A 57,671-nucleotide genomic window follows, 5' to 3' on the forward strand; every position below is an offset into this window, starting at 1 on the left:
TTAATCTTATAATACCTACATAGTCAGGATTTGAAGTTATCTCCATTTTTATTGTTTCACAATTCAAAGTCTATCCCTCCACTTTAAATATTTTATCTAAACCTGTTATAGTAAAAATCTTTTTAACGTTGTTCTTAGGATTTATTATGTATATTTCTTTATCACTAATTTTTAATTTTTTTAAGACGCCTATCATAACACCTAAACCCGTTGAATCTATGTAGTCTAAATTAGTAACATTTATTTTCATATCTACTATTTTTTTTGTTACTAGAGTATGTAAATATTCCTTTAATTTATCCGCTGTTGAAACATCTAATTCACCTTCTAAAGAAATATCCCAAAAATTATTTTGAATATCTAACTTTGAATTTATGTTTATTGACATTTATAAACCTCCTTTAAGTATCCAATTATCTTTTTATAAATCTAAATATCTTTCTTATACTAGTAATTTTACTTATAACATCTACTATTTCATCTGTATTTCTTGTAATTGAAGTTATATTTTCTATAGTTTCATGTATGTGTCTTTCATTATAGTCAACTATTTTATAAGCTTTTTCAACAACTTTAGTTGCACTGTGTAATAATTTACTTATGTATATTGCTACAATCAATGCTGATGCGCCTAATAAAATCGCCCCTATTTGCCATCCCACTGCATCCATTAATTATTATCCCCTTCTTCATCAAAACTTTTACTTATGACTATTTCATCTTCGCATATATTTATATCTTCATCTATAAAATTATCATCTATCATGTTATTTATCTTTTCTTTAACCCCATCAAATGTTTCTTGTAGAACTTCTTTTGGATTTTCCTTAACTTCTTCTATTTTATCTTTAGCTTCTCTTCTTAACTCAGAACCTTTTTTTGGCGCAAGGAATAAACCAGCTATGAATCCTAAAAATGCACCTAGCAATAGATATTTACCTTTTTTCTTACTCATAATATATTCTCCTCTCCTATACAATTTTTTCCTGTATTAAATTATAGAAAAAGAATAGGATATAATCCTATTCTTCTTCTATATTTATTTTAGCAATAGAAACCACATTAACTTCATCGTTAGTTTTCATTAACTTAACTCCACTTGTTACTCTTCCAAATAATGATATTTCATTGACTCTTAATCTGATAAGAACTCCATCTGAGTTTATTATCATCATTTCATCATCTTCATTTACCATCTCTGCCCCAACAATTTGTCCTGTCTTCTCAGCTATATTGTAAGTTTTTATACCTTTTCCAGCTCTAATTTGGCTTCTGTATTCTCCTATATCTGTTCTTTTACCGAATCCATTTTCACTAACTACTAATACTTCTGTACCTTCATCACATAGACCCATAGATACCACTTTATCTGAATTTGATAAACTTATACCTTTTACACCCATAGCTGTTCTACCCATATGTCTTATATCATTTTCATCGAATTTTATAGACATACCACCTTGAGTTACTAAAAGAACTTCTTTACTTCCATCTGTTACTTTAACATCTATAAGCTCATCATCTTCTCTTAATCCTATAGCTATTAACCCAGATTTGTTTATATTTTTAAATTCTTCACGCTTAGTTTTCTTAACTATACCGTTTCTAGTCGCTAATAATAAGTATTGATCTGCATCATTATCATCTATTGCTATTAATGTTGCTATCTTCTCATTAGGTCCTAATTGAAGTAAGTTTACTATAGCTGTTCCCTTAGCTTGTCTCTTTCCTTCAGGTATTTCATAAGCATTTAATCTAAATACTCTACCTTTGTTAGTGAAGAATAATACCCTACTATGAGTTGTTGTTGTTACAAGGTGTTTAACGAAGTCTTCTTCTCTAGTTGTAAGAGCAGATATACCTCTTCCACCTCTATTTTGACTCTTATAAGTATCTGATGGTACTCTCTTTATATATCCAAAATGAGTAAGAGTTATAGCTATCTCTTCAACTTCAATAAGGTCTCTTTCGTCTATTTCACCTTCAGCATGTCTTATCTCAGTTCTTCTCTCATCCGAATAATTTTCTTTTATTATTCTCATTTCTTCTTTTATTACATTTAGAAGTAATACTTCGTCAGCTAATATCTCTCTTAATTTAGTGATTTTCTTCATTAATTCTTGATATTCAGCTTCTATCTTGTCTCTTTCTAAACCTGTAAGCCTTTGAAGTTTCATATCAAGTATAGCTTGAGCTTGTATATCACTTAATTTAAACTGTTCAATTAATCCAGTCTTAGCTTCTATGGCAGTCTTAGACCCTCTTATTAACCTTATAACTGCATCTATACTATCTAAAGCTATTTTTAAACCTTCTAATATATGTGCTCTAGCCTCAGCTTTATTTAATTCAAATTTAGTTCTTCTAGTGACAACATCTTTTTGATGTTTTACATAGTAGTATAACATTTGCTTAAGATTTAATACTTTTGGCTGACCATCAACTAATGCAAGCATTATTATACTGAATGTATCTTCCATTTGAGAATGTTTATAAAGATTATTTAATACTATATTAGCATTAACATCTCTCTTAAGTTCTATAACTATTCTCATACCATTTCTATTACTTTCATCTCTTAAATCAGAGATTCCTTCTAATTTCTTATCTTTAACTAAATCAGCTATTTTCTCTACTAACCTAGCCTTATTTACTTGGTAAGGTATTTCTGTAACTATTATTTGTTGTCTACCCTTTGGTAGTTCTTCTATATAAGCTCTAGCTCTAACTTTTACCTTACCTCTACCAGTGCTATATGCATTCGCTATATTTTCTTTCCCCATTATTATTGCTGAAGTAGGAAAATCTGGACCTTTTATAAATTGCGTTAAATCTTCAATTGCGCAATCTTCATTATCTATTAAATGTATAGTAGCATCTATAACTTCTGCTAAGTTATGAGGAGGTATACTTGTTGCCATACCAACTGCTATACCATTAGATCCATTTACTAATAAGTTTGGATATCTTGCTGGTAACACTGATGGTTCTTTTAAAGATTCATCAAAGTTAGGTGTATAATCAACTGTTTCTTTATCTATATCTCTTAATAATTCAAGAGATAATTTACTCATTCTAGCTTCTGTATAACGCATTGCGGCTGGTGAATCACCATCTACAGAACCAAAGTTACCATGCCCATCAACTAAAAGCCCTCTAGTTGAGAAATCTTGTGCCATTCTTACCATTGCTAAGTAAACGGCACTATCTCCATGTGGATGGTACTTACCTAAAACGTCCCCGACAATACGGGCAGACTTTCTATAAGGTTTATCTGGAGTTAAATTTAACTCACTCATTGAATATAGTATTCTTCTATGAACTGGCTTAAGACCATCTCTTACATCCGGAAGAGCACGTCCAGCTATAACACTCATAGCATAATCCATATACGATTTTTTCATCTCATCCGCTATTTCAATAGGGACTATTCTATTATTTTCTTCCATTGATACTCATCCCCTTTCCTATATATCTAAGTTCTTAACATATACTGCATTTTCTTCTATAAACTCTTTTCTTGGAGCAACTTTATCACCCATAAGCATTGAGAATATCTCATCTGCTATTACTGCATCTTCTACTGATACTTGTAATAATGTTCTTGTTTCAGGATTCATTGTAGTATCCCATAATTGCTCTGCATTCATCTCTCCAAGACCTTTGTATCTTTGAAGCTCTACACCTGTTCTACCTATTTCATCTAATAAATTGTTTAATTCTTTATCTGAGTAGACATAATGTTCTTTCTTTTGTTTTTTAACTTTGTATAATGGTGGCTGTGCTATATAAACATATCCATTATCTATAAGTGGTCTCATATATCTAAATAATAATGTTAAAAGTAATGTTCTTATATGAGCTCCATCGACATCGGCATCGGTCATTATAACAATTTTATGATATCTTGCTTTTTCTAAATCAAAATCATTACCAACACCACAACCATATGCAGTTATCATGTTTTTTATTTCTTCTGACGATAATATTTTATCTAATCTAGATTTCTCTACATTAAGTATTTTACCCTTTAATGGTAATATTGCTTGTGAATGTCTATCTCTACCTTGTTTAGCAGATCCACCGGCAGAATCCCCTTCGACTAAGAATATTTCACTCTTAGAAGGATCTTTCTCAGCACAGTCTGCTAATTTCCCTGGTAATGATGTACTTTCTAGTATACTCTTTCTTCTAGTTAATTCTCTCGCTCTTTTAGCAGCTTCTCTTGCCCTTTGAGCTCTAAGACCTTTTTCAACTATTATTCTAGCTGTAGTTGGATTTTCTTCTAAAAATCCTCCTAGTTCTTCAACTGTTACACTATCAACTATTGCTCTCATTTCTGTATTACCTAATTTAGTCTTCGTTTGACCCTCGAATTGAGGCTCTGGAAGCTTAACTGATACTACAGCAGTAAGACCTTCTCTTATATCTTCACCTATTAAGTTAGGCTCGCTCTCTTTTAATAATTTATTTCTTTTTGCATATTCATTTATTGTTTTCGTAATAGCTGTTTTAAATCCAGCTAAGTGAGTTCCACCTTCATGAGTACTTATATTATTTGCGAAAGAATATATGTTCTCTGTATATCCATCAGTATATTGCATAGCTAACTCAACTACACAATCTTTAACTGTTTTATCTATATAAACTATATCATCATGTATACCTGTTCTAGTCTTATTTAAATACTTAACATATTCAATTAATCCACCTGTATAACAGAATTCTTTTCTTTTAGCACTTTCTTCTCTCTTATCTTCAAATACGATTTTTATTCCTTTATTTAAGAAAGATAATTCTCTAAGTCTATGCTCTAAAGTTTCATATTTGAATTCTACTTCTTCAAATATTGTTTCATCAGGCATAAAGTTTGTTACTGTTCCTGTATGCTTAGATTCTCCTACCACTTCAAGTTCTGATGTAGGTATTCCTTTTTCGTAAGTTTGTCTGTATACCTTACCATTTCTAGAAATTTCTGCAACTAACCACTTAGATAATGCATTAACTACAGAAACCCCAACTCCATGAAGACCTCCAGATACCTTGTATCCTCCTCCACCGAATTTTCCTCCTGCATGAAGAACTGTTAAAACTGTTTCTAGAGTTGATCTTCCAGTCTGGGGATGTACCTCTACTGGTATACCTCTACCATTATCTCTTACTAAAATACTTCCATCTTCGTTTATAGATACATATATATCTGAACAATATCCTTGTAAAGCCTCATCTATACTATTATCTACTACCTCATAAACTAAGTGGTGTAAACCTCTAGGACCTGTTGAACCTATATACATACCAGGTCTTTTTCTAACTGCTTCTAATCCTTCTAGTACTTGTATCTGACTTGCACCGTATTCTTGTTTCATCTAGTTCCCTCCATTCTCTATGTTAATAACGCATCCTTGATTAATATTAAAAATAGTAGTATTACTTTTATCAAATATATTTTTATGTGAAACTTCAGCTGTAGTTATAAACATTTGAACTACACTTAAGTTATCTACCAATAGCTTTTGCCTTGTTTCGTCTAATTCACTAAACACGTCATCTAAAATTAAAATTGGATATTCACCAATTTCATTATTTATTAATTCTATTTCTGATAGTTTTAAAGAAATTGAAGCTGTCCTTTGCTGACCTTGAGATCCATATAATCTTACATCTAAATCATTTATGAAAATATTTAGGTCATCTTTATGTAATCCATACTTAGTCGTCCTAGTTTCTATATCATGTGCTCTATTTGATGTAAGTTTATCCAAAAACTTATTATACACAGTAGCTACGGTATCTTCACCACATATATCAATTTGATTTTTATATGTAATTAATAAATTTTCAATGCCGTCAGTTAATTTTTCATGCATATTTCTAGATATATCAGCTATTTTTTTTATAAAATCTCTTCTTAGCACATAAATATAGCTTCCATATTGAGCTAAGCTTTCATCATAAACATCTAATAAAGCTTTATCTATATATTTACTCTTTAATAGCTGGTTTCGCTGAAATAATATTTTATTATAACTTGTAAGATAGCTATAATATTTCGGCATAATTTGACTTATTTCCTTGTCAATAAATGACCTACGTTCTTTTGGTCCTTCTTTAACAAGTCTTAAGTCTTCAGGTGAAAATATTACAACATTTATGTTTCCAAGTAATTCTTGGATTTTTTGGATATGAATTTTATTTACTTTTATACCTTTTTTATTCTTGCCAATTGCTATCTCTATTAGACCATTTGTATGTTGTTTTGAATAACTTCCTCCAACATACAAATTTTCACTTTCAAACTTTACAATCTCCTTGTCTTTATTCGTTCTAAATGATTTTCCAAAAGAAAGCATATATATAGATTCTACTATATTAGTCTTTCCTTGACCATTTTTTCCTACAAGAAGATTGACTTTTTTATTAAATTCAAGATGTAAATTATCATAATTTCTAAAATTGATTAACTGTAAACTATTTAGTCGCATAAAAGGGTCTCCTTTTTACACTACTTTTATTTTATTTTCCTCAACTTCTACTATATCTTGAGGTCTTAATTTTTTACCTCTTCTTATTTCTACTTCACCGTTTACTTTAACTAAACCTTCTAATATTAAGAATTTAGCATGTCCACCAGTTGAAGCAATATCTGCTAACTTAAGAAATTGGTCTAACTTTATATATTCTGAATCTATACTTATCTCTATCATAATTAATTCCTCCTATCTATTGTTTTACTTATTTTTACACTACTACGCTAAAAATATATTATATCACAAAAATAGTTACAAAGGATGTGTCAAAAAAAAGAGAGTGTTTTGTAGAATGATTTGATTAATCATTTTATGACACTCCCCTTTGTGTATATTATATATTTGATGATATTCTTACTGGAAGTAATAAGTATGTATACTTAACTCCATCAGCAGGTTTTATTATACATGGATTTACATTTGTCGTAAATTCTATGAATATTTCTTCGCTATCAATATTTTTTAATCCTTCTAAGAAATATCTTGAGTTAAAAGCTATATCTAAATAATCACCTTCTAACTCTAAAGCGACTTCTTCATATACATTTCCTTTGTCTGTATTAGAAGTTATAGCCATAACATTATCCCTTATTGATAATTTTATTAAATTATTCTTTTCTGATTGAGATAATAGTGATGCTCTCTCAATACTGTTCAAAAGGTTTTTAGTATTTAATTTTACTTTTGAATTATGCTCTCTTGGAAGTAATTTTTTATAATCAATAAATTCACCTTCTAAAAGTCTTGTTATGATTTTTGTATCGTGTATGATAAATATTGCATTCTTTTCGTCAAATCCTACTTTAACATCTTCTTCTGATGATAATAAACTATTTACATCAGTTAATGCTTTACCAGGTATTATAAATTTTGCATTATTTATCATATTATCGACTTTGCAACTTCTTACAGCTAATCTATATCCATCTATTGCAACTAAGCTTATATTCCCATCAACTATTTCTAAAAGCTCACCCATTAACACAGGCTTTGTTTGATCTTGAGATATGGCAAATACAGTTTGCTTTATCATATTTTTTAGCAAGTCTTGAGGTATGCTGTATAAATCCTCTTTATTTACTTCTGGTAACTTAGGAAATTCTTTTGCAGAATCACCTTTTATTTTAAATCTAGAATTAACACAATTTATATAAACATTATTTTCATCATCTGTTTCTATTTCAACAAATGAATCTGGTAATTTTCTAATTATATCCCCAAAAAGTCTAGCATTTACAACTATTTCTCCTTCTTGAATTACTTCTGCTTGTGTATAAGTTTCTATTCCTATCTCTAAATCATATCCAGTTAATTTTAACTGATCGTCTTTTGCTGATAATAGTATGCCTTTTAAAAGTTCTAATGTTGTTTTTCCATTAATAGCTTTTTGAGAAATTCCTATTTTATTAGCTAGAATTTTTTGATTACAAATTATCTTCATTGTGGATAACCTCCTTGTGGCATTTATATATAAAAATAACTAAAAATAATAGTAGTAATAGTAGTAGGTGTTGTTGATAATGTGTATAAGTATGTCAAACAGAATAACTGCAAAGATATCAACATGTGTATAGAGTGTTAATATCTTTGTTAGTTTAAATCTAACATTTTGTGCATAAAATTAGACGCAAAAAAATATCCACATTATATCAACACCATATCCACAGACAATTGTTTATAAATTATCCCTTTAAATCTGATATTATTTTATCTATTTTAATCTTAATTTCTTCGTTTGCTTGAATATCTTTAATAATCTTATCGTGCGCATGGATAACTGTTGTATGATCACGTCCCCCAAATTCGTATCCTATCTTAGGAAGAGATAAATCTGTAAGTTCACGAGATAAATACATTGCAATTTGTCTTGGATAAGATATTGATCTAGTTCTTTTCTTAGAGTTGAAATCTTCCATTTTCAAATCGAATACAGAAGCTATTTTTTCTTTTATTCTATTTACTGTGATTTCTTCATTTTTAGAAGTAGTAATAATATCTTTTAATGCTTCTATAGCAAGCTCAAAAGATATTGTTCTATTAGTAAGAGAAGAGTAAGCGATTACTCTAGTAAGTGCACCTTCTAATTCTCTTATATTAGATTTTATATTTTTAGCAATATAAGTAGTTACCTCATTAGATACATCAATATTTTCTATTTGAGCTTTTTTTCTAAGTATTGCTATTCTAGTTTCAAAGTCGGGAGCTTGAATATCAGTTATAAGACCCATCTCAAATCTAGATCTCAATCTATCTTCTAGGGTAGGTATTTCTTTTGGTGGTCTATCACTAGAAATTATTATTTGCTTATTTGCCTCATGTAATGAATTGAAGGTATGGAAAAATTCTTCTTGCGTTCTCTCTTTTCCAGCTATAAATTGAATATCATCTATCAGAAGTATATCTACATTTCTATACTTATTTCTAAATTCTTCATTTCGATCATCTTTTATAGAATTTATAAGTTCATTTGTAAATTTTTCTGAAGAAACATAAACAACTTTAGGATCCTTTTTTTGAGTCATTATATGATGTCCTATTGCATGCATTAAGTGTGTTTTTCCTAATCCTACGCCCCCATATAAGAAAAGAGGATTGTATGCTTTTGCAGGTGATTCAGCAACTGCAACACATGCAGCATGAGCAAATCTATTACTGTTACCTATTACGAAGGTATCAAAAGTATATTTAGGATTTAGATTAGGATAATTCTTTTTTGATGTAGAAGATCTATTTTCTTCACCTAATCCCTCTACATCTTTTTCACTTAAAACAAATTTAACATTATATTTTTTTAATGATAGCTGATTTACAGAGCTTTCGATTAGAGTTAAGTATCTATCTTCTAAAATACCTTTAGTAAAATCATTAGGTACTAAAAGTATTAGTTCACTCATGTATACTTTTAGAGGTACTATTTGCTTAAAAAAAGCATTAAAACTAGGTGGAGATAATTCTCCTTTTATTAATTGTAGTGTTTTGTCCCATAAAGAAACTATATCCATAATATAAACCTCCGAACCGAATAATTAACATTTTCCACAAAGTTATTAACAAAAAAGGCAAAAAAATATAAGTATTTTATTTAATAACTAAAACTATGGATAATCATGTGGATAAAATACTAATAACATAAATCATGCATAAAGACTAAAAAGATATAAACAATATGTATATAAAGTTATAAATAGTATCAATATATAATAAATGTAGTTTATAACTAAAGTATTGTCTTTATACTTAGAAGTTATACACATTTGTATCCACAGCTTGTGTATAACGTTAATAAGTTGATATTTTTTATGAACATTATCAACAAGTATATTAATAATATCAGAATAAATGTCAAACTTCAAGATTTAATCCTTAATTTATCCACAATATTCAACACCTGTTGATAAATTAATACACAATAGTAATATCAATCATTTGTAAATAAACAACAAGATTAAAAGAAAAGACATAATGTTAATAAATTTAACTATACTGGTTTATATCAATAGATGTATAATTTATAAAATATATAGAACTTTATATAGAAGTAATTTTGTTGTTTGTCCTGTCCAAAAACACGTTGACAACAAATATAAAAGGATTTATAATTGTATGTGTTATGTTTACTTTGAGGGTAAAGTTATTATTTTTATAAACGGAAAAAAATCTGAAAGGCGGTGCAATAGATGAAAAGAACTTATCAGCCAAAGAAAAGACAAAGAAGTAAAGAACATGGTTTCAGAAAGAGAATGAAAACGTCTAACGGAAGAAACGTGTTAAGAAGAAGAAGAGCTAAAGGAAGAAATAGATTAACTCATTAATAATTAAAAAAGGCCGCTGCGAAAGTGGCCTTTTTGTTTAGAAACTATAATTATTAGCTGTGTTTACGGAGGGTTTAAGATGGACTTTAACAGAACGAAAGGCTTGAAAAAAGACTCTGATTTTAGAAAAGTATATAAACACGGCAAATCTTTTGCAAATAGACATTTAGTAATGTATATACTGGATAATAAATCGGAATCTACTAAAGTAGGAATTTCAGTTTCTAAAAAGGTAGGCAAAGCTATTACTAGAAATAAAGTAAGAAGAAGAATAAAAGAAGCTTATAGATTAAATGTCGATGAAAACGTTAAAATTGGATATGATATAGTTTTTATAGCAAGAGTTGCTAGTAATCAAGCAGAGTACAAAGACATCGAAAAATCTATAAATCATTTAATAAAAAAAGCAAATATTAAATTAACGTAAAATTAAGTATTTGAACCTGGAGGGCTTCACTTTGGAAAAAATAAAATTTATATTAAAGGAAATAAATAAGCATTTGGCGAAATTATGTATTTGTTTAGTTAAATTCTATCGAAAATTTATATCTCCTTTAAAAGGACCCACCTGTAGATTTTATCCAACATGTTCACAATACTCAATAGATGCATTTAGTAAATACGGATTGCTAAAAGGTATGTATTTAACAATAAAACGAGTATCAAAGTGTCACCCTTTTCATCCAGGCGGCTATGATCCCCTAAAATAAAAATACAATATACTCTAGGAGGTATAATCATTGAACATTATAAATGGTTTATTAGGCAGTGTCCTAAAAACAATAGTTGAATTCGTTCAAAACTATGGACTTTCAATCATATTATTTACAGTTTTTGTAAAGGTACTGTTATTACCACTTACAATAAAACAAACAAAATCAACAAAGGCAATGCAAGATATACAGCCTAAATTACAAGAAATTCAAGAGAAGTATAAGAGTAAGCCAGAAAAACAACAACAAGAAATAATGAATTTATATAAAGAAGCTAAAGTCAATCCAGTAGCAGGATGTTTACCATTATTAATACAAATGCCAATATTATTTGGATTATATAATGTATTAAGAAATCCAGTTCATTGGGGAGTTTTTGCAGACCAAGCTGCTTTACAAAATGCAGATATGGTATTTTTATGGGTAAAGAGTTTAAATAAGCCAGATTATATATTAGCTATAATATCAGGGGTAACTACATTTGTAATGCAAATGTTAATGATGCCAAAGGATCAACAACAAGGTTCTATGAAGACTATGACATATGTAATGTCTGCAATGATGTTATATTGGGGGTTCAAGTTCCCAGCTGGTCTTACATTATATTGGACAGCAGGTAACTTATTCTCTATAGCTCAACACTACTTAGTAATGAATCCTTTAAAAGCTAAACTGGCTAATTCTAAGGAGGAAGTAATAAATGAGAGCAAACCTAGAAATAAGAAGTAAAAGTAAAGAAGATGCTATAAATAAAGCAATAGCTCAACTTAATGTAACTTTAGAAGAGTTAGAAATTGAAGTTTTAGAACATCCTACCAAAGGGTTCTTAGGGTTTATAGGGGCAAAAGAAGGTATATACAAATTTACAGTTATTGAAACAGAATTAACAGAACTAGAAATAGCAAAGAATTTTGTAGAAAATATACTTAGAAACTCTAATATAGACTCTAAAATAAATGTTAATCAAGATAACAATTTAATCAAGGTAAACATAGAAGGTAAAGATGCAGCGAGTTTAATTGGTAGAAGAGGAGAAACTCTAGATTCTATACAATTTTTAACTGGACTAGCACTTAACAAAATAAATAAAGATTCTCATATGAGAGTACTTGTAGATATAGAAAACTATAGATCTAAAAGAGAAGAATCTTTAATAAGATATGCAAATAAAGTAGCTAGAGAAGTAGCTAAGACTAGAAAAACTAAAAGATTAGATTATATGAATCCTTATGAAAGAAGAATAGTTCATTCTGCTCTTCAAAATGATAAATATGTGAATACATACAGTGAAGGAACTGATCCTTACAGAAGATTGGTAATAGAGTATAAAAGATAAAACTTAACCTCCTATATAATAGGGGGTTTTATTTTTGTCATTTATTTTATATAATGTTAGGATTAAGGAAAGAATTAAAAGTAGCGAAATTAAATAATAAGAGGTGATACACGTGTTTATAGATGATACTATAGCAGCGATTGCAACAGCACCCGGTGAAGGTGGTATAGGTATAATAAGAATCAGTGGAGAAAAATCACTTGAAGTTGCAGAAAAAGTGTTTAAATCTATGTCTGGAAAACCTATAAAAGAATATAAACAAAGAACGTTAATATATGGAAATGTAGTAGACAGTGATAATGTTATAGATGAAGTTTTACTAGCTTATATGAAAGGACCAAATTCATATACAACTGAAGATATTATAGAAATAAATTGTCACGGTGGATTTATTTCTGTAAAGAAAATATTAGAACTTATATTATCAAAAGATGTAAGATTAGCAGATCCAGGTGAGTTTACAAAAAGAGCATTCTTAAATGGCAGAATAGATTTATCTCAAGCAGAAGCTATAATAGATGTAATAAAAGCTAAAACTGATATGGCTCATGAAGTAGCACAAAACCAATTAGAAGGATCTTTATCTAATAAAATAAAAGAGCTAAGAATGAACGTTACAGAAGTATTAGCTCATTTAGAGGTTGCAATAGATTTCTCAGAAGAGGATATAGAAGAAATAACATATCAAACTCTTAGTGAAAAAGCTGAAGGTCTTAGAACTGAAATTAAAAAATTATATGATACAGCTGAAAGTGGCAAAATACTTAGAGATGGATTAAAAACAGTTATAGTAGGTAAGCCAAATGTAGGTAAGTCATCATTATTAAACTCTATATTAGGAGAAAATAGAGCCATAGTTACAGATATACCAGGTACTACTAGAGATATAATTGAAGAATTTGTAAATATAAAGGGAATACCTCTTAAAATAGTAGATACAGCAGGTATAAGAGAGACTGAAGATGTAGTTGAAAAAATAGGAGTAGAAAAATCTAAAGAGTCATTCAATAGTGCAGATTTAGTTATAATGGTTCTAGATTCATCAAGAAAGCTTTCTGATGAAGATATGGATATACTGAAAAAACTAGAAAATAAAAAGACTATTGTACTGTTAAATAAGGCAGACTTAGAACAAAAAATAGAAGAAGATAAGTTAAATCAATATGTTGATAGTGCTAGCATAATAAAAATATCAGCATTACAACATAAAGGAATAGAAGAATTACATGATAAAATAGAGTCTATGGTTTATAAGGGAAGTGTTAAAAATACGTCTAGCGTAGTAATAACAAATTCTAGACATAAAGATGCATTACTAAGAGCATATGAATCTATTAATGATGCTATAAAAGCTATTGATCAAAATCTTCCATATGACTTTATAGAAGTGGATTTCAAAAACATATGGGATTACCTTGGATATATAAACGGAGATACTGTAAAAGAAGACTTATTAGATACTATATTCAGTAATTTCTGTATAGGTAAATAATATAAGTATAATATATAAAAATTTAAAATAAAAATTATATAAATATAAGTGTATGTACTAATAAGCTAATTATAGTATAGATACTTACTTATATATGTTTTGCGTGAAACATTAATGTTTAACAGAAAGGATACAGACATGATAAATTTCGAAGCAGGGAAATATGATGTAATAGTAGTTGGAGCAGGACATACTGGATGTGAAGCTGCTTTAGCAACCGCAAGAATGGGACAGAAGACATTAGTAGTAACAATGTCTTTAGACTCTATTGGATTAATGCCATGTAACCCATCAGTAGGGGGTACAGGAAAAGGTCAACTAGTAAAAGAAATAGATGCACTAGGTGGCCAAATGGGTATAAATGCTGATAAGACATTTATACAAAGTAGAATGTTAAATACTGCAAAAGGACCAGCAGTACATTCATTGAGAGCACAAGCGGATAAGTATAAATACCACACTGAAATGAAAAAAACTTTAGAAAATCAACCTAATTTAGAGATAGTTATGGATGAAGTTATTGATATATTACATGAGGATAATGTAGTTAAAGGTGTAGTAACAAAATTAGGATGTAAATATGAAGCTAAAGCAGTTATATTATCAACAGGAGTTTATTTAAACTCTAAAATATATATAGGAGAAATATCATTCTACGAAGGTCCAAATGCATTAGGATATGCAAAACATTTAACTGAAGGATTAGTTAAATTAGGATTAAACATGAGAAGATTTAAAACGGGTACTCCAGCTAGAATTCATAGTGATAGCATAGATTTCTCTGTAATGGATATCCAAGAAGGTGATGAAAAAATAACTCCATTTTCTTTCTTAAGTGATAATTTAAACATAAAGCAAGAACCATGTTATTTAACAAGAACGAATTTGAAAACACATGAGATAATAGTGAACAATTTGAATAGATCAGCAATGTATAGCGGAAAAGTAGAAAGTACAGGAGCTAGATATTGTCCTTCAATAGAAGATAAAGTAGTGAGATTCAATGATAAAGAATCACACCAAATATTTATAGAACCAGAGGGTTTAAATACAAAAGAAATGTATATCCAAGGTATATCAACGAGTTTACCGTATGAAGTCCAATTACAAATGTATAAAAGTGTACCTGGTCTTGAGAATGCAAAGATAATGAGACCAGCATATGCTATAGAATATGATTGTATAGATCCAACTCAATTAAAGATAACACTTGAAGTAAAGGGTGTCGAAAACCTATTTAGTGCGGGTCAATTTAATGGAACATCAGGTTATGAAGAAGCTGCATCACAAGGTCTTATAGCTGGAATAAATGCAGCTCTTAAGATACAAGGTAAAGAGCCTTTTATACTTGATAGATCAGAAGCTTATATAGGTGTTTTAATAGATGACCTAATCACTAAAGGAACTAATGAACCATATAGAATGATGACATCTAGATCAGAATATAGATTATATCTAAGACAAGATAATGCAGATATGAGACTTACTGAAAGAGGTCATGAAATAGGATTAGTTAAAGAAGACAGATATCAAAGATTCTTAAATAAGAAAGAAGAAGTAGCAAAAGAAATCGAAAGATTAAAAACTAAAAGAGTAACTCCTAAAGAGGTAAATCACCTTTTAACTGAAATGGGAGCATCAGAAATAAAAGTTGGAATATCTTTATATGAATTCCTAAAGCGTCCAGAGGTTACGTATAGTTTAATAGAAGCTGTAGGAAAAGGTGCTGGAGAAGAGGTATCTGATGAAGTAAGAGAACAATGTGTAATAATGACAAAGTATGAAGGATATATAGATAAACAATTAAAACAAATAGATCAATTTAAAAAACTTGAAAATAAAAAACTGTCGGAAGAAATAGATTACTTATCGATAGAGGGATTAAGAATAGAAGCGAGACAAAAACTTAATGATATAAAACCAATATCTATAGGTCAGGCATCTCGTATATCAGGGGTTTCACCTGCTGACACTTCAGTACTTCTTATCTATTTAGAACAAATGAGAAGAACTAGAGGTGGGAAAAATGAATAATAGAGATATATTAAAAAAAGGTCTTGAAGATTTAGGTATAACAGCAAGTGATAAAATTCTAAATGATTTTAGAATTTACAGGGAAATATTAGTCGACTGGAATCAAAAAATGAATCTTACTGGAATAGAAGATGAAAAAGAAGTGTATATAAAACACTTCTTAGATTCGGTTTCATCAGTAAAAAATAACTATATAAAAGATGGAATATCGATAATAGATGTTGGTACTGGAGCAGGTTTCCCGGGGCTTCCTTTAAGAATATGTTTAGAAAATATAGAATTAACACTTTTAGATTCTTTAAATAAAAGAATAAACTTCTTACAAGAAGTAAGTGATAGCTTAGAATTAGATAATATAGAGTTTATACATGGAAGAGCAGAAGATTTTGGGAAATTAGAAGAATATAGAGAACAGTATGATGTAGCTACTGCAAGAGCAGTTGCAGGGTTACCTATATTAATGGAATTTTGCGTACCTTTTGTAAAAGTTGGGGGATATTTTATTTGTTTAAAAGGACCCAATGCAAATTTAGAGTTAGAAGAATCTAAAGCAGCTATGGAAGTTTTAGGGATAGAATTAATAGAGAAGATAGATATAGAACTTCCTGAAACAGATTTAGATCATAATATATTAGTATTCAAAAAAGTAAGAAGTACCCCAGAGAAATATCCAAGAAAAGCGGGTAAAGCAGCAAAAAGCCCTATAAAATAAAATGTATTTTTGTATAAAATATATTATTTTTTAAGAAATAACTAAAAATATACTAAAAATAAAACAAAATAGAAGGATTATATAAGTATATGAAGAAATATTATACTCATATGTATCTAATGTAGTATTAATTTGTAAGTAGTTAATGAAATTCAAATATATTTATATCTAATGAGAGAGGGATGTTATGGAAGATAAAAGAGTTATGGAGATACCTATAGAAAATATAGTTCCAAATCCATATCAACCAAGAAAAGTATTTTCACAGTCAGCACTAGAAGAACTAAGTAAATCTATAAAAACTTATGGAATACTTCAGCCAATAACAGTTAGAGTTAAAGATGATAAATATGAATTAATTGCAGGGGAGAGAAGATTACGAGCTGCTAAGTTAGCAAATCTTCAAGTTGTCCCAGCTATTATAAATAACATGTCGGATGAATCTTCTGCTGTACTAGCGTTGTTAGAAAATCTACAAAGAGAAGATTTAAACTTCATAGAAGAAGCAATGGGGTATGAAAATCTAATAAAAGAACACGAGTTTACTCAACAACAATTAGCTGAAAAGTTAGGTAAGAATCAATCGACTATAGCTAATAAACTTAGAATATTAAGATTACCAAATGAAATAAAAATAAACTTGGTAGAAAAGGATTTGACAGAAAGACATGCTAGAGCGCTTCTTAAATTACCTAATGAAGAACTAATGAGAGAGGTCTTGGATAAAGTAATAAAAAATGAGCTAACTGTAAAAAAAACAGAAAAGTTGATAAAGGATATATTAGAAGAATTACAAGATACTCAAGAACCAGAAAAAAAACAGAATATAAAAAGTGCTATGGCTATAAGGATATACTTAAATACCATGAAGCAAGCATTTGATGCAATAATAGGAACAGGAATTGAAGCTAAATATAACGAAGTAGATAAAGGCGATTATATGGAAGTTGTTGTAAAGATTCCTAAAAAATAAAAAGGTTACTGCTTCGCAGTAATCTTTTTTTAAAAGACACAAAAGGGGGAAATCATGTGAGCAAAGTGATAGCTGTGTTCAATCAAAAGGGTGGAGTAGGAAAAACTACTACAAATGTAAATTTAAGTGCAAGTATAGGTAAGATAGGAAAAAAGGTATTAGTTTTAGATTTAGATCCACAAGGAAATACGACAAGTGGATATGGAATAGATAAAAGTAGTGTAGAGAGTACAATATACGAAGTTATGCTAGATGGACTAGATATTAAAGAGGCTATAATTAATACAGAATTTGAGAATATAGATATAATTGCAGCAGCTACAGAATTATCGGGAGCTGAAATAGAGCTTACAAGTATGGAAAATAGAGAGTTTATATTAAAAAATGCAATAGAAAGTATAAGAGAAGAATATGATTACATATTTATAGATTGTCCTCCATCATTAGGAATGCTAACTATAAATTCTCTGACAGCAGTTGATAGTGTTTTAATACCAATACAATGCGAATATTATGCATTAGAAGGTGTTAGTCAACTTATGGAGACCATCAAACTAGTTAAATCTAAGCTTAATCCGAATTTAGACATACAAGGTGTTGTACTTAGTATGTTTGATGGAAGGGCTAATTTATCAATTCAGGTAGTGGAAGAAGTTAAGAAATACTTTAAAGGCAGTGTATATACAACATTAATACCAAGAAATGTTAGATTGGCAGAAGCTCCTAGTCATGGTAAACCAGCGATTTACTATGATACTAAATGTAAAGGGACAGAGGCATATATGGACTTAGCAGAGGAGTTTATAGATTTAGAGGAGGATATAATATAATATGGAAAAAAAAGTACCAAAGAGAACTAATAGATTAGGAAGAGGGCTAAGTGCATTAATACCTGATGTAAAAGATGATATAGATAGCAAAGAAATAGTAAGCATAGACTTAAGCAAAGTGTATCCAAATGATACTCAACCAAGAAAAGTATTTGATGAAGAAAAGATAAAAACATTAAGTGCATCTATAAAACATTATGGCGTATTACAACCTATAGTAGTTAAACCTGATGAAAACGGAAAATATATGATAATTGCAGGGGAAAGAAGATATAGAGCATCAAAAATGGCAGAACAAAAAGATATCCCTGCAGTTATAAAAGATATCCCTATGAAAGATATAATGGAGATAGCTCTTATAGAAAACTTACAGAGGGAAGATTTAAATTCTATAGAAGAGGCAATAGCATATAGAAGTTTAATACAACATTATGAAGTTACACAAGAAGAGATATCAGAAGCAGTTGGAAGAAGTAGACCACATATAACTAATACGATTAGATTATTAAATTTAGGCAAAGAAGTTATAGAAAAGATAGAGAGTGGTTACTTAACTGCAGGACATGGTAAAGCACTACTTAGAGTTGCAGACCAAGAAGTTCAGTTAGAGTTAGCTAACAAAGTTATTGAAGAAGAATTATCAGTTAGAGAAACAGAAAGATTAGCTAAGAAGATATTTGAAAGCAAGACAGATGAAACTGGTAATGAAATAAGCAAAAAAGATAAAGATATATTTATTATTGATGTAGAAGATAAGTTGAGAAATATTTTTGGAACAAAAGTAATTATATCAAAAGGAAAGAAAAAAGGAAAAATAGAAATAGAATATTATAATGAAGATGATTTAAACAATATAGTATCTATGCTTCTTGAAGAGAATTAAAACAAAGAAAGGAAATTTTATATGATTTACTTAGACAATGCTGCCACTACATATCCAAAACCTGAAAAAGTATACGATGCTATTATGGATTGTATGAAGAATTACTGCGCTAATCCAGGTAGAGCAGGGCATAAACTGGCTATGAGAGCAGCAAGAGAAATATATGACGCAAGAGAAAATATAGCAAAGTTATTCAATGTAGATAATCCAATGAATATAGTGTTTACAAACAATGCTACGGATTCATTAAATTTAGCTATTAAAGGTGTGGTCAAAAGGGGAGACCATATAATAACTACAAGTATGGAACATAACTCTGTAATAAGACCTATAAAAGCATTAGAAAAGCATGGCATTGAAAATACTATAGTTCAATGCAGCAAAGAGGGATTTTTAAATATTGAAGAGTTACAAAATGCTATAAAACCAAACACGAAATTAATTGTAACAACGCATGCCTCAAATGTAGTTGGTACATTAGTAGATATAAAGCAGGTTGGAGAGCTTGCAAAAGAACATAATATACTATATTTAGTTGATGCATCTCAAACAGCAGGAGTATATGATATAAATGTAGTAGATATAAATGTAGATATGATAGCTGCACCAGGACATAAGTGTTTACTAGGTCCACAAGGAACAGGAATCCTATATATAAGAGATGGACTAAATGTTGATATTTTAAAAGAAGGTGGTACTGGAAGCAAGTCTGAAGACTTATTCCAACCAGAATTATTGCCTGATAAATATGAAGCAGGAACTCATAACACTCCTGGAATTGTAGGATTAAATGAAGGTATAAAATTTATCCTAGAATAGGGAATAGATAATATAAGAGCCCATGAGGAAGAACTGTGTAAATATATGTTAGAGAAACTTGAAGAAGTACCTAATATAATTATTTATGGTACCAAAGACAGTAAAAAAAGAGCAGCAGTAATATCAATAAATATTGGAAATATGGACTCAGGAGAAATAACATTTTTACTAGATAGTGAATATCAAATAGCTACTAGATCAGGACTACATTGCTCACCTTTAGCACATCAGACTTTAGGGACTTTAGAACAAGGAGTAGTTAGATTTAGTTTAGGATATTTTAATACTAAAACTGAAATAGATGAAGCTATAAAAGCATTAAAGGAGATATCTAATAATAATTAACAGTAAATAGAAATAAGATTTAAGTAGTTTGAATGCTATTTAAGTCTTATTTTTGTTTTTGAAAATAAGACTTAAATTTATAATATAAATTATGAAATTATTTATAAGATATTAATATTATTAAAAAAATAATCTTAAAAGGATAATAAAATTTACATGAATACCTAAAATACTACAAAATACATAGTGTTTTTAATATAAATATAAGTTATAATCATAGTATAAGAAAATGGTTTCATAAGGGGGGAGCGTAGTATGGATATTCTGAGTTTAGGAGAGAAGATAAAAAAATTAAGAAAAGAAAAGAATATGACATTAAAGGAACTAGCAGGAGATAGAATTACTGCAGCTCAAATAAGTCACATTGAAAGAGATAAATCTCACACTAGCTATGAATTACTAGATTACTTGTCACAAAAACTAGAGGTAAGTACAGATTATTTATTAGAAACAAAAGAAATGCAGTCTAAAAAGATAACGGATAATCTTATACTGCAAAGTGAAATCTTTATTAAAGCTAATGAATTAGAGGAAGCAGAACAATTAATAAATCAAGTATTACAAATATGTAAAGAATATAAATTAATACATAATTATGGGAAATGTAATTTTTTATTAGGAAGTATAAATTTAAAAAGAGAAAATTACAACCTTGTAGTTGGTAATTTTGAAAAAGCATTATACTTTTTTATAAAGAATAATGATAAAGAAAATATATTTAAATGTTATTTAAATATAGGTAAGATATATGTTAAAGAAGGCTTTTATAAAGGAGCTATAAGTCATTTTGATTTTGCAGAAGAAGTATTGTTAGAAAGTCAAATTGAAGATATGGACATACATAAAGAATTATATAGTAATATGGCTTATTGTCATATAAAATTAGGTCAGTCTGATAAATCTCTAGAGTATATAGAGAAGATAAATAAAATAGATTTACAAAATAATGTACAAGAAGAAGTAGATATGATAGTTTTAAAAGCAAATAACCTTTTAAACATAGGTAATTATGATAAGGCTAAAGAGTATTTCAAAAAAGCATTAGAATTACTAGAAGCAGAGGAAAATAAAACAGGAATAGCAAACGTTTATTTAACTATATGTGATATATATAAAGATTTAGGAGATACAGAAAAAGTCTTAGAATATTCACATAAAGCTTATGATATAAAAAAGAATGATGAAGACGAATGTGCTATGAACAGTTTATATAATATAGTAAATGCTTATATACAAGCAAAAGATTTTGATTTAGCTAGGAACTACTGTAAGATGGCATTAGCATTTTCAATAAAATCTAGAAATAAATTTAATGAATATAGAGCATTAAAATTATATTCAGATATGTATAGAATTCAAAATGAAAATGCATTAGCTATAGAATATTTATCTAAGTGTACTAAGATAATATCAGAGTTAGGTGATGACAAGACTTTAGCCAATCTATATATAGATTTAGGACAATTATACTCTAGTGTATCGAAAGATAAAGAATTAGAATACTACCAAAAGGGAGTATCTATGTATAAAACTTTAGAAATAATATAACAAAAAACTCCTTTAAGGAGTTTTTTTGTTATATTATCTCTAAAGTTAATCTATAGATATATAGAAAAAATCTATAACAGATAAAAATAGATGTATGATAGAATAAATTTGAATAAGTATAAGGAGATGATGATATAAATGTTAATAGAGATAGATGCAAGAGGTTTAGCATGTCCTAAGCCAGTTGTAAATACAAAAAAAGAATTAGACAAGTTAGAAAAGGGTATAGTAATAGTTACCGTTGATAATTCGATAGCTAAAGAAAATATATTAAAGTTATCAAGTTCTTCAAACTGTGAAACTAAGATAATAAAAGATGAAAAAGATTTAATTGTAATAGAGATAAAAAAGGGAGAAAATGTTATAATAGAAAGTAAAAAAAATAATGAATTAGAGAATAAATGTATCTTTATATCTTCAGATAAAATGGGAGAAGGAAATGATGAATTAGGAGATGTGCTTATAAAAGGATTTATATACACATTAACAGAAGCTAAACCTTATCCAAAATACATAGTTTTTGTTAATTCAGGGGTTAAACTCACTGCACAAAACAAAGCAACTATAGAAAATCTTAAAATACTTGAGGAATCGGGTGTTGAAGTATTATCTTGTGGTACATGTCTAGATTACTATGGATTAAAAGAAACACTACAAGTTGGCTGTATTACTAATATGTATAACATAGTGGATATAATGAAAAATACATCACAAACTATATCTATATAAATAATGAATTAAGGCTACATATCGACTATGTAGCCTTACTTTAATAAAAACATATAGATTATATTATTTACTTAAAAGCTGATAAATCTATTTAAGTAATATATTACGAAAATAAGAAATTAGAAAGAGGATAGAAAAATGAATGAAATGTATATAGTATCATTTAACTCAACGCATCATGCGATAAGATCAGATAAATTATTTGGAGAGAATGGAATAACCTCCACAACTTTACCAACACCAAGAGAAATAACTGCTAGTTGTGGAATATCAATTAGATTTTTATATAACGATATAAAAAATATAAAAGAAATTTTAGCAGTAAATAATATAGAATATAAGGGAATATATAATATAAATAGATTGGAAGATGGAAAAAAAGAAGTAAATCAGATAGGATAAAAGGAGTGATTTTAGATGCCTATGAATATTAATGTAGGGGATATTGTTGAACTTAAAAAACAACATGCTTGTGGTTGCAAGGAGTTTGAAATAACAAGAACAGGTATGGATATAAAAATTAAATGTACAAAATGCTTAAGAATGATTATGTTAGATAGAGCAACATTAGAAAAGAGAATAAAAAAGATAGTTAGTAAATCGAAATAGAAATAGAAAGAAAATTCAGAAAATATAAAAGTTAGTATCGAATTAGATAGAATGTTGCTATAATTAAACTAAGGAAAACAATTTCAGGGGGTGCGTTAATTATGGCTATTAAATTTGCAAGAAGAATGGAATCATTAAAGGGATCAGAAATACGTGAACTTTTAAAACTTACAGAGAATCCAGAGATTATATCTTTCGCTGGTGGATTACCAGCACCAGAATTATTTCCAGTAGAAGAAATGAAAAAAATATCAACATTAGTTTTAGAAGAATCAGGAACTGCAGCTCTTCAATACTCTACTACAGAAGGATTTCCTGCTTTAAGAGAGCATATAGCAGATAGAATGAATAAAAAGAGTAAAACTAACGTTACAAAAGATGATATATTAATAACTAATGGTTCACAACAAGGATTAGACTTTGCGGGAAAAGTCTTTTTAGATGAAGATGATGTAGTTTTATGTGAAAGTCCATCTTACTTAGGAGCATTAAATGCTTTTAAAGCTTATTCTCCTAAATTTATAGAAGTTCCAACAGATAAGCAAGGTATGATGATGGATGAATTAGAAAAAATATTAGCAACTACTGATAGAGTTAAAATGATATATGTAATACCAGATTTCCAAAACCCAACAGGAAGAACATGGCCAATGGAAAGACGTAAGCAGTTTATGGAAATAGTAAATAAATATGAAATACCAGTTATAGAAGATAATCCATACGGAGAATTAAGATTTGAGGGTGAAAGTTTACCATCTTTAAAATCAATGGATGTAAAAGACTTAGTAGTTTATTTAGGAAGTTTTTCAAAAATATTCTGCCCAGGATATAGATTAGGTTGGACGTGTGCATCTCCAGAAATATTAAGTAAATTCGTATTCGTAAAACAAGGATCAGATTTACAGGCATCAAGTATATCTCAAAGAGAAGTAAGTAAATTTATGGATATATATGATTTAGATGCACATGTTGAAAAATTAAAAGAAGTATATGGAAGACGTAGAGATCTTATGTTAAAAACTATGGCAGAGGCATTCCCAGAAGGATTAGATTACACTCATCCAGAAGGTGGATTATTTACATGGGTAGAGCTACCAAGCCATTTAGATGCAAAAGTTATAATGCAAGATTGTTTAAAAAATAATGTTGCATACGTTCCAGGTGGATCATTCTTCCCTAATGGAGGAAAAGAAAATTGCTTTAGACTTAACTATTCAACTATGACTGATGAAAAAATAGTTGAAGGTATAAATAGACTAGGGGCAGTTTTAAAACAATATATGCAAGTTGGAGTAGAAGCTTAGAATTGAATATTTATATATGTTAAAAAGGGTGGTCTAATGACCACCCTTTTTAGGAGAGATTGGGATGAAATATATTTAAATTATGGGGGCTATATAATTGTATTATTAGCTAATATAATTGAATATATACGTATTAACTTCAAAAAAAATGCAATAATACAACAAGAGATGCAAAATCAAATTGACATTTATACATAGTAATGATAGAATGTGTAAGTATGAGATTTGAATCTCATTATCTCTGCTCTACTTAGTAGAGCCGTTAAGTCCAAAGGGAGGTGAAAAATAATGAGAAATTATGAATTAGTTTTCGTAGTAAAGCCAAACGCTGATGAAGAAGCAAGAGAAGCTGTACTTAACAAAGTTAAGGAAGTTGTTGCTACTGAAGGTGAAGTTGTTAAAGTTGACGTATGGGGAACTAGAAAATTAGCTTATCCAATAGCTAAGTTCAACGAAGGTCACTACGTATTAGTTAACTTTAAAGCTGGTGTAGAAGTTCCTAAAGAAATAGATAGAAACTTAAAGATAAATGAAAACGTAATAAGACACATGATAGTTGTTGCTTAATAACTAGTTTTATTATGTAAAAGGCGGTGTTATTATGAACCATGTTGTATTAGTGGGTAGATTAACAAGGGATCCCGAGTTAAGATACATCGCAGGAAGTGGAACTCCTGTTGCAAACTTCGCAATAGCTGTTGATAGAGAGTTTTCAGGTAAAGATGGGAAAAAAGAAACGGATTTTATAGATATACAAGTTTGGGGCAAATCTGCAGAGAATTGCGCTAACTATATAGGTAAAGGAAGTCTTGTAGCTATACAAGGTTCTATAAGAATCGATAGTTACCAAAATCAAGCTGGAGAAACTAGAAGAGCTACTAGAGTTAATGCTAATAGAGTACAATTCCTAGATACTAAAAATAAATCTGAAAGTTCATATAAAGGGAATCATCAAGGTTTCGAACCGAATTTTGAGCCTAGTTTTGAACCAAAAGGATTAGATCCTCAAGGTTTCCAAGCAATAGATGATGATGATATCCCATTCTAAAAAAGGAGGAAAATTACTATGATAAACAAAAAGAGACGTAAAAAGAAAAGAGTTTGTCAATTCTGTGCTTCTAAAGATGCTAGAATAGATTATAAAAACACTCAAAGATTATCAAAGTACGTAACTGAAAGAGGTAAGATATTACCAAGAAGAATCTCTGGAGTTTGTGCTAAGCACCAAAGAGAAGTAACAGTTGCAATAAAAAGAGCTAGAAACATAGCGCTTTTACCATATACATTAGATTAAGAAAAGGACGAGCCCTATGGCTCGTTTTTTTGTTTATCTAGTTAAATATACTATGATTTATGTTATAATGTTTATATATTAAGGAGGGGGGCAACTGTGAGATTAGATAAGGGTTCCGATGTAACAAGAAATGTTAAAATAATGGAATGGATGAAGACAGAGTTGCTAATGAGTTTAGGGGATTTGTTTAATCTGATTTTAAAAGGTGTAAAACCTTTAGATGAAGCACTTCAAGATACTTTAGCGAATATAATAATGATAACGTATCTTTTAGCAAAAAGATTGGGGATAAGTTTTACAGAAATAGATTATAAGGTAAAAGAAAAGATAAAACTAGGGATAAGCGAAGACCATAGTGTTGAAAGATGGTATGGTGATTTATCAGAATTAAAAAAACATATGGACCAATAAGGAGTGAGCCTAGATTGAATAACAAAGTAAAACTATCTCAAGCATCAATGATAGTTACACTAGGGATATTATTAGCTTTAATAACAGCATATGTTCCGATGCTAAGTATATTGAGCCTAGTAATACCAGTTCCTTATGCAATAATAGGTACTCTAACTAACAATAAGTATTCAGTATTATCTTTGATATTAACGTTTTTTGTACTTATGTTTAGTGTTAACCCCATATATTCAATTAGCATATGTATAATTAGTGCCTTACCAGGCATAGTTATAGGAAGCGTAGCTAGAGAAAATATGAAGTCAGATCAATCTAATAAGTTTGAGCCTATATATATGGGAACAATTGCAGTGGTAATATCTATTATTATTTTCTATTTAGTATCTAATTTAGTTTTAGGAACCAATGTACTAGAAAATTTTATGAACATGATAAGAGAAACTATGAGCAGCTCGCAGGTAGAAATTTTACAAACTGCAGGACTTAGTTTAGGAGAAGGTATGAGAGTAGAAGATTTTATAGATTTTGCTTCTAATATGCTTCCAACAATATTATTTTTAAACGGTATGATAGTAGCATTTATTACATATTCTCTAGAGGTATTTATTTTAAAAAGAATAAAAATATCAAATTTAGAAAAACCTAAATTTGTAGATTTTTATTTACCTGGAAATGCTATTACAGCATCATTTATGTTATATATGCTAGTTTTACTTATAGATATTATAGGGATAAAACTTCATACAGATTTAATAATGATGAACCTACAACTAGTATTTAGCTTTATGTTTATGATTCAAGGAATGTCAGTTTCTATATACTACGTTAAAAAATGGTTTGAGAAAAACGAAGTTAGAAAAATATTTATATCAGGGATTATCTTGTGTATATTTGGATTTATGGGAATATCTTTTGTGGGAATGTTAGATAGTATAATTGACTTTAGAAAGGTAAGAAGTTATAAATCCACGTAGGAGGGTAGAAATGAGGAATAAACTAACCTTTAAAATAAATATGCCAGAAACAAATTTATACATATTAATTATAGGTATAGCCAGTACAGTATTACTTTTTTATAATTTTTATGTAGGGTGTTTATTTTTCTTTATTTTTTTATATATAGTTTCTCAAAATTGGAGATTAACTAATATCAGAAGAAAAGAGTGGACTAATTATATTCAAAATTTATCTTTAGATATAGATGAAACAACAAAAAAAGCGATAATGAATCTTCCAATACCTTTGTGTATACTTGAATTTGATGGAAGTATATCATGGTATAACAATAAATTTCATCAGATGACGGAACAAACAGAGTTATTAGGTGTAAATATTGATGATATTGTAAAAAATCTAAATCTTAGAAAAGTATTGAATGAAAATAAAGAGATGTATACAGAAATAAATTATAAAGATAGAGAATATACTATAGTTTATAATGTTATAAAAAATGATCAAGAAAAAGGCGCTAAATATTTAATGATGCTATACTGGCTAGATAGAACAGAATATCTAGATTTAGAAAAAAGATATAATGATGAAAAGAACGCAATGATATTAATACAGGTTGATGGATATGATGATGTATTAAAAAGTGCAGAGGAAGAAAAAAGACCTTTGATAAATGTAGAAATAGAAAAAATATTAACTTCTCTAGAAATAAACTCAAAAGGTGGCTTAAAGAGGACATCAAAGGATAAATTTTTCCTTGTAGCAGACAAAAAAGAGTTAAAAAAGCTAGAAAGAGAAAAATTTTCTATATTAGACAAAGTAAGAAATATTGACTATGGAAATAATCTTCCTGTAACAATAAGTATGGGGATTGGTATAGATGGAGATACAATAAATGAGAACTTAAAGCTTGCCTCGGGAGCTCTTGACTTAGCACTAGGTAGAGGTGGAGATCAAGCTGTTGTAAAAACTAAAGATAAGTTTGTTTTCTATGGTGGAAAATCAAAGGCAGTAGAAAAGACTACTAAAGTAAAATCAAGACTTATAGGCCATGCTCTAAGAGAAGTTATATTAGAAAGCGACCATGTATATATAATGGGACATAAATACCCAGATATGGATGCTATGGGGTCTGCAGTAGGAATATATGATATATGTAAATCATGTAATAAGACTGCAAATATAGTTTTAGATCATTCCAATGAATCAATAGAAGAATTTATTAAGAAATTAAAGTCTTCAGAGTATTATAAGAATATATTTATAGACCATGAAGCTGCTATAAAGAACTGTACAAAAAATACTGTAGTAGTAGTAGTAGATACTCATAGACCAAACTATACTGAATGTGAATCGTTATTAGGTATATCAGATAAGGTAGTAGTAGTAGATCACCATAGAAGAGGTGTAGAATTTATAAATGATACAGTTCTTTTATTCCATGAAATATATGTATCTTCTACCTGTGAAATGGTAACAGAACTAATTCAGTATATGGAAAATAATGTTAAAATAAATAAATTAACTGCAGAAGGATTATTAGCAGGTATAAGTCTAGATACCAAAAACTTTGCATTTAAGACCGGTGTAAGAACTTTTGAAGCGGCATCGTATCTTAAAAAAGTAGGAGCAGATACAATAGAAGTAAAGAAATTATTTAATTCAGATATAAAAGACTTTATAACTAAAGCAGAAATAATACAAAGTGCTAAAATGATTGATGAAAATATATGTTTAGCATATACTTCGACAGAAGCAGATAATATAAATATAGTAATAGCACAAGCAGCAGATGAACTATTAAGCATAAAATCAGTAGAAGCATCTTTCGTCTTAGGAAAAAAAGGTAATAAAGTGTTTATAAGTGCAAGATCATTAGGAAAAATAAATGTACACGTACTTATGGAAAAGCTAGGCGGAGGCGGGCACATAGATATGGCTGGTGCTCAATTAAAAGATATTTCACTACAGACTGCATGCTCAATGGTACAAGATATAATAGATACATGTTTGAAGGAGGAAGATTAAGATGAAAGTTATATTATTAAAGGATGTAAAAGGAACTGGTAAAAAAGGCGAAATGAAAGAAGTAAGTGATGGATATGCAAGAAACTTCTTATTAGCAAGAAAGCTAGCTGTTGTAGCTGATAATACAGCTATAAAAGAGCTACAAGAGAAAAATAAATCTCAAGAAATAAGGGCTCAAAAAGAATATGAAGCAGCAGTAGAATTAGGAAAGAAAATGGAAGAATTGAACATAGTTATTTATTCTAAATCTGGAGAAGGTGGACGATTATTTGGTTCAATAACTTCAAAAGATATAGCAGAACAAGTAAAGAAACAATATAACATAGAAGTAGATAAAAGAAAAATAACTTTAGATGAACCAATAAGAGTTCTAGGTTCAAGATTTGTAGAAATAAAAATACATCAAAAAGTAGTAACAAAAATAAGGGTTGATGTAAAAGAGAAACAATAGACAGATACTCGAGGTGATGAATAATGGAGGATATGACAAGAATTCCTCCACATAGTGTGGAATCAGAACAGTCTATATTAGGATCTGTATTACTTGATAAAGATGCTATGATAACAGTCAGCGAAACTATAAGGCCAGATGACTTTTATAAAGAAGCTCACAAAATCATGTATGAGTGTATGATAAAGTTAAGTAATAAAGGTGAACCTATAGACTTAATAACATTAACAGAAGAATTAAGAAAGCAAGGGCATCTAGATGATGTTGGAGGGATAAGTTATATAACAAGTCTTTCTACTATCGTACCAACTACATCAAATGTGAAGTATTATGCTGATATAGTAAAAGAAAAATCAGTTCTTAGAAAGCTTATAAAAGCATCTAATGACATAATAAACTTAGGGTATGATGGATCAACAAAAATAGAAGATGTTTTAGATAGAGCAGAAAAAAAAATATTTGATATATCTCAAGAAAAAACAAGTGATGATTTTAAATCTATAAATTCAGTACTAATGGATGCTTATGATATGATTGAGTATTTATATACTAATAAAACGGAAATGACAGGTATAACAACTGGATTTACAGATTTAAATAAAAAGATGAATGGTTTACAAAGAACAGACTTGATATTAATTGCAGCTCGTCCAGCAATGGGTAAGACTGCATTTTCTTTAAATCTTGTTCAAAATGCTGCATTAAAAGGTGATGCATCAGTAGCTGTATTTAGTTTAGAGATGTCCAAGGACCAGTTAGTACAACGTATGTTATCATCACAATCTAATGTTGAGCTTAAGAAATTAAAAACAGGAAAATTAGCCGAAAATGATTGGCCAAGAATAATTGATGCTATGGCAGTCTTATCTAATGCTAAAATACATATAGACGATACTCCAGGTATAAAAATATCAGAGTTAAGATCAAAATGTAGAAAATTAAAGATAGAACAAGGTTTAGATTTAATACTTATAGATTACCTTCAACTTATGGAGGGAGAAGGTAATAATGAAAGTAGACAACAAGAAATATCAAAGATATCAAGGTCTTTAAAAATAATAGCTAAAGAACTTAATTGTCCTGTAGTTGCATTATCTCAGTTATCTCGTGCTCCTGAACAAAGAGCAGACCATAGACCTATGTTGTCAGATTTAAGAGAATCTGGAGCTATAGAACAGGATGCGGATATAGTTATGTTTTTATATAGAGACGAATATTATCATCCAGACTCAGATAGAAAAAATATTGGAGAAGTAATAATAGCAAAAAATAGACATGGTGAAACTGGTGCAGTAGAATTAGTTTGGCTGGGAGAAGTTCAAAAATTTGCGGATAAGTCTAGAGATATGTAGGAAAAAAATTATCCACAAATATCCACAGAACATACTTTTGATACTCTCGAAATATGTGGATACATGTCCAAAAACATTTACAAATATTGAAAAATGAATAAATACTTATCCACACTGTCCACAGATAGCCTGTTGATAAGTATGAAAAAATGAAAAAAGCAAGCTAATAGCTTGCTTTTTGTTTATAAATATTAATTTTTATGGGGGAAAAATTATGTTGAATATAAATATAATATATATATATCCAGAAATAGTAGAAATAAACAAAGAAATAAATTTATTTAGAATAATTGATAATAATATAAAAGAAACAATAGTAATTTACGCAATAAAAGAAAATGATAGTTATAACATTTTTATGATTAATACTATGTCTGGCGAAACTAATGAAATTTGTAATGTAAGTAATATAGATGAATTGGGTATATTAATAAATAAATTTAAAATGTTAGAAAAAGAAATTATAGCTATAAATAATTTACAAGAAATAGAAAAATACATATTAAAAGCATAATTAAATTAAAAAAGTTTGAAAATATATCGAATGTTTGATAAAATGTATTGGTAAAGTGTTCGAATATCTATAATAGAGGTGAATTATATGAAAACAGTAGCAGTTGTAGGATCTCAATGGGGAGACGAAGGTAAAGGTAAGGTTATAGATTACCTTGCGACACAAGCAGACGTAGTAATAAGAGGGCAAGGTGGAAATAACGCTGGACATACATTAGTTGTAGGAGGAAAGAAATTTGCTCTACGCTTAATACCATCAGGTGTTTTAAATCCTAAAACAATAAATGTATTAGGTAATGGTATAGTATTTGATCCAGAAGGTTTCTTAGAAGAAATTAAAATGCTTAATAAAGATGATATAGATACTAGAAATATAAAAATAAGCGACAGAGCTCATGTTGTATTCCCATATCACAGAGAATTAGATGCACTAGCTGAAGAAGCTAGAGGAGATAATAAAATAGGAACTACTAAAAAAGGTATAGGTCCTTGTTACATGGATAAGACTGAGAGATCAGGAATAAGAATATGTGACTTAATGGATAAAGATATATTTGCTAGAAAGTTAAAGCCTCAAATAGAAGCTAAAAACAAGATAGTTACAAATATATATGGAAAAGAAGAAATGTTTGATTTTGAAACAATATATAATGAGTACTTAGGATATGCAGATCAAATAAGACACTATGTTGCAGATACATCTGTTATAGTTTACGATGCTATAAAAGCAGGTAAAAAAGTTTTATTTGAAGGAGCTCAAGGTACATTATTAGATTTAGATTTAGGTACATATCCGTATGTTACATCATCTCATCCAATATCAGGCGGATTTGCTGTAGGAGCTGGAGTAGGACCTAACATGATAAAAGATGTTGTAGGTATAGTGAAAGCATATACTACAAGAGTTGGAGAAGGTCCATTCGTTACTGAATTAGACAATGAAATTGGTGAAAAAATAAGAATCCAAGGACATGAGTTTGGAACAGTAACAGGTAGATCAAGAAGATGTGGTTGGTTTGATGCTGTTATAGTTAAATATGCAGCTAGAGTAAACGGATTAACTAGTATATCTTTCATGTTATTAGATGTTTTAAGTGGATTTGATAAGATAAATATATGTACAGCTTACAAAATGGGAGACAAAATAATAACAGATTTCCCAGCTTCATTAGAAGACTTAGCAAAATGTGAGCCTGTATATGAAGAATTAGATGGATGGAATGAAGATATAACTTCAGTAGAAAAATTCGAAGACCTTCCAGAAAATGCTAAGAAATATGTAGATAGAATAGAAAAATTAATTGATGTAAGTATAGATATGGTTTCAGTTGGTCCAAACAGAACACAAACTATAATTAGAAAAAATATATTTGGATAATAATTAAGTGTAGTGAGAGAAATCTTGCTACATTTTTTTAAATAAAATAGTTTTTATAATTAAAATCATAAAAAAATAAAAGAAAATTAACTTATATATAATACCCAAATTTCAACGTTTTAAGTATGTTTTTGTAAAAAAATATAAAAATTGTAAAAAAAATATCAAAAAAGTGTTGACCAAAATACAATAACCTAATATAATAATATTTGTAAGCGAGCGAGAAATCGCGAAACAAGTCGAAAGACAAACATAAAGATGATCTATTAGCTCAGTCGGTAGAGCACCTGACTTTTAATCAGGGTGTCCCGCGTTCGAGTCGCGGATGGATCACCATTTATGGCCCATTGGTCAAGCGGTCAAGACACCGCCCTTTCACGGCGGTAACAGGGGTTCGATTCCCCTATGGGTCACCAATTCCCGGGACTATAGCTCAGCTGGGAGAGCACCTGCCTTACAAGCAGGGGGTCACAGGTTCGAGCCCTGTTAGTCCCACCATTTACGTATATGCGGCCTGGTAGTTCAGTTGGTTAGAATGCCAGCCTGTCACGCTGGAGGTCGAGGGTTCGAGCCCCTTCCAGGTCGCCAATTAAATGTTTAACATGCTAGTGTGGCTCAACGGTAGAGCAGCTGACTTGTAATCAGCAGGTTGTAGGTTCGATTCCTATCACTAGCTCCAATCAAACTCTTAGTGTAACTAAGAGTTTTTTTATGTTTAAATTTATAATAAAAAAAGTAGAAGATATTAATAATATCTTCTACTTTATTTTTTGAGCCCATCTCAAATCTTGGCCTATAAATTTTACCATTCTAAATCTATCAAAGATTCTTGAAAATATTCTTTGTGTATAAGTTTCACCTAACTGTGAAGGATTTAAGTTTGTAGAAATTATTGTTTTCTTTCCATTTAATAATCTAGTGTTTAATATATTGAATAATTCACTATTTGTAAATGAATTGGCTAACTCAGTACCTAAATCATCAATAATTAGTAAATCACAATCAAAGATATTATTATAATTATCTTTACTTATATGCTCGTCAGCATTTTTGAATTTATAGTCTTCTATGATTTCAAACATTTTAAATGCTGTTTGATAGATAACAATATGTCCTTTATCTAAAATTTCTTTAGCGATACAATTGGACATGAATGTTTTTCCTAAACCTGTATCACCATAAAATAAAAGATTTTCATTATTATCAATTTCAAAATTTTTAACAAAATCATCACATATATTAAAAGTTTCACTAATGTTTTCACTAGGAGAAATATTAGAACCTTCAACTCTCTCTGATGAAAATAAAGAACCATCAAAATTAGAAAAATTTTGAGTATTGAGCATTCTAGATAAGTTAGACATTTTATATGCTTCATTTACTATTTCTTGCTTAAGACAATTACATTTTTGTCCACTTTTTAAAAATCCTTTATCTTTACATGAATTACAATTATACTTAATCTCTAGATAACCATCTGGTACATTATACTTATTTAATAAATAATCTTTTTTTTCTTTGAGTTTATCTATTTTATTTTTTGCATCAATTAAAATAGAATCTTTATCCTTAGGATTTAGAAGAACTAGTTTTGTAAGACTCAATCCTAATTTAGATATTTCATCATCTATATCTTTAATTTCAGGAATCTTAGAATAAACTTTTTTTTGCCTGTCTTCTAATTGCAACTCTGCAAAATCTCTTCTTTTATCATATGATCTTAGTATCTCTCTTAATGTTACTTCCTTCATTTAATCACCTACTTAAATTTATCTCTTTGACTTTCTTGAAGAATTTTTTCAAGTTCATCAGGACTATATTTGTTAAATGTTTGGTTTATATTATGGAATCTAGTTTTAACAGTTGGAATAGATGATTTATTATTACTAGTAGAATTTGATTTTTTATCTTCAGTTTTCTTTTTCTTATATTCTTCTTCAAATAATTTTAACTCATCTAAGTTTTTAACATTTTTATCATTCCACTTTCTAATAACACCATTTATAAATGTAATAGAAGGATTTGATACATTTTTTGCTTTAGAACATGCTTCAAGTATCAATTCTATATCCATATTATACTCATCTAACCAAGTATCTATAGTGCGTTTTTCAGGATTAGATGGTTGTCTATAAAAACCTAATTCATTAAATATAGTTTTATATAGATTATATCGTTCACTTCTTAGAGCAAAGCTATCCTTAACATCTTGAATACTGTGAAGATTAGAATCATACCAATTTCTAATTACACCTTCAACGTATTTAACTGGCTTAGATGAACCCGTTGAATCTTTTATATATTGATAAGCATAAATCATTAAATCATAAGTTACATTGTATTTTTCCATTATACTCATTATAGCAGTGCTTTCGCTTGGCTCCAAATATCTACCTACTATTTTACTTATAGAGGAGAACATTCTGCTCATACTTGGATTTTCAGCAGTAGAAGCAATTCTATCTGAATTAGATTTTATTGAAGATGTATTAATTAATATATTTTCAGTACATAATTTTTCTAAATCTAAAAATTCTATTGAATAATCAAAATCATTAGACCCTTCATTTTTATGCATTTTAATCAATCCTTTACCTTCCCAAAATTTCCACGCAGATATTACATCAGAAAGAGGAATATTTAAATCTCTAGCAATTGAATTATTATCATATTTAAGGTTATTATTTCGGTCACAAACTATTCTATATGCTAATAGATAAACTTTCACGTATAACCCGTCCGCCATGGGCATAAATATATCTATAAAGATATTTGCAATAGTAGTTTCGCCTAAGTCAACTTCATTAACTTCTTTGAAAAACATCTTATCACCTCATTTTAAATTATATCATAAAAAACATTATAAATTTATCTTGTAGAAAAAAATTCAAATTATTCATATTAAATGGGAGGAGGGGTAATTTGGTAATAAACTTTAACAAAAAAATAAGAAAAATACTATTAATAGTATTTATATTTATTCTATTGATAGGAGGTGGAATATATTTATATAAGAGTGAAAATGGTGTACAAACTTTAAAGGTTAATGATGAAAAAAGTATCAATAGATATACTATGGATGTAATTTTTGATGACGAGAGTAAGCGTTTAATGTGTAACCAAAATATAGAATATGTAAATAACACGAAAACTGATCTAGATAAAATATATTTACATATATATCCAAATGCATATTCTAAAAAGGAATTTGCTCCTTTTGAAAAAGAAGAAATGAAACAAGCATACCCAAATGGTTTTAATGAAGGGTACATAGATTTAAAAAATATTTTAAATAATGATAAGAAATTAGAATACAAGATAAAAGGTGATAAAAATGACTTGCTAGAAATAAAGTTAGGTAAACAATTAAATCCAGGGGACAAAATATCAATAGACATGAAATATAATGTAAAAATGCCTAACTCAGAGGGACGATTTGGATATGGAAAAAATACTATAAACATAACTAACTGGTTTCCTATAGCATGTGTTAATGATGACAGAGGATGGAACTTAAAAGGTTATGAAGCAGTAGGAGATCCTTTCTATAGCGAAACTAGTGATTTTTATGTGAAAATATTAATTCCTCAAAAGTATAAAATGGGTTGTACAGGAAACATAGTTAATGAAAAATCAGATGATGAAAAAATACTGTATGAGATTGAGGCAAAAAAAGTTAGAGATTTTGCTTTTATATTAAGTACTAAATTTGGCATAAATAAAGATACTTATAAAGGGATATCTATTAATACATATAATTTAAATGAAAAACTTTCAAGTGACGCTACTAAAATGGCTAAGGATTCTGTTAGAATTTTTAGTAAATTATTTGGTCAATATCCATATAATACATATTCTGTCGTGGCTAGTGATTTTTATATAGGGGGTATGGAATATCCCACATTAGTTATGATAGATCAGAGTTTATATACTGAGAAGAATAAATTTTTACTTGAATATGTAATAGCCCATGAAACTGCGCATCAATGGTGGTATTCAGTAATAGGAAATGATGAGATAAGTGAACCATGGCTAGATGAGGCACTTACTGAATATTCTACAGTATTATACTTTGAAGAGAAGTATGGAAAAGAAGTTGGAGATAAATTAATTAAAACTATGGAAATTCAAACTAAGAACCATTCTAGTGAAAATATATTCAAGCCAACAACTAAGTACAGAAATTCTACAGACTATAGTTTAAATGTGTATACTAAAGGAGCAGTAGCTTTTAATGAAGTAAGAAAAGAAGTTGGAGATGAGGTGTTCTTCAATACATTAAAAGAGTATTATAGTACATATATGTATGAGAATGTAAATGGAGCAAAGTTTGTAGAGTTGTGGAATAGTAAAGGTGTAGATATAGATAAAATAATAAGAGAATATAAGTAAATATTAACCAGAGCATTAAATTTTTATTTAATGCTCTGGTTTTTTGGTATAATATATCTTATGATTATAAAAAAACGAGGTGACCAAATGCTAAAATATTGCTCAATCGGAAGCGGAAGTAGTGGGAACTGTCATTATGTAGGATATAAGGACACATCTATATTAGTTGATGCAGGTCTTAGTGGCAAGAGAATAACAACTGGACTTAACGATATAGAGGTAGATATAGATAAAGTAAAAGGAATATTCATAACGCATGAACATTCAGACCATATAAAGGGCGCAGGAATACTATCTAGGAAACTTGATGTACCTATATTTGCTAATATAAAAACATGGTGTGCTATGAAAGATAAGCTGGGTGATATTAAAGATCATAATATGAAAGTATTTGAAAATGATAAGACATATTCAATAGGCGATATAGTAATAAGACCTTTTTCAATATCTCATGATGCATCGGACGCAGTAGGATACAATTTCTATGCAGATACTGAAAAAATGTCTATAGCTACAGACATAGGGAATATAACAGATAATATAAAAAGACATTTATATAAATCTAAGTTAGTTGTATTAGAATCAAATTATGATCCCAATATGCTTATGATGGGATCTTACCCATATGCTTTAAAGAGGAGGGTAATGTCTGATGAAGGGCATTTATCAAATGAAGATGCAGCTAATTTTTGTGTTGAGCTTATAAAGGAAGGTACGGAAAGAATTTTATTAGCTCATTTGAGTAAAGAAAATAATTTTCCAGAGTTAGCATATGAGACATCTAAGGGAATACTAAGTCAAAATGATATAATAGTTGGACAAGATGTTAAGCTAGATGTTTTATCAAGAGATGAAATATCAGATATTTACAATATCAGATAACATTATAATGGAACGGATTAAGGAGACAAAATATGAATATAACGGTTATTAGTGTAGGTAAACTAAAGGAGAAGTATTTGAAGTTAGGAATAGATGAATTTTCGAAGAGATTATCTAAGTATTGTAAGTTGGATTTGATAGAGTTAGATGATGAAAAATGTCCTGAGAATTTAAGTCCTAAAGATATGTTAATAGTAAAGGATAAAGAAGGGAAGAAGATACTTAGTAAGATTAAGCATAATAGTTATGTTATTGCTTTAGCTATAGATGGTAAAAATTTATCTTCTGAGGAATTAGCAGACACTATTAGCAAGTTAGGTGTTAGAGGGCATAGTCATATAACTTTTGTTATAGGTGGGTCGCTAGGTCTTTCTGATGAGGTATTAAGTAGATCGGATTATAAGTTATCTTTTTCTAAGATGACATTTCCACATCAGATGATGAAGTTGATACTTTTAGAGCAAGTTTATAGAGCGTTTAGAATAAATAACAATGAACCGTATCACAAGTAAGTGAGCACGTTTTGTATATGAAAATTTTTATTTAGATAGTTTTAATTTAATATATATTATTTAAAATAGGGATAATATTGACGAATAAGTTGATTTATCCTTATTTTTATTTAGAATCAGGAGATAGGCATTATTCTGTGTTTTTACATACTTGTGCTTAATTGTTCTTATTTAAAATTTGTTATATAATAAATCTACAATTATTTAGTACTGTAGGGAGGAGTATTCTGTGGATATATTAAAAAAATTAAGGTTAGAGATTGATGGCATTAGAGGTAGTATAGAGGAATATACAAGTGATAGCTATATTATTAATATTTTACAAAAATTGAAGGAAGCAATAAATAATGGCGAAACAACAGATATTAGATACACCTTGAACAAATTAGGGGAATGGTACTCAGAAAATCAAAGGTATATACAAGATAATGAGTTTGTTACAAATAGTAGGATTCATATAAAGATAGAAAAAGATATTCAGATATATTTGAAAGAAATAAATGATTATGAAGAAACAAGTTATATAAATACTAATAGAGGCAAAGGGATGGAATTAGATATAGATAAGAATAAGGTATTTATAGTTCATGGACATGACAGTGAAGCTAAAACAGAAGTTGCTCGATTTGTAGAGAGGTTAGGGTTTGAAGCAATTATACTTCATGAACAAGCTAGTTCCGGAAATACAATAATTGAAAAGATAGAAGAGTATTCAAATGTTGGATTTGGAATAGCTATATATACACCTTGTGATGTTGGTAACAGTGTAGGTAATAAAGAAAAATTGAATTCAAGGGCAAGACAAAATGTTGTATTTGAACATGGATATTTAATAGGTAAAATAGGTAGAAAAAATGTATGTGCATTAGTAAAAGATAATATTGAGACTCCAAATGATATATCAGGAGTAGTCTATATAAATATGGATAGTAATAAAGCATGGCAAACACATATATTAAAAGAGATGAAAAAGCAAGGATATCAGATTGATGCAAATGTTTTATTTAATTAATATTAATTAATAACTATAAATGTTAAGTTTGAAGTTTTATATTTGACTTATGTAAAACAAACAGATTTAAATATAATTAAAAAATTCAATACATAGTAAAAGAAGTGGGGGAGCTATATGGATAAAGAATCACTTAATCTAATAACAAACATGCAGATAACTTTAAATGAGTTAGCAGCAAAAGGAACAACAACAGCTGTTCATAGCAAGATACAATCAGTAAAACTAGAAAAAAATATGGAAATAGTTAGAAACACATATGATGAAATCATAAATCAGATTTTATCTGAAAGAGAAGAAGCTGTAACGATAGCTCAGGCTTACAAAGAGGAGCTTGATAAAGTAGTAATTAGTGATGAAGATATTAATCATTTACATAACACTGTATCTAAAATACTAGAGATATTAAAACTAATGACTCCTGATAATAAAAATCTAGACAGCGTAGAACAATTGAAAGAATTGATAAGTATCGATACTTTAAAAACTATGCAATTATTAGGATTTAATTATAAAAGAGCAATAGGAGAACCTCTTACTAGTTTGTGTTCTGATGCCATATTAAATTTAGGTTCAAAAGGCAAGCCAACAAAGAAAAAATAAAAACGTGCTCCGTAGAGTACGGTACGGAGAACCGTATCATAAGTAACGGAGCGTGTTCATTATATATGTATAAAGGTATAGAATGAAAGAGCATTCTATAACTTTTATAAATTTGATTTTTTTCCAGTTATATGCTTATTAATTAAAAAAGTGTAGACATATTTAATCATATAAAAAACTTACTTTTTATGATATTTTGATTATAATAAAAATTTAGGATAAAAATTCTATTATGTTATACTTATAAATATAATGAAAAGAATGTAAATTTTAATTATAGAAAGGCGAATATATCATAATGATGAAAAGAAGGGCAAAAGAAGGAGCGTATTTACTAGCTTTTTTTGTAGAAAATTCTAGAAAATATAAAGAAGGTTCTTTTGAAAAAATAGTAGATATGATTGTTGAGGTAACAGATACTGAAAAAGCAGAGTTTATGGAAAATTATAGTCGTTATTTAGCTTTTTTACAGGGGAAAATAGAATGGTACGAATTAAAAAGTCAATTAAATAATGTTTTATCATATTTTATAAGAATTAATAATTATGAAAAAAATAAGTATTCAGAAGAATATTTTAAACAAATTGAAAATGAATATTATCAAATAAAAAATCGTAATGAAGAATATCTTTTAAGTGGTAGAAAGTTTGCTAGAATTTATGATTTTGAATTAAATGAAAATGAGAAAGTAATGTTTCATATGTCTATAGTAACTGAGCATATTATGAAATATGACAGTATTATGTTTAATACAGATGAAACAAATAATTATAAACAAAATCACTATAAGCCTTATTTTGTTGAATTTAGTACTGATTATATTGACTTGAATTATTTTGAAATTTTAGGTTTAAATCCACAATCCAATTATGATAAATGGATAGAAATAGAATTTTTAGAAGATAAAAAAGTGTCAGATAAGAAATACATAACAGGTATATTTACTTTTAGTGCAAGTCCATTAAAAATTGATAGAAAAAAGATAGAAATAATTAATGTAGATATTCCTGAATATGTAAAAAATTTCAATAAATTATATTTAGAAAAAGTAAAAAAGTATATGTTTGATAACAAAAAAAGAGGTTCTTTGAGTAAAGAACTGGATAAAATATTTCCTAAATCGTACAAAGAGTGTGAAATTACCATATTTAATGTTGGACAAGGAAGTCTTAATCTAATTGAAATGGATGATAAAAAAATTTTGTTTGATGTAGGAGATTCAAAGTGTAAGGGAGAAGATATAGAAATAAAGAATAAAGAAAAAGCTGATAAGTTAATTAAGAAAATTAATCCTGATTGTGTAATACTATCTCACTGGGATTTGGATCATATTCTTGGAATTGCAAAAATGACAGATAAGATATTTGAATCTTATTGGATAGTACCAGATATAGTTGTAGAAAAAGGGTTTTCAGATAGTACGAAAAGACTTATATGTTTTTTAGCATGGTACAATAAAACAAAGCTAATTTCAGTTTGCAGTAAAGATGATGATATGAATAATACAATTATTTTTTCAAATAATGTTTTTGAGCTAGGTAAGGGAACAGGAAAGACGTATTCTTCAAAAACATCACATTATCTTTGTGATAAGATTAATAGTTTGAACTTTCAAAATAACTTTGGGCTAGTGCTAAAAGTAAAAGGCAGAAAAGAACATACCATTTTCGCTGGAGATTGTGAGTATAAAGCCTTTCCTAAAAATTTCATGACACAATACCCTGATTATTTAGTTGCTCCACATCACGGTTCAAAAATGGATTTTAATATAAGAATTAACAATTCAAAAGGAAAATTAGCCTTTATATCATCTGGTAAAAATGATTACAAATGCAAACATTCAAAAGTCTGTAATTCACATCCTCATATTTGCCATATAAGATTTCTGGAAGAACTTGGATATAGCGTATATAAAACAGCGCTTACAAGTTACTATACCTTTAAATTATAGTGAAATATAGCCGACAGTTACAAATATGATTCAAAAAGGTAGTTTATTTCTCTCTAATATTTAGAATAAACTTAATTCTCTAAAGATTTACAGCTAGTTATATAGATATGATATCAAGCGTAGCAAAATTAGGCTAAATTTAAAATATTCTCCTATGGTTATGTTACGTAGAACCGTATCACAAGTAAGGGAGCTTGGTTTAAGTATATAGAAATGAAGGATAATTAAAAAATAATTATCCTTTATTTTATTATATGGATTATCTCTATACCAGAATTAAGGTATAAATATGGTGAAATATAGCGGTAAGCGTGCAATTGAGCAAAAATAAAATGATATCAATTAGTTGAATAATATTTAAATTAGCAATACTATATATTATAATAGAAGTTTAAGTATAGTAATTTATTTTAAGTTATATAGATGAGGAGTGATAATATGAATATTCAGATACAAAGACCATATAGACATTTTAAAGGTAAATTGTATTATGTACATCATATTGTAAGGCATACAGAAACAGATGAAACACTAGTATCATATCAAGCTCTATATCCACCATATGGAATGTACGTAAGATCTATAGAAATGTTTTTAGATAAAATAGATGATCAAAGACCGGATAACACTACTAAACAAAAATATAGGTTTGAATTATATGAAGGATAATTTAGCTGTTTTTATAAACAGGATTAAAAATTTAAAAGGGAGATATGCAGAATGTTAGTATATGATCAAATACTAGATAGGATAAATAATTATGTTAAATATGCACATGCATATGAAAGTGGAAAACCTAAACAATTAATCGAGAAATTTAATATTAATAACTTACAATCAGTTTCATATGACGTTAGCATGGGCGATAAAATTAGAAGGTTTAAGGATGATATTAAAACTATAAATTTAGGTATAGAGTCAGATGTAGATAATTTATTTGAAGAAGTAGAAATATCTAAAGGATATAAACTAAAACCAGGAGAGTATGTACTAGTTAGATTAAATGAGAAAGTAAATATGCCGAATGATTTAGCTGCTCATATAAGACCAAGAACAACTTTTAACAAATTAGGGCTTATAATAACTTCTCAACATATAAATCCATCTTATTCAGGTAACTTACAAATAGGTATAAAAAATGAAACACCAAATACTGTGGTTTTAGTACCAGAATTGGTAATAGGTCAGATTGTATTTGATACATTAGATGGTGATATTAGGGAAGATATGTTATATAAGAATAAAGAAAGTTCAAAATATCATGGTGAAAATGAGTTTATAGGGTCAAAAATTTACGATGAAGCTTCAGTGATAAAGGCTAATAAAATACTGAATGACATTTTTGATAATTTAAAGTAATGGGGGCTTGTTGTGCAAGTAAATCAATTAAAAGATAAAATAGATGTGAAAAAAAGCATATTATATAATGAAGTTATAGATATGTATACAAATTCAAAAATGAGCTTAGAAGATGAAGAGACTAGAGAAATTGTAAAAAATAGTATAGATAAAGCTATAAAAGAATTTGTTATTGAATCTGAAGTAAGTGAAATTGTAAAAAGGTCTGAAGATGAGATTGAGAAAATAGAACAAACAAGTAGAGTTAGACAAATAAAAGTAATAATCATAGAAACCTTAATTTTAGGATGTTTAGTAGGTTTGCTTGTAAATCAAGTTACAGATATAATAAGTATTCTAAAAGGTGGAAATATTGATACAAATCAAACTGTAATGTGGATATTAATTCTTTTGATTCTAAACCTGTGTTTTGGAATATTTATGTATATAAATAAGTTAGATGAAATATTTAGTAAAAAAAGTAAATAATGATGTAATAGTAATGATTAATGAAAGATGGATTGCCTAAAGAACAAGGTAATCCGTTTTTTTGCATTTGATTGGAATTAATTGTGTAAATTTAAAAATAATCATATAATAAAATCATATTGGAGAAATTGAAGGGGGGGGAGTATAGTTATAGAAAGTTTGATGATAACTGAGAATGAAGTGATATATAGCATATCAAGTGAACTAGTAAAAATGGGGTTTTAGATAATAAGTAAGTGTAATACTTTACAAAAAGGTATAGATATACATGCAACAAATAATAATATTGAAATACTGATAGAGGCAAAAGGTGGTACTACTTCAAAAAATACATCTAGAAAAGGCATGGCATTTAATAATAGTCAAGTTAATGATCATATTTCTTCAGCTATATTAAAAGCCATGCAGTTAAGACAAAAGAATAATAAAGTATATATAGGAATTGCATTACCAAATGACAAAAAACATAGGAGATTAATTGATACAATAAGGATTTCATTAAAATCATTAGGAATAGTAATGATTTGGAGTGATGGAAAAAAAGTTAAAATAGAATCAAGTATAATATAAATAAAAAATCGTGCTCCATAGAGTAAGGTACGGAGAACCATATCACAAGTAAGTGATACGGTTCATTGTTATTTATTCTAATAATTTATAAATTAGATAAAAAAGAAAAATCATTAGCGTTGCTTATATTTGTATTGAATTATATATATATGAAATTTATAATAGAGTTCAATGAAGCTAAAGGGGAATTAAGATGAGTAAATACAAGATTTTAACGGAAAAATTAAAGAAAGTTTTTGCAGGTTTTTATTTTGATGAAGAATTTGAAGATTATCCTTATATAGATTTAGACAAAACAGATAAAAAAGTTTTAGAAAAGAGATATTTTGGAGTAGATAGTTTTCCCATGCAGATGAAAGCAGAATCTGCATATGGAATCCTAGATACTTTTTGGGATTTAGATAAAGATAAGACAAGATACTTAAGACAAGAAGAGAAATTTTTAAGAGCATTGTTGCTTATAATGAGCTATAGTGATGATATAATAATATCAGATGGATATTTTTGTAATGAGCGTAAAAAGTATCTAAAAAAGGTATTGGATAAAAAGGAATTAGAATATCTTAAAAAAGTAAAAGACTCTCTATTTGATTTTAAAGAAATTGATTTTGATTATGATATTATATGTTCACTAATGAAATTAGCATTAAGGGAAAGGAATAATTTAACAGTATATATGCTAGATTTAGAGATAGCATTAGATATAAACGGTCTGTATAGTAATGTATACTTAGGGTTAAATGGGAACTTAAATATTGTAAAATATATTTGTAATGTAGAGGGATTATATATTAGAGAAAGATATTTGGAGGAGTAAAAAATTGAAAAATAAGTGGTTTACATATATAAAAATTAATGAAGAAGATAAGAAAATAAGAACTGCAGGGATTGAATTTAAAGAATTTATGAAGGGAATAAAAGGAAAACCCAATAATATTTTAATTTTAGATGGTTATCCACTAAACAGTGAAAGACATTATGATTTATCATTAGACTACATAAAAAATAGTGATTTAGAAGAGTTTTATGAAGAAGACGTCTATGGTTTTGGAGATTTTGGATGGATAGATTTTGAAAATGAAGAATGTTTAGATAATATAGACAAACTAGACTTATCTAAACTATTATATTTAAGACATAGATGGGAGCCTATTGATAATTTTTTATTTGATTGTTTAAAAAATAAATATGCTTATTTTGCACATGATGATGATTATATTACACAAGTATATATGAAAAATATTAAAGAGTATAAGGAAGTTATTAATTATAAAATATTAAAAGAATTAAAAGGCAGAAAAAAATACATAGCAGATATACAAGATGAAATTTTAGAAAAAATATATGATTTATGCAAAAAAGGGATAGTAATAGATTTTGAAGAATCATATTACTCAGGTGTTCGTATATATACTATTGGAGATGTAGCTTCATCAGATTATGTTCATGATGAACTTGATAGATGTAGAAAAAAAATTAACTTTCGAATTACCTTGGATTATGATATCAGAAAAAAAAATTGGAGTATATATGAATAAATCAAAAAAACGACCTCTCTTGGAAGTTTAACGGAGCACGGATTAAAATAGAAAAATTCTTATATATAAATATGAAAGGAAAATAAAAAATGATATATTTAAATACTTTTATATTCCCAAATGAAAATGTGGAATTTGATTTCATAATAGACGAAAAAAGAACTTGTTATGACTCGTTTTATCCATTTAAAATACTATCAAAAAATAGGTTTGAAAGAATTGATTTTGAGCCGATTACTATTTTATATGGTGGGAATGGATCAGGAAAATCAACAGCATTAAATGTAATAGCAGAAAAAACAGAAATAAATAGAGATTCTATCTACAACAAATCTAATTTTTATTCGGACTATGTTAATTTATGTGAGATGTATCTTGAAGATGAAATTCCTGAAAATAGTAGAATTATAACAAGTGATGATGTATTTGACTATATGCTAAATATTCGCAATATCAACGAGGGGATTGATCAAAAGAGAGATGAAATTTTTGAAGAATATTTAGATACCAAATATTCTAGTTTTCAAATGCATTCTATAGAAGACTATGATCAATTAAAAAAAGTAAACAATGCTAGAAGAAAAACTCAATCTAAGTTTGTACGTGAAAAATTAATGGATAATGTAAGAGAATATTCGAATGGAGAAAATGCATTTCGATACTTCGTTGAAAAAATAGGTGAAAATGGATTATATATATTAGATGAGCCTGAAAATAGTCTTTCTCCAAAACGTCAGATAGAGTTAGTTAAATTTATTGAAGATGCTACACGATTTTTGGGATGCCAATTTATTATATCAACACATTCTCCATTTATGCTTGGTATGAAATATGCTAAAATATATGATCTTGATGAAAGTCCAGTTGATGTAAAAAAATGGACAGAATTAGAAAATGTACGTACATATTATCATTTTTTTAAGGAACGCAAAGATGAATTTTAATATATATAGAATAAAAAACTTGATCATTTGGAGGTGTAACGAAGAACCGTACCACAAGTAACAGATAGTGGTTTAAAATAAACGATTATTAGTTTATTTTGAATTAAAGATTCTGGAAATATGATTGTATAAATAAAAAATGCTTAGTGCGTCAATACTAAGCATCCTTAGAACATTTATTTTGATTTATGGCTATCGGATTAAGTAAATAAAAACTAAATTTGAGAAATTAGCACTAATCTTTGCGAGATGGAGTGCTTTTTTCTTTGAATTTAGTGAAAAATTTACAAATAGCCCAGAGAGATAAATTAAATATTTTAACATGAAAATTCAATGTTTGATTATAGGAGTAAAGGGTATTTATATATAAGTAGATTTGTAGTTGTAGGGAAAGATTAGATAAATAAAGGAGTAGAAGTAGGAAATGCCATCCTTTGGAATTGTAACGAAGAACAGCACAACAAGTAACGGAGTGTAGTTTTATATATTAAAATTGACTTTAGTGCAATAGGATGGTATTATTTTTAGTAATATTTACAAAATACTTTGATAGGGATACATTTTAGGAGGATAAAAAATGGCATATAAATGGTCTAATGATTTACAAACAGGTAACATACAAATTGATACAGAACATAAAGAATTAATACAAGCAATCAATAATTTGTTGGAAGCTTGTACTGGGGGTAAGGGTAGAGCTGAAATAGAAAAAACAGTAAACTTTTTATCTTCTTATACAAAAACTCATTTTAGACATGAAGAAGTTTTACAAAATAAATACAACTACCCTGATTACAATAATCATAAAAAGTACCATCAAAGTTTTATAGATGCTGTTGAAATTATACGTGAAAAACTTTTAGCAAATGGTCCAAGTATTGTGTTAGTTGGTGAAGTTAATTCTAAAGTTGGAAACTGGATAATTAATCATATAAAGAGAGAAGATGTTAAGGTGGCAGAACATATAAGAAATAATACTAAATAATTTAAGAAAAATACATATGATAGAAATATAAATAAAATAAACTTCAGATGGAAAGTATGTTGAACCGTATCACAAGAGAGTGATGCGGTTTTTTATTTTATTTCAATTAATAAATTTAAGGGCTCTTACAGAAGGAAAAATATAAATGACAATTAACGAAAAAAATTTTATAGAGTATGATTTACTTAAGAAATCAAGTATTTGTAGGATTATAATTTCTATATTATTTATAATATGGTGGGTTATAGAATACCCAAAACAACAGATAAATTTGATAAAGAGAATATAACAGTATTTGAAGAATTAATATAAAAGATTATATAAAGAAAAAGTTTATGGATATTTTAGTATTCCAAAGGCTAATTAATAGAAATTTAAAATGAAAATTATACTACTATTTTGCAAGATATATGTCGATGTATTGTAAAATAGTAAAAATAATCATATAATATAGGATGGAAATTTAAGTAAATTATATGGGGGAAAATATGAGAAAGTCGACAACAAAGTTAATAGCAATACTGTTAGCATTTACTTTAGTAAGTGTTAACATTGAATCTTTACATTACTCTTTTGCACAAGATGCAAGCCAGTCATCAGAAATAGTAGAAGGTTTAGAAGCAGACTATATAGATGTAAGTACTGTTAGGTTAGAATGGAATGAGGTTGATGATGCAAGTGGATATGAAATATACCGTTCAGATTTTAGTGAAGACAAATATGTTTTACTAGATACAGTATCTAAAGGTACTAATAAATACACAAACTCATCTTTAACATCAGCAACAAGTTATTATTATAAAGTAAGATTTTATAAAGAGACAAATGGTAATAAATATTACGGTGAATATTCAGATGTATTAAAAGCTACAACAAAACCATTAACACCTTCTGTTAGTGCACAACAAGCTAGCACAACAAGTGCAAAACTTACGTGGACTAATATAAGCGAAATAATAGATGGTTATGAAATATATATGTCAACATCAAAAGATGATGGATACAAAAGTGTAGGAACTACATCAAATAAAAGCTTTACAGTAAGTGGTTTAAGTCAAGATAAAACTTACTACTTTAAAGTAAGAGCATATAGAGTTATAGATGGTAATAAAGTTTATGGAGACTTTAGTACACCACAAAATTCATACTCAAAAACTACAGTAAATGGACTTATGACAACTTGTAGTAAAACTGCAGGACAAGCTTTAACAAACAAAATTAAAATTTCACCAGCTTACGGGCGTAAAGTATATTTACAAATGTTAAACCCTAGTACTAAAGCGTGGGAAACTAAGGCAACTTATACTACCTCAGCCAAAAACGAAGCAGAAATAAACTTAGTATATCCATCAGAGTGGTACGCTAAAGTATCATCGAGCTGGAGAGTATATATACCGTCTGTTTTAGGAGCGAGTAGTTACACAAGTCCAACTATAACAGTAACAGCAAAAAGAGTATACAACAATCCAAGTGGATATATACAATTAAAAGAAAAAATAACAGTTGAAGCTGGAGGAGCTAACCTAGTTAAAGGAACTATGGGACTTAGAGTTGCTCAAGTACAAAGAAAATTAGGTATGGGTCATTGTTGGGAAATAGTAGGTTCTAATACAATGGCTAAAGTAAAAGAATTTCAAAGACGAAATAGACTTCCGGCTACAGGAATTGTAGACATAAAAACATGGAAGAAACTTGGATTTAGTGAGGCTTCTTGGTATTCTTTAGATACATATGTTACACCAGTAAAAACAAATTTAACTAGTACAAAAGAAGATCATATAGAAACAATGATAAATACAGCTATGGGCTATTTAGGGACAGAGTATATAGTTGGAGCAGCTGGAAAACCAGGAACAGGAATAGATTGTAGTGGGCTTGTTATGCAATCAATGTATTCAGTAGGTATTGACCCTTCTCCAATTAGTGTAGTTCGTCATGCTAAACCAGGGTATGAGTACGAATCTCGTAACCTATTTAAACTTAAAACATTAAAACATGTAAATTATTCAGATCGTAAAAGAGGAGATTTAATCTTATATAGCGATTCTAAAGGTACGATAATACATGTTGCTATTTATTTAGGAAATGACAAAGTAATAGAATCTTGGCCAGAAAAAGTTGTAATATGGCCTATAAAAAACAGCCAAAGATCTCGTATAGCAGGAGTTGCTAGAGTATTTGGATAGAAATAAAAAGACTTGAAGATATAATTCTTCAAGTCTTTTTTTAAGGAATTAGAAAATTAATAGCCATTTCATTGAATTCTCTATATCCATCGATATTGCACATATGTCCTGCTCCATCAATAATGTGCAATTGGGAATTCTCATCTTTTTCTACATATCCCTTGGCTTTTGAGATGAATAAATGATCTTGGCTTCCGAATATGTAAAGTTTTTTGATATAATCTTTTTTAATCTCTCTCTTATTATAAAAATTTTGATTACTAATGATTAGGTTATACCAATCCAGAAAATCATTTCTTCTCATTTTCTTAGCTTCTTTGACAAAGAGTTTTCTAGATTCTTCATGATTTTTCTTTGGCATCATAATCAAAGCAAATAAGTTATAAAGAGCAGAGTGTGGTATGAAGTGTTTAAACATATTTCCAAGCTTTAGTAACATACTATTAAAAAAATTTATATTCTTAACTGCAGCACCATATACAATGGACTTTATTTTATGGGGATAATTCTCATAAATCAAATCTACTACTACGTTACCAAGGCACATACCTACAAAGTAAGCAGATTGAATGTTTTCATGATTAATAATATCAATAATATCTTTAGCAATATCATTTACTTCCATACCACTTATTCCCTTATTTGATTTGCCATGTCCATGTAAATCAATAAGTAGAAGGTTAAATTTCTCCTGAAAAGTCTTTAGCTGTTTATAATAAGTTACTGAACTTCCACCTAAGGGATGGATAAATACAACCCAATCTTTTTTACCGTTATCTTTTTTTCTGTAATATAGCAACTGTCTTCCTCCAAATCATCTTATGCATAAATTATAATGTTAAATAGTCAGAATCAATATTATCATGGTTGTATACTAACAATCAATAATTTTAATAATTGAAGCTGAATCTAATGAAATTAATTATAATGATACGAAATAAAGTAGGGGAAATAAGTGGTTTCAAAGCAATGATAGAGAAAAAAATCATACAATATAGAGTTTGGAGAGCTTTGCAACATAAAAAATAACTTTTTGCGAAGTTTTATTAGTTATGGTTTTTTAGTGCAAGAATTTATGTATAATAAAATTAAGAAAAAGTTGGAGGTGGTATTTTGGCCCTTAAAAAAATACTTATAGTTGAAGATGAAGAAAGAATGAGAAGACTGATAGGGGATTATTTAAAAAGGGAAGGCTTTAAAATAATAGAAGCAGAGGATGGAAAAAAGGCTTTGGAGTCTTTTGAAAGTGAAAATATAGATTTAATTATTTTAGATATAATGTTACCAGAATATGACGGATGGGCAGTTTGTAGAGAAATAAGAAAATCATCTAAGGTTCCTATTATTATGCTTACTGCAAGAAGTGAAGAATCTGATGAATTATTTGGATTTGAATTGGGAGCAGATGAATATGTAACTAAACCCTTTAGTCCCAAAATATTAGTTGCAAGGGTTAATGACCTATTAAGAAGAACTAATGCAATAATAGAAGGTATTGTATGTATTCAGGGGATAGAGGTAGATCAGATAGGTCATAGGGTCCTAATTGATGGTAATGAAGTAGAGATGACACCTAAGGAATATGAATTATTAGACTTTATGATTAAAAATGTAGGTCAGGCATTGACTAGGGAGCAAATATTAGATCAAGTATGGGGATATAACTATTATGGAGATCTTAGAACAGTAGACACACATATAAAGAGGTTAAGAATAAAGCTTGATGAAAAAAGTAATCTTATCCAAACAGTAAGAGGGATTGGATATAGATTTGAGGTGAAAAAATGAAGAAATCCATATGGATTAAACTATTTTCAATCATAACTATATTTGCTCTTATAATTGTTGGTATATCATGGTTAATAAATATCAAGTATTTAGAGAGCTTTTACATAAAAAACAAAGAAGAAAGCCTTATTAAATATGGACAAGAAATAAAGAAAACTTTTGCTAATGATAGTGGTGATATAGATATTGAACTTAAACTGCAGAAAATTGAAAAAAGTATAAACGGGGATATAATGATTTTCTCACCTAAAGGAGAATTAAAATATAATTCGTCAACAAGGAAACAGTTAGGGCGAATATCTGGAGGGGAAAATAGAAATTTTCCATTTACTAATGAAGATCATAATGTGTTAGTAGAAGGAAAAACCATTATAAAAAGATATTTACATCCCCATCTAGGAATTGAATTTTTAGCCCTTGGTCTTATTTTGCCTAACGAGGATTTTCTCATGATAGAAATCTCTATTGCAGATATTAATGAAAGTGTAGATATTGCAAATGATTTTTATGTTTATATTGTGATTGCTTCATTATTAATTGGTACAATAGTAGCATTTTTGATTTCAAAGTGGTTTACTAAACCAATAATAAAACTAAATAATGTGGCAAAAAGTATGTCTGATCTTAATTTTGATAAGAGGTACGAAGTAAAAACAAATGATGAAATTGGGGAATTAGGAAAATCTATAAACTATCTCTCAGAAAGGCTAAGTACAACAATATTTGATTTGAATCAGGCAAATGAAAAGCTTAAAGAGGATATTGAAAGAGAAAGAAAAATAGATATAATGAGAAAGGAATTTATATCTAGTGTATCTCATGAATTGAAAACCCCAATTGCATTAGTTCAAGGTTATGCAGAGGGTCTTAATGATAATATAGCCAGTAATATTGAGGATAGAAGTTTTTACTGTGAGGTAATAATTGATGAAACAGAGAAAATGAATAAATTAGTAAAGGATTTATTAAATCTTTCTCAAATCGAATCTGGTCATATAAGCTTAGATGTAGAAAAATTTGATTTAATAGATACGGTAGAAGGAGTAGTAAATAAATATAGGCCTATATTAAATGAAAAGGAAATTTCTTTATCTATAAACAAAGAAATTAATATTGCAATGGTTAGTGGAGATGTACCTAGAATAGAACAGGTTTTAGTAAACTTTATTAATAATGCACTTAATCATATTAATAGTAAAAGGTTTTTAAGCATAAATATTTCATCCTCTGATGATAGGGTTAAAATAGGAATATTTAATACAGGCAGTAACATTGAAAAGGATGAAATAGAAAAGATATGGCAAAGTTTTTATAAGGTTGATAAGGCTAGGACAAGGAAATATGGCGGAACTGGACTTGGCTTGTCTATAGTCAAAGGAATACTAGACTTACATAATAGTAATTATGGAGTTATTAATAGAGATGATGGAGTAGAATTTTGGTTTGATATGAAATTTATTTAATTGTCACATGGTTGTCACATAATTGTCACAAATCTCCTTTATTATTAGATTTAAGAAAGTAGTAAAAATCTAATAATAAAGGAGGTTTTATTTTTATGAAAAAGAAGTCTACTAAAGAAATACGAGTAAGGTCAGTAATACAAATAATTTTCTTTGTACTAATAGGCATAATAGCGATTAATCATAATTTAGAGGAAAGTGGTAAGGCAATACCTTTATTATCATCAGCATCATTACATGCGTTATGTCCTTTTGGTGGAGTTGTAACACTACATCAATTTATTACTACAGGAACCTTTGTCCAAAAAATTAATGAATCATCTATTGTTCTTATGACAATAGCATTTGTTTTAGCTATACTATTTGGACCTGTTGTTTGTGGATGGGTATGCCCATTAGGATCTATTCAAGAATGGTTTGGAAAACTAGGGAAAAAGATATTCAAAACAAGGTTTAACAATATTGTATCAGCTAAATATGATAGATATTTAAGGTTTATTAGATATATTATTTTAGCTCAGGTTGTATATGTAATTAGTTCTACAGGAAAATTGATATTCCAAGATATAGACCCGTATTATGCATTATTCAACTTTTGGAGTGGCGAAGTTGCAATAGGTTCACTTATAATACTTGGAGTTACTTTGAGTTTATCTTTAATTATAGAAAGACCTTGGTGTAAATATGCATGTCCATTTGGAGCAGTTATGGGGATAAGTAATCTATTTAGGATCTTTAAAATAAAGAGAAATAAATCAACTTGTATATCTTGTGGAGCATGTGATAGATCTTGTCCAATGAATATTAATGTATCTGAGTCTAATATAATTAGAGATCATCAATGTATTAGCTGTATGAAATGTACATCGGAAGCAGCCTGTCCAATAAGTGATACAGTTGAATTCACTACTTCATCTAAGGAAACTAAGGAGGTTAAGCACCATGAAAATTAAATCTAATACTTTAGCAATCTTAGTGATAGTTATATTGTTTGGGGGAATATTTGCTAGTTCTACTATGAATATGTGGAAAACAGAGTGTACTAAGACACCAAATCGTATTACAGAGGGAACTTCTAAGGGAGAGTACAATCCTGAAGATATAAGGGGATCATATTCATTTAAAGATGTAAGTGAATTATTTGGTATTTCATTAGAAGATTTAGCTTATGCTTTTAATATACCTGAAGAAATTGAACCTTCAGATTTTAAAAATAAAGATTTGGAAAAACTTTATGATAACCAAGAATTTGAAATAGGAAATGGTTCTGTAAAATTATTTGTTGCTTTATATAAAGGATTACCATATGAATTACAGGATGATACCTATTTGTTAGAAAATGCAGTTCAAATATTAAAGGATAAAGCAGATCTAACTAAGGAGCAGCTAGAATTTTTGGATTCCCACACGATTGACATTAAAGAAGTAAATATAAATAAGGATGCTAAGATAAATATTGATGTTGAGCAAGAAGAGCACGACGAAGAATATGCTGCTGTAAAAGGAAAGACTACATTTAAAGATGTTATTGATTGGGGTGTAAGTAAAGAGAAAATTGAGGAAATTATAGGATCATCAATACCTAATCCTGTAATGAACATAAGGGACTATTGTATAGATAATGGATTAAGTTTTTCTACAATTAAATCAGCTATGCAAGAAGAAGTGGATAAATATTAACAACTTAATTTGTTATGGATAATAAAGTGTGTAAACATCAATTAAGAGGATACACACTTTATTTATTTTTAGATTATTCATATGCTTTACATGATTCATTTTTGTCAATAAACATATTGTATGTTAGACCTATAAAAACTAATAACCCTCCAATAATCGTACCTTTTGATATTATACCTGAAAAATAGTAATCTATTATAATTCCTGCAAAAATTTGACCAACAAATATAATAATAGTTAAATAAAAAGCTGAAATCTTTGGAGTAACAATATTAGATGCTGCAACAACTACAACTCCTACTAATCCTCCTAAATATGCCCAAAATGGAACATTTAACAAAGTATCTGTTGATAAAAGTGATGGTTCTTTATTAAAAATTAAAAATATAAATGATACAATTAATCCAATTGCATAATTATAAAAAGTTCCTTGGAAAATTCCTATTCTATTTGCTAAGTTTGAATTAATTAATCTTGCTACTGTAATTGAAATTCCTGCACAAATTGCGATTATCATATATAACATACATTTACCTCCTTTTAATAAAAACTCATTATAATAATTCCGAAAAATATTAAAGCAAATCCAATTATTTTTTTCTTATTAAATTTACTAACACTCATTCCTAATAGGCCATAGTTATCTATCATTATAGAAGAAACTGATTGTCCAAGTAGTCCTAGTGATAATGTTACAGATGCACCTAGAGCATTAAAAGAGATGTTGCTAAAAAGAACAGTAAGAACACCGATTGCTCCTGCACTGTACATGTATAGTGGAATATTTTTATGGATACTTATTTTATCTTTGTTAAGTATTAAAATAAAGCTAATGCCTAAAAGTCCTACTATATGAATAATTATACTTGAATAATTGTTCCCTATATAATTTGCCAAAACCCCATTAAAGGCAACCATTATTGATATTAATACACCTATTAATCCAGTATATAGATTGTACATTATATACCTCCTTAGTTTGTTTAATTTTATGATAACATATATATAGTTAGGGCTATTATGACATTTGTCATATTAACGTATAATATAATAAGAAAAATTTATATCAAAATTATTTTGGAGGGGAACTGTGTGATAAAAGTTAATGATAATGAAAAATTAAACTATTATATATCTAAATACAATTTAGATGAAATTTTTAGCATTGATATGAAACCTTATATGGATCTTGTAATGTTTAATAAAAATGAACATATTTGTAAATCAGGTGAGACAATAAGCTATCTTTTTTTCTTAGTTCATGGAAAAGCAAAAGTTTACATATCACTAAGTAATGGAAAATCTCTTTTACTTTGTTTTAACAAGCCTCTTAAAGTAATTGGGGATGTGGAATTTATAAAAATTGATACAGCGGATTCGAATATTCAGGTTATAGAAAATGCTTATTGTGTAGTTATTCCATTAGAAAAGATTAGACAGTATGCACTAGATGATTCAAAATTTTTAAGGTACATAAGTAGCAGTTTAGGGGAAAAGCTTACAAAAATTTCAAAATATAGCTCAATTAATCTTTTATATCCACTAGAAAATAGATTGGCCAGCTATTTATTAGCTACAGCATCTTCTGACAATAGCGAGATAAGTGGTTTGACGAATGATTGTAATCTAACGGAAATGTCAGAATTACTTGGCACAAGCTATAGGCATTTACTTAGGACATTAAATAAACTATCTGATAGAGGAGCAATTAAAAAGAATAAGGACATTTATGAAATTATAGATGTAAGGATATTAGAAGATCTTGCAGGTGACTTATATGAATAAATTTATAGAGTGAAAATTCTAAAGGGAAGTACGGAAAACTGTATTAAAAGTAACGGAGCTAAAAATATTTTAGCTCTATTTGTGTGTGGGAGTGACTTTTCAGTAGTAGTTGTATGTGAAAAAGGAATAAAACAGGGAATTTTACAATGAATAGTCACAGGAGAAACTTTCTACGGATGTAGTTATTATTAATAAATATCGATGTTTTAATACTTAAAATTTAAATTTTAGTCCTATTTAAATATGCATGATAAAATAATTTTAATTATATATATATATCAATGAAAAATAGTGATTTTATAGAGTATTTTTTAGAAATAAGATATTATTATAATGGAGGAACATTTAATGGTTCAAAAAGTTAACTATTATACAAATAAGTGTAGAAAGTAAGAGACAGTATGTAAAATTTATAGTAATACGGAGAACATAAATATGGGAAAAACCACAAAAAAAATGAAAATAGTTATTATATCTATAGTGTCAGTAATGTTTATAGGGTTAAT

62 protein-coding genes, 5 tRNA genes and 1 pseudogene (1 of these 68 running past the window's edge) are annotated in these 57,671 nt (G+C 28.4%); 54 read left to right on the forward strand and 14 right to left on the reverse strand.

Annotated elements, in window-relative coordinates:
- Nucleotides 1-70: 70 nt before the first annotated feature.
- The 9 genes from AC11VW_RS05065 to dnaA form a co-directional block, all read right to left on the reverse strand.
- Complete coding sequence (locus AC11VW_RS05065) at nt 71-388, reverse strand: STAS domain-containing protein (RefSeq protein WP_484300312.1); 318 nt, start codon at nt 386-388, stop codon at nt 71-73.
- A 25-nt stretch (nt 389-413) separates the two neighbouring features.
- Nucleotides 414-671 (reverse strand): DUF948 domain-containing protein, encoded by a 258-nt coding sequence (locus AC11VW_RS05070; protein ID WP_484300313.1) that lies wholly within the window; start codon nt 669-671, stop codon nt 414-416.
- Nucleotides 671-955, reverse strand: a complete 285-nt coding sequence (locus AC11VW_RS05075) for a YtxH domain-containing protein (RefSeq protein WP_484300314.1) — start codon at nt 953-955, stop codon at nt 671-673. The genes AC11VW_RS05070 and AC11VW_RS05075 overlap by 1 nt, the downstream gene beginning before the upstream one ends.
- Nucleotides 956-1,022: 67 nt before the next feature.
- Nucleotides 1,023-3,449 (reverse strand): DNA gyrase subunit A, encoded by a 2,427-nt coding sequence (gene gyrA, locus AC11VW_RS05080; protein WP_484300315.1) that lies wholly within the window; start codon nt 3,447-3,449, stop codon nt 1,023-1,025.
- An 18-nt stretch (nt 3,450-3,467) separates the two neighbouring features.
- Nucleotides 3,468-5,369 carry a DNA topoisomerase (ATP-hydrolyzing) subunit B gene (gyrB, locus tag AC11VW_RS05085; RefSeq protein ID WP_484300316.1) on the reverse strand — a complete coding sequence of 634 codons (1,902 nt, stop codon included), beginning with the start codon at nt 5,367-5,369 and terminating at the stop codon, nt 3,468-3,470.
- Nucleotides 5,370-6,485, reverse strand: a complete 1,116-nt coding sequence (gene recF / locus AC11VW_RS05090; RefSeq protein WP_484300317.1) for a DNA replication/repair protein RecF — start codon at nt 6,483-6,485, stop codon at nt 5,370-5,372. It abuts the gene before it with no gap.
- Nucleotides 6,486-6,500: 15 nt separating this feature from the next.
- The gene (gene yaaA, locus AC11VW_RS05095) at nt 6,501-6,707 is read right to left on the reverse strand and encodes a S4 domain-containing protein YaaA (RefSeq protein ID WP_484300318.1); all 207 of its coding nucleotides are present in this window, start codon (nt 6,705-6,707) and stop codon (nt 6,501-6,503) included.
- Between the two features lie 157 nt (nt 6,708-6,864).
- Entirely contained in the window at nt 6,865-7,971 is a 1,107-nt protein-coding gene (dnaN, locus tag AC11VW_RS05100) for a DNA polymerase III subunit beta (protein ID WP_484300319.1), read from the reverse strand.
- A gap of 241 nt (nt 7,972-8,212) precedes the next feature.
- On the reverse strand, nt 8,213-9,532 hold the full coding sequence (gene dnaA, locus AC11VW_RS05105) for a chromosomal replication initiator protein DnaA (RefSeq protein WP_484300320.1): 1,320 nt from the start codon (nt 9,530-9,532) through the stop codon (nt 8,213-8,215).
- A 675-nt stretch (nt 9,533-10,207) separates the two neighbouring features.
- Here dnaA and rpmH point away from each other — a divergent pair.
- The 32 genes and pseudogenes from rpmH (at nt 10,208) to AC11VW_RS05265 (ending at nt 33,726) form a co-directional block, all read left to right on the forward strand.
- Nucleotides 10,208-10,342, forward strand: coding sequence for a 50S ribosomal protein L34 (rpmH, locus tag AC11VW_RS05110; protein ID WP_026899768.1), 135 nt, complete (start codon nt 10,208-10,210; stop codon nt 10,340-10,342).
- A gap of 79 nt (nt 10,343-10,421) precedes the next feature.
- Complete coding sequence (gene rnpA, locus AC11VW_RS05115; RefSeq protein WP_484300321.1) at nt 10,422-10,769, forward strand: ribonuclease P protein component; 348 nt, start codon at nt 10,422-10,424, stop codon at nt 10,767-10,769.
- Between the two features lie 31 nt (nt 10,770-10,800).
- A complete protein-coding gene (gene yidD, locus AC11VW_RS05120; RefSeq protein ID WP_484300322.1) occupies nt 10,801-11,052 on the forward strand; it encodes a membrane protein insertion efficiency factor YidD in 252 nt (83 codons plus the stop codon).
- A 30-nt stretch (nt 11,053-11,082) separates the two neighbouring features.
- The gene (locus tag AC11VW_RS05125; RefSeq protein ID WP_484300323.1) at nt 11,083-11,784 is read left to right on the forward strand and encodes a YidC/Oxa1 family membrane protein insertase; all 702 of its coding nucleotides are present in this window, start codon (nt 11,083-11,085) and stop codon (nt 11,782-11,784) included.
- Complete coding sequence (jag, locus tag AC11VW_RS05130) at nt 11,756-12,391, forward strand: RNA-binding cell elongation regulator Jag/EloR (protein WP_484300324.1); 636 nt, start codon at nt 11,756-11,758, stop codon at nt 12,389-12,391. The genes AC11VW_RS05125 and jag overlap by 29 nt, the downstream gene beginning before the upstream one ends.
- 112 nt (nt 12,392-12,503) lie before the next feature.
- Nucleotides 12,504-13,883, forward strand: coding sequence for a tRNA uridine-5-carboxymethylaminomethyl(34) synthesis GTPase MnmE (gene mnmE, locus AC11VW_RS05135; RefSeq protein WP_484300325.1), 1,380 nt, complete (start codon nt 12,504-12,506; stop codon nt 13,881-13,883).
- Nucleotides 13,884-14,021: 138 nt separating this feature from the next.
- A complete protein-coding gene (gene mnmG, locus AC11VW_RS05140) occupies nt 14,022-15,917 on the forward strand; it encodes a tRNA uridine-5-carboxymethylaminomethyl(34) synthesis enzyme MnmG (RefSeq protein ID WP_484300386.1) in 1,896 nt (631 codons plus the stop codon).
- Nucleotides 15,910-16,629 carry a 16S rRNA (guanine(527)-N(7))-methyltransferase RsmG gene (rsmG, locus tag AC11VW_RS05145; RefSeq protein WP_484300326.1) on the forward strand — a complete coding sequence of 240 codons (720 nt, stop codon included), beginning with the start codon at nt 15,910-15,912 and terminating at the stop codon, nt 16,627-16,629. Before mnmG ends, rsmG begins: the two co-directional genes overlap by 8 nt.
- Nucleotides 16,630-16,816: 187 nt before the next feature.
- Entirely contained in the window at nt 16,817-17,602 is a 786-nt protein-coding gene (gene noc, locus AC11VW_RS05150) for a nucleoid occlusion protein (RefSeq protein ID WP_484300327.1), read from the forward strand.
- 56 nt (nt 17,603-17,658) lie between these two features.
- Entirely contained in the window at nt 17,659-18,432 is a 774-nt protein-coding gene (locus tag AC11VW_RS05155) for a ParA family protein (protein WP_484300328.1), read from the forward strand.
- A 1-nt stretch (nt 18,433) separates the two neighbouring features.
- Nucleotides 18,434-19,315: a ParB/RepB/Spo0J family partition protein gene (locus AC11VW_RS05160; protein ID WP_484300329.1), complete on the forward strand. Its 882-nt coding sequence runs from the start codon at nt 18,434-18,436 to the stop codon at nt 19,313-19,315.
- A gap of 21 nt (nt 19,316-19,336) precedes the next feature.
- Nucleotides 19,337-20,479 (forward strand): annotated as a pseudogene (locus AC11VW_RS05165) (aminotransferase class V-fold PLP-dependent enzyme).
- 255 nt (nt 20,480-20,734) lie between these two features.
- Nucleotides 20,735-22,027: a helix-turn-helix domain-containing protein gene (locus AC11VW_RS05170; protein ID WP_484300330.1), complete on the forward strand. Its 1,293-nt coding sequence runs from the start codon at nt 20,735-20,737 to the stop codon at nt 22,025-22,027.
- Between the two features lie 138 nt (nt 22,028-22,165).
- The gene (gene yedF / locus AC11VW_RS05175; protein WP_484300331.1) at nt 22,166-22,756 is read left to right on the forward strand and encodes a sulfurtransferase-like selenium metabolism protein YedF; all 591 of its coding nucleotides are present in this window, start codon (nt 22,166-22,168) and stop codon (nt 22,754-22,756) included.
- A gap of 138 nt (nt 22,757-22,894) precedes the next feature.
- On the forward strand, nt 22,895-23,158 hold the full coding sequence (locus AC11VW_RS05180) for a putative Se/S carrier protein (protein ID WP_484300332.1): 264 nt from the start codon (nt 22,895-22,897) through the stop codon (nt 23,156-23,158).
- Between the two features lie 15 nt (nt 23,159-23,173).
- A complete protein-coding gene (locus tag AC11VW_RS05185; protein ID WP_484300333.1) occupies nt 23,174-23,365 on the forward strand; it encodes a DUF951 domain-containing protein in 192 nt (63 codons plus the stop codon).
- 101 nt (nt 23,366-23,466) lie between these two features.
- Nucleotides 23,467-24,669, forward strand: coding sequence for an aminotransferase-like domain-containing protein (locus tag AC11VW_RS05190; RefSeq protein ID WP_484300334.1), 1,203 nt, complete (start codon nt 23,467-23,469; stop codon nt 24,667-24,669).
- A gap of 288 nt (nt 24,670-24,957) precedes the next feature.
- A complete protein-coding gene (gene rpsF, locus AC11VW_RS05195) occupies nt 24,958-25,236 on the forward strand; it encodes a 30S ribosomal protein S6 (protein WP_484300335.1) in 279 nt (92 codons plus the stop codon).
- A gap of 34 nt (nt 25,237-25,270) precedes the next feature.
- Nucleotides 25,271-25,717: a single-stranded DNA-binding protein gene (locus AC11VW_RS05200; protein WP_484300336.1), complete on the forward strand. Its 447-nt coding sequence runs from the start codon at nt 25,271-25,273 to the stop codon at nt 25,715-25,717.
- A gap of 18 nt (nt 25,718-25,735) precedes the next feature.
- Nucleotides 25,736-25,963, forward strand: a complete 228-nt coding sequence (gene rpsR / locus AC11VW_RS05205; RefSeq protein WP_484300337.1) for a 30S ribosomal protein S18 — start codon at nt 25,736-25,738, stop codon at nt 25,961-25,963.
- Nucleotides 25,964-26,059: 96 nt separating this feature from the next.
- Complete coding sequence (locus AC11VW_RS05210) at nt 26,060-26,374, forward strand: MazG-like family protein (protein WP_484300338.1); 315 nt, start codon at nt 26,060-26,062, stop codon at nt 26,372-26,374.
- Between the two features lie 14 nt (nt 26,375-26,388).
- A complete protein-coding gene (locus AC11VW_RS05215; RefSeq protein WP_484300339.1) occupies nt 26,389-27,348 on the forward strand; it encodes a DUF2232 domain-containing protein in 960 nt (319 codons plus the stop codon).
- A gap of 10 nt (nt 27,349-27,358) precedes the next feature.
- Nucleotides 27,359-29,353 (forward strand): DHH family phosphoesterase, encoded by a 1,995-nt coding sequence (locus AC11VW_RS05220; RefSeq protein ID WP_484300340.1) that lies wholly within the window; start codon nt 27,359-27,361, stop codon nt 29,351-29,353.
- 1 nt (nt 29,354) lies between these two features.
- Nucleotides 29,355-29,804 (forward strand): 50S ribosomal protein L9, encoded by a 450-nt coding sequence (gene rplI / locus AC11VW_RS05225; RefSeq protein ID WP_484300341.1) that lies wholly within the window; start codon nt 29,355-29,357, stop codon nt 29,802-29,804.
- 23 nt (nt 29,805-29,827) lie between these two features.
- Nucleotides 29,828-31,156: a replicative DNA helicase gene (gene dnaB, locus AC11VW_RS05230; RefSeq protein WP_484300342.1), complete on the forward strand. Its 1,329-nt coding sequence runs from the start codon at nt 29,828-29,830 to the stop codon at nt 31,154-31,156.
- A 214-nt stretch (nt 31,157-31,370) separates the two neighbouring features.
- Nucleotides 31,371-31,670, forward strand: coding sequence for a hypothetical protein (locus AC11VW_RS05235; RefSeq protein WP_484300343.1), 300 nt, complete (start codon nt 31,371-31,373; stop codon nt 31,668-31,670).
- 87 nt (nt 31,671-31,757) lie between these two features.
- A complete protein-coding gene (locus AC11VW_RS05240; protein WP_484300344.1) occupies nt 31,758-33,047 on the forward strand; it encodes an adenylosuccinate synthase in 1,290 nt (429 codons plus the stop codon).
- 260 nt (nt 33,048-33,307) lie between these two features.
- Nucleotides 33,308-33,383 (forward strand) — tRNA-Lys (locus AC11VW_RS05245).
- Nucleotides 33,384-33,388: 5 nt separating this feature from the next.
- Nucleotides 33,389-33,463 (forward strand) — tRNA-Glu (locus AC11VW_RS05250).
- 6 nt (nt 33,464-33,469) lie between these two features.
- Nucleotides 33,470-33,545 (forward strand) — tRNA-Val (locus AC11VW_RS05255).
- 13 nt (nt 33,546-33,558) lie between these two features.
- A tRNA-Asp gene (locus AC11VW_RS05260) sits at nt 33,559-33,635 on the forward strand.
- Between the two features lie 16 nt (nt 33,636-33,651).
- A tRNA-Thr gene (locus AC11VW_RS05265) sits at nt 33,652-33,726 on the forward strand.
- Between the two features lie 79 nt (nt 33,727-33,805).
- On the opposite strand, the gene AC11VW_RS05270 is transcribed toward AC11VW_RS05265, so the two are convergent.
- Both AC11VW_RS05270 and AC11VW_RS05275 read right to left on the reverse strand, forming a co-directional pair.
- A complete protein-coding gene (locus AC11VW_RS05270) occupies nt 33,806-34,798 on the reverse strand; it encodes an ATP-binding protein (protein WP_484300345.1) in 993 nt (330 codons plus the stop codon).
- Between the two features lie 8 nt (nt 34,799-34,806).
- Nucleotides 34,807-35,871 (reverse strand): DnaD domain protein, encoded by a 1,065-nt coding sequence (locus AC11VW_RS05275; RefSeq protein WP_484300346.1) that lies wholly within the window; start codon nt 35,869-35,871, stop codon nt 34,807-34,809.
- Between the two features lie 98 nt (nt 35,872-35,969).
- Here AC11VW_RS05275 and AC11VW_RS05280 point away from each other — a divergent pair, with 98 nt between their 5' ends.
- The 16 genes from AC11VW_RS05280 to AC11VW_RS05355 all read left to right on the forward strand — a co-directional run bounded on the left by AC11VW_RS05280 (nt 35,970) and on the right by AC11VW_RS05355 (nt 50,449).
- Nucleotides 35,970-37,439, forward strand: a complete 1,470-nt coding sequence (locus tag AC11VW_RS05280; protein ID WP_484300347.1) for a M1 family metallopeptidase — start codon at nt 35,970-35,972, stop codon at nt 37,437-37,439.
- An 87-nt stretch (nt 37,440-37,526) separates the two neighbouring features.
- On the forward strand, nt 37,527-38,321 hold the full coding sequence (locus AC11VW_RS05285; RefSeq protein WP_484300348.1) for an MBL fold metallo-hydrolase: 795 nt from the start codon (nt 37,527-37,529) through the stop codon (nt 38,319-38,321).
- Between the two features lie 32 nt (nt 38,322-38,353).
- Nucleotides 38,354-38,833 (forward strand): 23S rRNA (pseudouridine(1915)-N(3))-methyltransferase RlmH, encoded by a 480-nt coding sequence (gene rlmH, locus AC11VW_RS05290; protein ID WP_484300349.1) that lies wholly within the window; start codon nt 38,354-38,356, stop codon nt 38,831-38,833.
- Nucleotides 38,834-39,062: 229 nt separating this feature from the next.
- Nucleotides 39,063-39,845, forward strand: coding sequence for a TIR domain-containing protein (locus AC11VW_RS05295; RefSeq protein ID WP_484300350.1), 783 nt, complete (start codon nt 39,063-39,065; stop codon nt 39,843-39,845).
- Between the two features lie 117 nt (nt 39,846-39,962).
- Nucleotides 39,963-40,448: a hypothetical protein gene (locus AC11VW_RS05300; RefSeq protein ID WP_484300351.1), complete on the forward strand. Its 486-nt coding sequence runs from the start codon at nt 39,963-39,965 to the stop codon at nt 40,446-40,448.
- Nucleotides 40,449-40,746: 298 nt separating this feature from the next.
- Complete coding sequence (locus tag AC11VW_RS05305) at nt 40,747-42,399, forward strand: MBL fold metallo-hydrolase (protein WP_484300352.1); 1,653 nt, start codon at nt 40,747-40,749, stop codon at nt 42,397-42,399.
- A gap of 438 nt (nt 42,400-42,837) precedes the next feature.
- Nucleotides 42,838-43,068, forward strand: coding sequence for a DUF1653 domain-containing protein (locus AC11VW_RS05310; RefSeq protein WP_484300353.1), 231 nt, complete (start codon nt 42,838-42,840; stop codon nt 43,066-43,068).
- A gap of 51 nt (nt 43,069-43,119) precedes the next feature.
- Complete coding sequence (dcd, locus tag AC11VW_RS05315) at nt 43,120-43,758, forward strand: dCTP deaminase (RefSeq protein WP_484300354.1); 639 nt, start codon at nt 43,120-43,122, stop codon at nt 43,756-43,758.
- A gap of 12 nt (nt 43,759-43,770) precedes the next feature.
- The gene (locus AC11VW_RS05320; RefSeq protein ID WP_484300355.1) at nt 43,771-44,226 is read left to right on the forward strand and encodes a hypothetical protein; all 456 of its coding nucleotides are present in this window, start codon (nt 43,771-43,773) and stop codon (nt 44,224-44,226) included.
- A gap of 345 nt (nt 44,227-44,571) precedes the next feature.
- Entirely contained in the window at nt 44,572-44,796 is a 225-nt protein-coding gene (locus AC11VW_RS05325; protein WP_484300356.1) for a hypothetical protein, read from the forward strand.
- 193 nt (nt 44,797-44,989) lie between these two features.
- On the forward strand, nt 44,990-45,613 hold the full coding sequence (locus AC11VW_RS05330) for a hypothetical protein (protein WP_484300357.1): 624 nt from the start codon (nt 44,990-44,992) through the stop codon (nt 45,611-45,613).
- 4 nt (nt 45,614-45,617) lie between these two features.
- The gene (locus AC11VW_RS05335) at nt 45,618-46,334 is read left to right on the forward strand and encodes a hypothetical protein (RefSeq protein ID WP_484300358.1); all 717 of its coding nucleotides are present in this window, start codon (nt 45,618-45,620) and stop codon (nt 46,332-46,334) included.
- Nucleotides 46,335-46,423: 89 nt separating this feature from the next.
- Entirely contained in the window at nt 46,424-47,278 is an 855-nt protein-coding gene (locus tag AC11VW_RS05340) for an AAA family ATPase (RefSeq protein WP_484300359.1), read from the forward strand.
- Between the two features lie 577 nt (nt 47,279-47,855).
- Nucleotides 47,856-48,263, forward strand: a complete 408-nt coding sequence (locus AC11VW_RS05345) for a bacteriohemerythrin (RefSeq protein ID WP_484300360.1) — start codon at nt 47,856-47,858, stop codon at nt 48,261-48,263.
- A 145-nt stretch (nt 48,264-48,408) separates the two neighbouring features.
- The gene (locus AC11VW_RS05350) at nt 48,409-48,552 is read left to right on the forward strand and encodes a hypothetical protein (protein WP_484300361.1); all 144 of its coding nucleotides are present in this window, start codon (nt 48,409-48,411) and stop codon (nt 48,550-48,552) included.
- 199 nt (nt 48,553-48,751) lie between these two features.
- Nucleotides 48,752-50,449, forward strand: a complete 1,698-nt coding sequence (locus AC11VW_RS05355; RefSeq protein ID WP_484300362.1) for a fibronectin type III domain-containing protein — start codon at nt 48,752-48,754, stop codon at nt 50,447-50,449.
- Nucleotides 50,450-50,489: 40 nt separating this feature from the next.
- Here AC11VW_RS05355 and AC11VW_RS05360 read toward each other — a convergent pair whose 3' ends face one another.
- Entirely contained in the window at nt 50,490-51,248 is a 759-nt protein-coding gene (locus tag AC11VW_RS05360; RefSeq protein WP_484300363.1) for an alpha/beta fold hydrolase, read from the reverse strand.
- A 314-nt stretch (nt 51,249-51,562) separates the two neighbouring features.
- Between AC11VW_RS05360 and AC11VW_RS05365 the strand changes: the two genes are divergently transcribed.
- From AC11VW_RS05365 to AC11VW_RS05380, 4 genes are all read left to right on the forward strand, one after another.
- Nucleotides 51,563-52,237, forward strand: coding sequence for a response regulator transcription factor (locus tag AC11VW_RS05365; RefSeq protein ID WP_484300364.1), 675 nt, complete (start codon nt 51,563-51,565; stop codon nt 52,235-52,237).
- Nucleotides 52,234-53,700, forward strand: coding sequence for a sensor histidine kinase (locus tag AC11VW_RS05370; RefSeq protein ID WP_484300365.1), 1,467 nt, complete (start codon nt 52,234-52,236; stop codon nt 53,698-53,700). Before AC11VW_RS05365 ends, AC11VW_RS05370 begins: the two co-directional genes overlap by 4 nt.
- 95 nt (nt 53,701-53,795) lie before the next feature.
- The gene (locus AC11VW_RS05375) at nt 53,796-54,653 is read left to right on the forward strand and encodes a 4Fe-4S binding protein (RefSeq protein WP_484300366.1); all 858 of its coding nucleotides are present in this window, start codon (nt 53,796-53,798) and stop codon (nt 54,651-54,653) included.
- Entirely contained in the window at nt 54,643-55,380 is a 738-nt protein-coding gene (locus AC11VW_RS05380; protein ID WP_484300367.1) for a hypothetical protein, read from the forward strand. The genes AC11VW_RS05375 and AC11VW_RS05380 overlap by 11 nt, the downstream gene beginning before the upstream one ends.
- Nucleotides 55,381-55,453: 73 nt before the next feature.
- Here the strand turns inward: AC11VW_RS05380 and AC11VW_RS05385 are convergent, their stop codons facing one another.
- Both AC11VW_RS05385 and AC11VW_RS05390 read right to left on the reverse strand, forming a co-directional pair.
- The gene (locus AC11VW_RS05385; RefSeq protein ID WP_484300368.1) at nt 55,454-55,906 is read right to left on the reverse strand and encodes a DMT family transporter; all 453 of its coding nucleotides are present in this window, start codon (nt 55,904-55,906) and stop codon (nt 55,454-55,456) included.
- A 14-nt stretch (nt 55,907-55,920) separates the two neighbouring features.
- On the reverse strand, nt 55,921-56,343 hold the full coding sequence (locus AC11VW_RS05390) for a DMT family transporter (protein ID WP_484300369.1): 423 nt from the start codon (nt 56,341-56,343) through the stop codon (nt 55,921-55,923).
- A 129-nt stretch (nt 56,344-56,472) separates the two neighbouring features.
- On the opposite strand from AC11VW_RS05390, the gene AC11VW_RS05395 reads away from it, so the two are divergent.
- Complete coding sequence (locus tag AC11VW_RS05395) at nt 56,473-57,165, forward strand: cyclic nucleotide-binding domain-containing protein (RefSeq protein ID WP_484300370.1); 693 nt, start codon at nt 56,473-56,475, stop codon at nt 57,163-57,165.
- Nucleotides 57,166-57,600: 435 nt separating this feature from the next.
- Nucleotides 57,601-57,671, forward strand: the beginning of a protein-coding gene (locus tag AC11VW_RS05400; RefSeq protein WP_484300371.1) for a hypothetical protein. 1,201 nt of this gene lie beyond the right edge of the window; the window shows 71 of its 1,272 coding nt (coding positions 1-71); it begins with the start codon at nt 57,601-57,603; its stop codon lies beyond the right edge, outside the window.

The sequence above is a fragment of the Romboutsia sp. genome, from assembly GCF_056995035.1.

What these genes read in the sequence shown, in the direction of transcription:
- recF (WP_484300317.1), bottom strand. Translation starts at nt 6,485, where the DNA reads ATGCGACTAAATAGTTTACAGTTAATCAATTTTAGAAATTATGATAAT.
- gyrB (WP_484300316.1), bottom strand. Translation starts at nt 5,369, where the DNA reads ATGAAACAAGAATACGGTGCAAGTCAGATACAAGTACTAGAAGGATTA.
- AC11VW_RS05200 (WP_484300336.1), top strand. Translation starts at nt 25,271, where the DNA reads ATGAACCATGTTGTATTAGTGGGTAGATTAACAAGGGATCCCGAGTTA.
- gyrA (WP_484300315.1), bottom strand. Translation starts at nt 3,449, where the DNA reads ATGGAAGAAAATAATAGAATAGTCCCTATTGAAATAGCGGATGAGATG.
- dnaA (WP_484300320.1), bottom strand. Translation starts at nt 9,532, where the DNA reads ATGGATATAGTTTCTTTATGGGACAAAACACTACAATTAATAAAAGGA.
- AC11VW_RS05300 (WP_484300351.1), top strand. Translation starts at nt 39,963, where the DNA reads ATGGATAAAGAATCACTTAATCTAATAACAAACATGCAGATAACTTTA.
- rpmH (WP_026899768.1), top strand. Translation starts at nt 10,208, where the DNA reads ATGAAAAGAACTTATCAGCCAAAGAAAAGACAAAGAAGTAAAGAACAT.
- AC11VW_RS05185 (WP_484300333.1), top strand. Translation starts at nt 23,174, where the DNA reads ATGCCTATGAATATTAATGTAGGGGATATTGTTGAACTTAAAAAACAA.
- AC11VW_RS05340 (WP_484300359.1), top strand. Translation starts at nt 46,424, where the DNA reads ATGATATATTTAAATACTTTTATATTCCCAAATGAAAATGTGGAATTT.
- AC11VW_RS05275 (WP_484300346.1), bottom strand. Translation starts at nt 35,871, where the DNA reads ATGTTTTTCAAAGAAGTTAATGAAGTTGACTTAGGCGAAACTACTATT.
- AC11VW_RS05270 (WP_484300345.1), bottom strand. Translation starts at nt 34,798, where the DNA reads ATGAAGGAAGTAACATTAAGAGAGATACTAAGATCATATGATAAAAGA.
- AC11VW_RS05065 (WP_484300312.1), bottom strand. Translation starts at nt 388, where the DNA reads ATGTCAATAAACATAAATTCAAAGTTAGATATTCAAAATAATTTTTGG.
- AC11VW_RS05345 (WP_484300360.1), top strand. Translation starts at nt 47,856, where the DNA reads ATGGCATATAAATGGTCTAATGATTTACAAACAGGTAACATACAAATT.
- AC11VW_RS05220 (WP_484300340.1), top strand. Translation starts at nt 27,359, where the DNA reads ATGAGGAATAAACTAACCTTTAAAATAAATATGCCAGAAACAAATTTA.
- dcd (WP_484300354.1), top strand. Translation starts at nt 43,120, where the DNA reads ATGTTAGTATATGATCAAATACTAGATAGGATAAATAATTATGTTAAA.
- rplI (WP_484300341.1), top strand. Translation starts at nt 29,355, where the DNA reads ATGAAAGTTATATTATTAAAGGATGTAAAAGGAACTGGTAAAAAAGGC.
- rsmG (WP_484300326.1), top strand. Translation starts at nt 15,910, where the DNA reads ATGAATAATAGAGATATATTAAAAAAAGGTCTTGAAGATTTAGGTATA.
- rpsF (WP_484300335.1), top strand. Translation starts at nt 24,958, where the DNA reads ATGAGAAATTATGAATTAGTTTTCGTAGTAAAGCCAAACGCTGATGAA.
- AC11VW_RS05375 (WP_484300366.1), top strand. Translation starts at nt 53,796, where the DNA reads ATGAAAAAGAAGTCTACTAAAGAAATACGAGTAAGGTCAGTAATACAA.
- AC11VW_RS05370 (WP_484300365.1), top strand. Translation starts at nt 52,234, where the DNA reads ATGAAGAAATCCATATGGATTAAACTATTTTCAATCATAACTATATTT.
- AC11VW_RS05180 (WP_484300332.1), top strand. Translation starts at nt 22,895, where the DNA reads ATGAATGAAATGTATATAGTATCATTTAACTCAACGCATCATGCGATA.
- AC11VW_RS05070 (WP_484300313.1), bottom strand. Translation starts at nt 671, where the DNA reads ATGGATGCAGTGGGATGGCAAATAGGGGCGATTTTATTAGGCGCATCA.
- yaaA (WP_484300318.1), bottom strand. Translation starts at nt 6,707, where the DNA reads ATGATAGAGATAAGTATAGATTCAGAATATATAAAGTTAGACCAATTT.
- AC11VW_RS05240 (WP_484300344.1), top strand. Translation starts at nt 31,758, where the DNA reads ATGAAAACAGTAGCAGTTGTAGGATCTCAATGGGGAGACGAAGGTAAA.
- jag (WP_484300324.1), top strand. Translation starts at nt 11,756, where the DNA reads ATGAGAGCAAACCTAGAAATAAGAAGTAAAAGTAAAGAAGATGCTATA.
- AC11VW_RS05350 (WP_484300361.1), top strand. Translation starts at nt 48,409, where the DNA reads ATGACAATTAACGAAAAAAATTTTATAGAGTATGATTTACTTAAGAAA.
- AC11VW_RS05075 (WP_484300314.1), bottom strand. Translation starts at nt 955, where the DNA reads ATGAGTAAGAAAAAAGGTAAATATCTATTGCTAGGTGCATTTTTAGGA.
- rpsR (WP_484300337.1), top strand. Translation starts at nt 25,736, where the DNA reads ATGATAAACAAAAAGAGACGTAAAAAGAAAAGAGTTTGTCAATTCTGT.
- AC11VW_RS05310 (WP_484300353.1), top strand. Translation starts at nt 42,838, where the DNA reads ATGAATATTCAGATACAAAGACCATATAGACATTTTAAAGGTAAATTG.
- AC11VW_RS05305 (WP_484300352.1), top strand. Translation starts at nt 40,747, where the DNA reads ATGATGAAAAGAAGGGCAAAAGAAGGAGCGTATTTACTAGCTTTTTTT.
- AC11VW_RS05190 (WP_484300334.1), top strand. Translation starts at nt 23,467, where the DNA reads ATGGCTATTAAATTTGCAAGAAGAATGGAATCATTAAAGGGATCAGAA.
- dnaB (WP_484300342.1), top strand. Translation starts at nt 29,828, where the DNA reads ATGGAGGATATGACAAGAATTCCTCCACATAGTGTGGAATCAGAACAG.
- rlmH (WP_484300349.1), top strand. Translation starts at nt 38,354, where the DNA reads ATGAATATAACGGTTATTAGTGTAGGTAAACTAAAGGAGAAGTATTTG.
- AC11VW_RS05385 (WP_484300368.1), bottom strand. Translation starts at nt 55,906, where the DNA reads ATGTTATATATGATAATCGCAATTTGTGCAGGAATTTCAATTACAGTA.
- AC11VW_RS05330 (WP_484300357.1), top strand. Translation starts at nt 44,990, where the DNA reads ATGAGTAAATACAAGATTTTAACGGAAAAATTAAAGAAAGTTTTTGCA.
- AC11VW_RS05160 (WP_484300329.1), top strand. Translation starts at nt 18,434, where the DNA reads ATGGAAAAAAAAGTACCAAAGAGAACTAATAGATTAGGAAGAGGGCTA.
- dnaN (WP_484300319.1), bottom strand. Translation starts at nt 7,971, where the DNA reads ATGAAGATAATTTGTAATCAAAAAATTCTAGCTAATAAAATAGGAATT.
- AC11VW_RS05325 (WP_484300356.1), top strand. Translation starts at nt 44,572, where the DNA reads ATGGCATTTAATAATAGTCAAGTTAATGATCATATTTCTTCAGCTATA.
- noc (WP_484300327.1), top strand. Translation starts at nt 16,817, where the DNA reads ATGGAAGATAAAAGAGTTATGGAGATACCTATAGAAAATATAGTTCCA.
- AC11VW_RS05390 (WP_484300369.1), bottom strand. Translation starts at nt 56,343, where the DNA reads ATGTACAATCTATATACTGGATTAATAGGTGTATTAATATCAATAATG.
- AC11VW_RS05355 (WP_484300362.1), top strand. Translation starts at nt 48,752, where the DNA reads ATGAGAAAGTCGACAACAAAGTTAATAGCAATACTGTTAGCATTTACT.
- yedF (WP_484300331.1), top strand. Translation starts at nt 22,166, where the DNA reads ATGTTAATAGAGATAGATGCAAGAGGTTTAGCATGTCCTAAGCCAGTT.
- AC11VW_RS05285 (WP_484300348.1), top strand. Translation starts at nt 37,527, where the DNA reads ATGCTAAAATATTGCTCAATCGGAAGCGGAAGTAGTGGGAACTGTCAT.
- rnpA (WP_484300321.1), top strand. Translation starts at nt 10,422, where the DNA reads ATGGACTTTAACAGAACGAAAGGCTTGAAAAAAGACTCTGATTTTAGA.
- AC11VW_RS05235 (WP_484300343.1), top strand. Translation starts at nt 31,371, where the DNA reads ATGTTGAATATAAATATAATATATATATATCCAGAAATAGTAGAAATA.
- mnmG (WP_484300386.1), top strand. Translation starts at nt 14,022, where the DNA reads ATGATAAATTTCGAAGCAGGGAAATATGATGTAATAGTAGTTGGAGCA.
- AC11VW_RS05170 (WP_484300330.1), top strand. Translation starts at nt 20,735, where the DNA reads ATGGATATTCTGAGTTTAGGAGAGAAGATAAAAAAATTAAGAAAAGAA.
- AC11VW_RS05380 (WP_484300367.1), top strand. Translation starts at nt 54,643, where the DNA reads ATGAAAATTAAATCTAATACTTTAGCAATCTTAGTGATAGTTATATTG.